Consider the following 55,687-nt stretch of genomic DNA (forward strand, 5'->3'; position numbering starts at 1 on the left):
GCACTTTCCGGAGCAACCGTTTCTTCTGCCGGCTCCTCCTCTGCTGCACTATCCGCAAACAGACTGTCATCTGCTTTCTCTGCCTTTGTATCATCCGCCAGATCATCACCAAAGATCTGACTGAGTATGTCCTTATCTACATTTGCATCTTCAAATTCACTCATCTTATTAACCATGCCTTTCCTGTACCTGCAAATTTGGGACCGCAGATACAAATATATATGTGAAAATTTATTTTCACACTGTCCCTTGTTCTTTTGCCATTTCTTTTTTCTTTTGTCAGCTCACAGAATCCTTTGATACATGCTGTACCAATGGTGTCTTATCTGTGATCGGCAATATATCATAACCAGCATTTTTCAGCTGTTTGATCAGCTTTGGTAAAGATTCTGCCGTTGCTGTTTTGGTCTGCTCATCATGCATTAGTAATACCACATTACTGCCTGCCGCCTTAACATTTCTCAGGGCATGCTCCACCAGCTGGTCAGCCGTATAGGACTTTCCTGTAGCATCATCATTCTGGGCATTCCAGTCAAAATATGTCAGACCACTTTGATTCAGATAACGGATACATTCCTTCATCGGTACCTTGCTGACAGTATTGCTGCTCCCTCCGGGAAAACGGTAATACTTTGGTCTGACTCCGGTGATCTGATATAAATAATCACTGATCCCTGTCACATCCTTCTCAAAAGATTCCAGATCAGCATACACCGTCCGGTAAACATGTGTATAAGAATGCATTCCCAGAGTATGCCCCTCCGAAACGATCCTCTGATATCTCTTCTGATTGGCCTCCCCTTTCTGGGCAATACAAAAAAATGTTGCCCGGACATTATTGGCTGCCAGCGTATCCAGGATGGAATCCGTATTTGCACTTGGTCCATCATCAAAGGTCAGATAGACATTCGGCTTCTCCGGATCATCATAGAGAGCCGCCTGTATTTTCTCCAGCTCCTTTTGCTTTTCCTGAAGCTCTTTCTGCAGATCGTCAAGCTCCTTCCGGAGATTTTCCCGATCTGTTTTATTCTGCTTCAGCTGCTGTTCCAGCCGGTCGATCTTTCCTCCAAGCGTCTGTACCCGTTTATGATTCCGATAGCCATAAATGCACAATCCCAGGATGATCAGCAGACACACACTAAACAAAATCCGGCGAACCATCATTGCCTGTTTCCGCCTCTGACGCCGTCTTGCACGGATGCGTTCCTCCTGTCGTGTCATTTCGTCCCCCTCTCTCCTATGGAAACAAGACCCATATTGCAAAAGTATAACATATCTTTGCTGTTTCGTCCAGTACACGAGTTGTCATCTATTGATTTAATTCATCCAGTAATTCCCGTCTTCTGGTGCCGATCAAAAGCTCCTGATTATACTGCAGATACCGCTCGCATGGATGCTGCGCAAAAAACTGTACTGCCTCCGTCATTAACGTCAGCTCCGTGACAAACAATATCATCTCCTGTCCGTTCCCAAAGGCATTTTCCATAAAATCAAAGGCTGCCTCGACTGCCTTTTCCCCTTCCTGCTCCAGAAGTTCCAGCTGCTGCCGGCACTGCTCGAAGCCGGCAGCGGCCTCTCCAAAAGCTTCTTTTGCCTCTGCTGCTGCCGGCTGAAACGCTGCCATCTCCCGGACCAGACTCTCCTTTTCCCGAAGAGCGGAATTTTCCTCCAGTTCTGCCCTCCCGGCCTTCTGATTCATTGCTTCCAGCTTTTCCAAAAGCATTTTATATTGCTCCGCCGGTGTCTGATGCGTTTCCTCTTCCTTTAAGGTATGCTGATATTCCTTTAAATAGTCATACCACCGGTCTGTTTTTCTTTTTTGCCGGCATATCTGTCCCAGCCGGCTCTGAAGCGCATCCGTTAAAAGTTCCACAACACTGACCCGCTCATCAAATGCAGCATGAAAAAGTCTCGTATACACCTCCGTCCGGACACATCCTTTGAGAATCTCCGGGATGCCGTAATCATCCTGATATTTATGATACAGCTCCAGATATGCCGCCACATCCTCTGCCACATCGTGATGACGAAGGAATTCATAGACAACTTCCTCCCCTGCCGGAAGTCCCAGCTCCTCATAGGCATAGACAAGCTGGCTGAGATCCTCCCAGCCTCTGGCTGTCACAAACTGCAGACCATCCACATCAGCTTCCACCCGGTAAAAATTCTTTGGGCGAAGCTCCAGATAGCTTAACAGGGCACCGTGTATCCTCTGCTTTCTCGCATACTCCTTCCAGACACCGTAATCCGCTTCCACGTCGATCCGGCGGACGCGGTCCAATGTAACCATATCAAAATCCCGGACGGATTTATTATATTCCGGCGGATTTCCTGCCGCCACGATCACCCATCCCTCCGGCACCTTCTGGTTACCAAACATCTTCCCCTGAAGAAACTGCAGCATGGTCGGTGCCAGTGTTTCTGAAACACAGTTGATCTCATCCACAAAAAGGATTCCCTCCTGCAGACCGGTCTCCTCCATCCTCCGGTATACACTGGCAATGATCTCGCTCATCGTATATTCTGTGACGGAATACGTCTTTCCGTCATAAGAGGTCTCACGGATAAACGGCAGCCCCACAGCACTCTGTCTCGTGTGGTGGGTAATATTGTATGCCACTAATGCAACTTTGCACTCCCGTGCGATCTGTTCCATAATCTGTGTCTTTCCAATTCCCGGAGGCCCCATCAAAAGGATCGGTCTCTGACGGACAGAGGGAATTTTGTAATCTCCCATCTCATCCTTTTTCAGATATGCCTGTACAGTATTTTTTATCTCATTCTTTGCCTCTTTAATATTCATTATAACGAACCTGCCCCTCATCAATTCTCATACGCATCGCCCACGGCGGCACCTTCTCTTCCTCGTAATCCTCCAGAAATAAAAATGCCGTTTTGTAAGGCGGTTTTTCACCGGGATAAACACCCTTTCCATCCGTAAAATACAAAAGACCGCAGAGGTTGTCAAAAGCTCCCTGTTCCAAAAGCTCCTGCACCCGTGTAAAAGCCGGCCGGAAATCCGTGCCGCCTCCACCGTATATTTCAAAATGATCAAACAGACGGTCTAACTCCTCCAGAGAACAGATCACATCCTCCTTTTGTACCGTCTCATCGCACTGCAGCACCCAGACCCTCGCCTTTCGAAAAAAGCTGTCCTGCCCTGCAAGGATCTGAAAGGTCTCCTGCAGAAACCCCTGCACAAGCTCCCCGCTGGTGGAATAACTGGTATCCACAACCACCACAAAATCCTGTATCTTTTTTACCTCACTGCTTTCCACCGGCTCCACCAGAGGCAGATTGCCATAGATTTGCAGCCCATAGGTATAATAGCTTAGATCAAACTCATCGGGATCCAGCTTCAGTTCCTCCCGCATTACAGCAAATTTCTTCAAAAACTCCTGATAGCTTCTTCTGCGCTGTCCGGCTTTCATCTGCTGTCCCAGCAGTCTTTGTCCTTTCTCGCTGTCATCCCCCTGCCGTTTCTGCTCCAGAGAGATCTGATGCGCCGCCTGCTTCCATTGATTTCTCGCAGGCGAAGGCATCGCCTGCCTGTGCTCCTCTTTCGGCCAGTACCGGTGATCATCCGCAAAAAACTCCTGTCCCAGCTTTCGGACCATCTCCTGATCCTTTTCCTGAAGATAACGGTATACCACTGCTGCAGAAATTCCACTGCCCAGCTTCTCTAATTCACCATAAACCTGCTCTCTGGTCCATCCAAGGATGCGCTGTACAGCCGGCTTATCCAGATGGTCGATCACATATTCTACAGCAATATCACAGGCAATATGCCACAGCAGCCGCTCCCTCTGTCCCCCGATCCACAAATGCTGGAACAGACAATGAAGCACACTGTGAAGATAAAGGCGATTCAGATATTTATCATTTTTTTGAAATACCCGGATCAGCTGCTCCGAAGAATAATGAAGCACCTCCCCGTCAGCCGCCAGCGTGGTGATCTGCCGGTCTGCCTGCGGCGTCATGATCTGAAACGCCCTTCCCATATAACGAAGATCCACAAACAAAGCATCTTTGGTGTACGCAAGCACCTTACATGCCATCTGATCCTCCCACTCTGTCTCTGTCATGATATGTTCTTTCATTATATTCCTCTTTTACCATTCCTCAAATGTATACCTTTCTGTTTTCGGTGTTTCCTGAAGCTTTTGTCTTTGAAGTTTCAAGATTTCCGCGGTTCCCTGCACCCACTCCTTCCGGGATGACATTGACGCTGCCATCTGTAATCCTTCCCCGGAAAGTATATTACCGGCTGCAAACTGCCGTAAAGTCTCTATCTCCTGCTCCTCTACCAAAACTGCCGCCAGTACCTCCTGATGCTCCTGCAGATATTCCCGGTATCTCTGTTCCGGTATCTCCTCCAGATCTACAGGATATGCCAGTCTGCTTCCTGCCAAACGACACAATGTTTCTGCACTTTCTTCAGCACAGGCCTGTTCAAATATCTCATCATAATTCCGGAGTGAAACAAGCCCCTCACGAAAACACTGTCTCGCGCGGAATCCCTCTCCCCGGATGCTCATAGCAAAAATGTGGGCAGGTCCGATCTCATCATGATATTCTTCATACTCCGGATAAAACAATCTGCCAACAATCCTCTGCCCCTCCACAAAAAAAACATCCATAGAACACATTCTCTGCGCCAGAAGCTGTTTCAGACCGGTCTCCTGTCTCATATTTCCGGTTATACGGAACCGGTGAAGCAATCTACAGTTCATAAAGGCGTCACTCCCCACTTCGGTAAGATTTATTCCAAAGCAAAGCTCCTGCAGATTTTTACAGTTATAAAAAGCAAGATTTCCAAGTTTTTTTACGGTATCCGGTAATTCCACCTGCTGAAGATATTCTCCGGATAATGACCTTGTTCCATCCGGTCTTTCCGGAGCCTCCCGGACCCTCGCGGAATCCGCGAAGCAGTAATTGCCAATCTCTGTCACCGGATATCCATTGATCTCTCCCGGCACAGCAATAGCGGGAGAATCTCCGTAGCATCGTAAAAGACGTACTCCCCCACTTTCTGCTTCTTCTATATACAAATATAACTGCGTTCTATGAACCATCCATCTCTTAAAGTCCATCTTTTAACCTCTGTATCTTTTATTTGGAGTCCTTCGCATCGGGATATGACAGGACAATCTTCAAAAGCCGGATCAGCTCCTCCGTATCCTTCGGTCCCAGAATCTGAAACATTCCTTCATATTCTCTGCTGATCATCTGACGCATTTCCATTACCTGTTTTTTTCCTTCTTCCGTGATACACACATTCACATGACGACGATCCCGTTCCCCACGCACTCTCCTGATGAGTCCCTTAGATTCCAGACTCGTCAGAATATCCGTCATCCTTCCCGGTACTACATGAAGATGCTCTGTCAGCTTTCCTGCATGAACGTGGTCTTCAATATAGCAGAGATACCGCAGCACACCGTATTCACCACGGATACTGTCCATCACTGTCCGGTTCATTTTGCTGTTTAGCAGTTCTGCCAAAAGATTGTATAATTCTTCACCTAAATTCTGCTCATCGATCATTTCTATGTCTCCCTGTCTCCATATCAAATGTTCTGTTTTCCTTTTCTCTCACCGAATATACCGACGGATCTCCATGCCCTCCTTTTTGGCCATGGCAAGCAGTCCCTGTTCATCCGTAAGCCGGGCTGTATATATTTTATTTCGTACCTCCGGCGATTTCTGGTTCGGAATACTTCGAAGCTGTCGAAGTAAATCCCTGCGAAGCCGCTTTGCATCTACACTTCCAATCATAAAATCCATTCTGACCGCTCCTTTCCTGCCTAGCCATATTACCCCAAAAGAAACACAATGTAAAATGCTTTTTCCAGATGGTATCATTTCCGGTGTCCACGGCTTCCCCTCCACCAGAGAGCGTACACAATCAGCGTACCGGCCGCTGCGCCGCAGCTGTCGATCAGCACATCCCGGAACTGCCCGCTGCGCCCCGGCACAAACAATTGATGAAACTCGTCCGTAGAAGCATATAATGCCGCCAGGATAACGGACCAGATCACAATACATCCTTCCATATATTCTCCCGCCAGTATCCCCAGCAAAAGAACTGCCAATATGGCATATTCTGTCATATGTGCTCCTTTCCTGACCGGAAACTCAATCCGCTCTGCCAGTGCTGTCTGCTCCTCTGGTGTTTTCATATTATAGTCCGGTATCATCAATGCACAGATAACCCTTTCCACCCGCAGGCTTGTCTGTGTGGATTCATCCGCAGGCTGGGAAGAAAATAAAAAGATCACAACCATCCACAAAACCGCTGCCACCAGAAAAACCCGTTTTCGTATGAAGGTCTGATGCCAAAATAACCTTACTCCCATACAAAACAAACGGATCAGCCACCAGATCAGCCAGCCGGCCAGTGCTCCAAGTCCATTCATGACCACATCATCCAGCTGACAATAGCCCCTGCCGGTGCGAAGCTGGATATATTCTATACATGCGCTGCATAATATTCCGGCCGGCACGGTCAGCCAATGACCTCTGCCCGGCAGACAGACGGGCAGCAGAATCCCAAACGGAAGAAACAACAGAATGTTTTCCAGAACCCACGCGTGATCCTGCATTGTAGTTCCCCAGGTTCCAAGAAACTGCAGCTGCGTCCCCCATCTGCTGCCGGGTTCTCTGCTAAAAAATACCGTCTGTAGCAGCACCAGAAAATAAATTACAAAAAGAATACTTCCGATCCACTGACCCTGTCGGAGCGGCCACCACCGGCAAACCGTTTCCGTCTCCCCGTCCGTATTCATTCCTTCTGGCTGCTTTTTCTTTTGCCGATACCGCAGCTTTCCCGCTGCCAGACAGAAGAACAGCATCACGATTCCATAAACAATGCCTGTCTTTGCCGCTTTGGGCACAAAGGAAACCACCTTTGCTATATCTGCCATCATACATTGAAAAATATTCATTTTCCACCCTCACACATCTCGATCTGAATGCCTAACTTTCATTTTACTTATGTATCTTACCATAATTTCATCAAAAAACAACCGTTACAAAATGAATAAACATTTCATAACGGTTGTTTTCAATGATCTATGCTGCTTCAATATTACTATTTTGTCTTCGCCGATACCATCTTGGACCATTTGCCGTTTTTCTTTCCGGACCGGTCTACGGCACATACTTTTATATAATACTTTGTTCCTGTTTTCAGCCCTTTAATCACAATGCTGTTTTTATTTGCCGATTTCACATTAACTCCCTGCTTTTTGGCTGCCACGCTGTCTTTCAGCCCGGCAAGCTTCTTTTTATTGGCACTATATGCAATTTTGTAAGTAACTGCCTTCTGTGCTTTCCACTGAACCTTTATCTGCTTTTTCTTTCCAGTACCCTTTACTCCGGTCACCTTTCCTGGAGAAACAGCTGTTTTTCCAGGAGTTTCTGCAGCCACAACCCCTGAAATACCGGAAGGAGTCTGTACCGGTTCCGGCGTTCCGCCAGCCGTCGGTGTATTTCCTGTGTTGTCATCCCCGGCATTTTCGTTATTCCCCCCGGAAGCCTTTTCGAAAGACAATGTCTGTCCCCGGTATTCAGAAGCAATATCCATATATCCCGTCTGCAGCTCTACCGGAACCAGTGTAAAACTGTAATCATATAGCTTATTCTGAATTCTGTATTTTTTTAATGTTCCATAACCACAGGAACCATTTCCGGTTCCCCGGACAGCCGTATCCACCGTGACATAAGTATCACCGGACGGCTTTAACTCATTTACATGCTCTGCATTCTGCAACTGCTCCGGTGAAAAAGGAAGGGCCGATGTATTCAGCTCATCATTCCCGCAAATCAAAAGACCGCACTGCGTTGCCTGATTCCAAATATTAAACCAGTGAACCCCTGTCAAATTTCCACAATCCTGGGGCATTGCAAACGGATAATACATTTCATTCACACTTGTATGATAAACACCTTTTCTTGTATAGCTCTGACGATCATTATAACTTTCTCCATCTCCATTTCCATACCATGAAATATCTTCATTTCCCTCCGGCATAGAAAAGATTGTCCCAAGTTTTGCTATTTTCTTTCCCTGCATATTTGTCAGGTCATATACTACATTGATTGTTACTGCACCATTGTTTTCTACAAGATAATTCATTGCAACAGTATCTTGCTTGTCCTTGGTTGATCCGTTAAAATATGCTGTATTCCACTTTACTTTAATGACATAACAGCCCTGTGCATTTTTTATCACTTCCGGTTCCCCTGCCAGCGTAAGCTCCTTCATCAGATCGGCATATCTGCTCGAATCATTATCAAGCTTCGCTCTTCCAACATTGGGAACCGGTCCATTCTTCATTAAAATATCATTTTTATAGTAATATTTTCCCATCAGTCCTGTGTCCAGATCAATGGTAAAATGAAAGTCCTTTCCCGATACCTCATAATATGTATCCTTTTTTTTCACTGTCACCTCATCTCCCTGTAAAAGATGACTACTGTTTTCCACCGAAGCATCTATAACAAACTGCGCATAAGCAACCTCATATCCTTTTTCCAATGGCCATGCAGCTTCTTTCGTTTTCACGGAAAGGTTCAAATAATAATCTGCCCCCTTTTTCAGATTCTGTGGAAGGTAATATGGAATCTCGATATCCTTCTCTTCCTGAGGCTTTAATGTTTCCTTTAAGGTACCCTGCTGAATAACCGTATCATTTTCCTTCAACTCCCAAACCACATCATATTCTGATAAATCCTTTGAAATTCCTTCATTTTTTATATGAACAGTCTGCCCATTTAGCTTTTCTCCCAAAGAAGTAAACCAAAAGTCCTGATACTGGTATTTTACCTCTTTAATCTCCGGCTGCGGATCTCTGTCTGCGGACAAAAGTCCATTCTGGCAAAAATTCTTATCTGCAGATGTACTTCCCCAGTCTCCACCATATCCTAAATAGTATCCCTTCAGATCATACAGACCGCTGGTATGAGCATTCTCCTGTCCATAATAATCCCAGTCACCATCCTTAATGGCTACTTTTCTGGACTGATCCACCCAGTCCCAGATAAAGCCTCCCAGCATATTATCATACTGACGAATGATATCCCAGTATTCCTTCAGATTTCCAACTGCATTTCCCATTGCATGATCATACTCGCATAACAAAAACGGCATATGACTCTCATCCTGTGCATATGATAATGTACTATCCGGTGAATAATACATATGACTTACCATATCAATAGCAGTGGAACCCTTTCTTCCGGCACTCATTCCTTCATAATGTACCATTCTGGTATTATCACGATCTTTAAAAAACTGCACCAGATGGGCAAACATCCCACCCGCATAATCACCATCCTTCTCCGTCCATCCCTGGGATGATTCATTTCCAATAGACCAGAACAGATTACAGGTGGTATTCTTGAAACGCTCATACGATGCAGATTGTCTTGTCAGTGCCGCTTTCTCCAGCCTACTCAGTTTTTCCTCGTCAGAATTGATCGCATGAGACTCATTATTACTTTCACACATCACATAAATTCCATACTTGTCACAAAGATAATATAAATAATCATCATTCGGATAATGAGATGTCCTAATTGCATTTATATTATTCTGCTTCATCAGACGTACATCTTCCCTGTACACTTCTGGCGAAACATATTTTCCTGTTTCCACATCTGTATCGTGGCGGTTTATCCCTTTGATCAGCAGACGTTTTCCATTAAGCGTAACAGTATCGTAATGCTCCGTAGCGTTATTATACTTTCCGTCCGATGTGACCTTTGTCGATGTAAAATGCAGCTTACGAAAACCTATGTTCTGGCTTACGCTTTCATAGTGCAGCTTACCCTGAGCATCATACAGAGAAACTACCAGCGTATAAAGATTGGGATGATCCGCATCCCACAGCGCAGGTTTACTGACCGAAAATGATATCTCTGAATTATTACTCTCCCCCGCTTTTATCTCTCCAAGTTGAACCTGTCCTGATGCAGCCTCACTTCCGTTTTCATCGTAAAGCACCGCTTTGGCAGCCATGTTTTGTCTGCCATTGACAGAATCATTTTGTGTCTGTAATTTAATATTTACCTGTGCTTCTGTGTAATTATCATTCAGATCTGTGCGTAAATCATAATCCTGAATATGAACAGCAGGTGTACTTGTCAGATAAACATCCCGGAAAATGCCACCGTCATAGATCATATCCTGGTCCTCAAGCCATGTTCCATCACAGAATTTCATCACTTTTACTGCCAGCAGGTTCTTCTCTCCCTGTTTATGAAGCAGATCTGTAATATCAAAGGTATGAGGATCATAGCTGTCCTCACTATATCCGACCTCCACACCATTGACATAAAGGTAATATGCAGATTCTACACCGCCAAGGGTAATATATATCTTTCCATTTTCCTGAAACATTGTATCATCCACAGTAAATTCTTTACGGTAAAGTCCCACCGGATTTTTCGTTACCGGTGCCTCAGGAAATAACACATATTCCTCAAACGGCATGGTGGTATTCGTATAAATAGAATGATCAAAGCCATAGCTGGTCCAGCTTGCCGGAAGTGTTACATTCTTCCAGCCATCCTTCTGATCCATCGTATAATCTTCTGTCTCAAAAGCTCCCAGCTTTTCTGCTTGAGACGGGTTATCCAATACAGTCAGATCCCATTTTTCCTTTTCTCCGGTCAAAAGCTGATAATAGTCCGAACCCTCTCTGGCATAATCCTTTGCTCCCAAAAATGCAGACTCCACATTATGATAAGGAATCAGATTAGAGCTGTCTTTCAATGTGTTGACAGATGTAATATTAAGATTATTTTCCGTTCCCTTCCATTCGTCTCCCGTGCATTTTGTTCGTTCCGGCATCGTCACCTCATCCTCCGGAAGTGCTCCATACGAAAATTCACTATCCATAAACTGTTCCTTTGTTTCCGCAGCAGCAGTTCTCGTGACAGAGTACCCTTCCGGCATCATTGTTGCAACCATCGCTACAGCCAGTGCCCCTGCCATGACTCTCTGTTTCATTTTGTGCAAACCCATTTTCCTTCCTCCACTTTTTCACAATTCTAACAAGTTACCGTATCGCGATATAATTATCTTAACAATGCTACCAGAGGAATTCAACCACTTCAGAAAAGTATATGTTCATTTTGTTCTAATCCATTTATTTTTGTTTAACTCGCTCTAAACGACATCCGTTCAAATTCTTCCCCTTATATATAAGCAGCTCAATAAAAAATCAGCAGCCGGATTAGGGCTGCTGACACTAGGTACACTATTGATGATATAACTGTTCTTATTCAAATGCCTGACGGATACTGTCATAATGAAGAAAGATTCCCTCTTTTCCGTACTTCTCGATCTCCGCAGGACCGGCAATCTCAAAGCCTTTTACTTCTTCCTGCTGCACCGTTACATCGGCCTCTGTAAAGTCCATGGTAAACCGGTAAACATCCACAAAATAGTTGTCGCCTTCTTTAATATTTTCCCGGCGATAGGAAAACAAAAGACCACCTTCTGCCTTTGATACATCCAGACCAGTTTCTTCCTGTATTTCCCGTAAAATGGCATCTGCAGAATCCTCTCCTGCCTGCACACCGCCGCCCGGTACTTCCCACCAGCCCGGTGCCCATTCTTTATTCATGGCGCGCTTCGTGATCAGGAATCTGCCGTCCGGCCGTCTGATCACTCCCAGAACGGACAGATGGTATTCGCCTTCCTTCAGCCGCCAGTCGTTGCGTTTCATAGTACGCCCGGTACGCTGTTTGTTTTCATCGTATATATCCCAAAATTCCATTATTTTTATTCCTCTGTATCTAACAATCCTTTCTCAACTTTTTATGCTTCCTCATTCATCTTCGCCAGCTTCGCTGCCTGGTCCACTGCAATAATATTATCTAACAGCTCATTGAGATCTCCGTCAAGAATTTCATTCAGACGGTGGCTTGTAAACTTGATTCTGTGATCAGTCACACGTCCCTGCGGGAAATTGTAGGTACGGATCTTTTCCGAACGGTCACCGGTTCCCACCTGACTGCGCCGCTCTGCTGACTGCTCACTCTCCGCCTTCTCTCTCTCCAGATCATAAATACGGGAACGGAGAACCTTCATTGCCTTATCCTTATTTTTGAGCTGTGACTTTTCATCCTGACAGGACACCACAATTCCCGTTGGAATATGTGTGATACGAACAGCCGAATCCGTGGTATTGACACACTGGCCACCATTTCCGGAAGCACGGAACACGTCAATCTTACAGTCCTTTGGATCCACCTGCACATCCACCTCTTCTACCTCCGGCATGATCGCTACGGTGGCAGTAGAAGTATGGATACGGCCGCCTGACTCAGTAGACGGAATTCTCTGTACCCGGTGAACACCACTCTCATATTTCAGCTTGGAGTATGCACCAAGACCATTTACCATAAAGACAATTTCTTTAAAACCGCCAATGCCATTCTCATTGGCACTCATCACTTCGACCTTCCAGCGGTTTGCCTCTGCAAATTTAGAATACATCCGGAACAGATCTGCCGCAAAAAGTGCCGCCTCATCTCCACCGGCACCGCCACGGATCTCCACGATAACGTTTTTATCATCATTCGGATCCTTCGGAAGCATCAGGATCTTTAACTCCTGCTCACATTTTTCTACCGTCTCACGGCATTCTGCCAGCTCTTCCTTGGCAAGCTCCCGCATCTCCTCGTCATTTTCCTCTTCCAGTATCTGGAGACTTTCTTCAATGCCGTCCTTCGCTGCACGATACTCCTGATACTTCTCTACGATCGGCGTCAGCTCACTCTGCTCCTTCATCAGCTGCCGGTATTTATTCTGGTCATTAATGACATCGGGATCGGTCAACTGCATATTTATTTCTTCCAGACTCCGCGCTAAATCCTCTAAACGATCAAACATTTTTCTTCCTCCTGTTTCCTGCTATTGTTTATTCTTTCACAGACTTTGAACCTGAAGCACAAAGCATTTTATCTTTCATTCAGACTTCCCATCACAACCCTGTCATTGCCACACAGATCCTTACAACACTCTATCCTCTCAAAACCATGCTTCCTAAATAACTCCGACACAGCCTTTCCCTGATCATATCCAATCTCTACCGCAAAGATTCCTCCTTGCTCTAAATGAGATGGAACCTGCTCCAGCAGACGACGGTACAATACCAGACCGTCCGCACCTCCATCCAGTGCCATTAGCGGTTCATGCTTCCGCACCTCCGGCATCAGACCACCAACCACCTCTGAGGCAATATACGGCGGATTGGATACAATAATATCATACTTCGCCGATATGTTTTCCAACAGATCTCCCTGATAAAAGGCCACATCCGCCCCCAGCTTCTCTGCATTCCTTCCGGCAATTTCCAGTGCCTTCTCCGAAAGATCCGTAGCTTCCACAAGCTTTGGCACTCCAAGCTTCGCCAGAGCTATGGCGATACACCCGGAACCGGTGCAAATATCCAGCACTTTTTTTCCTTGAATCAACGGAAGAAGCTTCTCCACTAAAAGCTCGGTGTCCTGTCTGGGTACCAGCACATCCGGAGAAACAAGAAATTCCAATCCCATAAATTCCTGCGTCCCGGTCAGATGCTGAACCGGAATATGACTGCCCCGCTGCCGGATCAGATCACGGTATTGCCTGATGTTTTCCTCCGGAGCGTTCTCCTGCTGCCGCAGAAAAAACCTGGCCCGGTCCATCTGACTGACATATTCCAGCAGGAGCCATGCATCCGGCTCTGCATCCTCTATTTTACCGGCTGTCAGGATATTCTTTCCCTCCATGAGCAGCTCTCTCCAGGTCATTCGCAACCTCCTGTCTCCGTCCATTCCATAACATTATTATGCACTAATTCTTCTTATCATCAAAAAAGCGGTCCAGACTCTTCAAATCATCTGCATCCTGCTCCACCGTTACCTTAGGTGCTGCCGTTCTGCCTTCATCCAGCTTTGGAAGCTCCTGTGTTGCCGCAAGACGCTCTGCCCGACGCTTCTTTGCCTCCTGATATGCCTTCTCGTGAGCTGCTTCTCTGGCTTCCTGCTCCTTGATCTGGCGCATACGTTCTGCAGCACGGTTCCGGTATCTTGCCTCCCGTTCCTCCAGCTCCCGGCGTTTCTTTGATTTCGGCAGTCTGTCAAAAATCCCTGCACTACCTGATTTTTTCGCCGGCTTCCGGCGTTCTTCCCCTCGACATTCTCTTTTTTCTGATGCAGTCTTTTCCTCAGACTTTTTCTCTTCCCTGCTGTCTTGTTTCTTCTCCTCAACAGGCTTTTTTATCTTCCTGTCGCCTGTTTTCTTCTCCTCCACAGGCTTTTCCAATTTTCTGTCGTCTTGCTTCTTCTCCTCAACAGACTTTCTCGCCTTTCTGCCTTCTTGTTTCTTTTCCTCAACAGGCTTCTTCCTGTCATCCTGCTTCTTCTTTCCGGCAATCTTTTCTTCCTTCTTATTTTCTTTCTCCGGAATCATTGTCTCTTCCCGCTTTGGCTGTCTCTCCGGCTCTTCAGTCACTGTACCGGCTCCACTCTGGCTCCAGACAGACTCATCCACGCTCTCCGGCTTTTCCGATGCCTGATCATCCTGATCTTCTACAGGCATCTGCTGTATCTCTTCATCCGGTCTTGCAAAGGAATTCTCTTCCTCTTCCTTTTTCGCTGCCTTTTTCTTTCTGCGGGCACGGCGCGCCTTTTCCTTCTGAACCTCTGCCTGATATGCTCTCCAGTCAAAAACCGCTTCTACCGATGCGATCGCCACCTCGATCATTCCGTCATCCGGCTCTCTTGTAGTCAGCTTCTGCAGCCACAGTCCCGGCGTACTGATCCAAAGCACCAGACGATTGTCCGAATTTCCCACAAACTGGATCAACTCAAAGGATACACCTGCCACTACCGGGACCAACAAGATCCGGTAAAGCATTTGCAGCCATAGATTATCGATCTGAATAAAGAAAAAGAAAATAATACTCACAAGCATAACCACTAACAGAAAGCTTGTTCCACATCTTCTATGATAACGGGACTGTGTTTTCACATTTTCCACGGTAAGATCCAGACCATTCTCCACACAGTTGATAGTCTTATGCTCTGCCCCATGATACATAAGGGTTCTTTTAATATCACTCAAAAATGAGATTGCCACAACATATCCCAAAAACAGCAATATCTTCAATGCCGCTTCAATCACGGAAAGCATCATTTGAGAATGCACTCTGCTCTGAAACAGCTTTGATACCGCAAAAGGAAGTATCATAAAAAAGCCGATTGCAAGCAGAATCGACAAAGCTACGATCAGAATATTTTCCAGCATTTCTTTCCGGTCGGATACCTCTGCCACTTCCACCTGTCCTGCCTTTTCCACATCCTCCTCAATAAAGCTGGAGGAATATGTCAGCGTCTTGATTCCAAGTATTAATGATTCTATAAATGCTGCAACACCCCGGATGACCGGCAGACGAAGCAAAATATGCCTGTCCCGGACACTCCCTGTGTTCCAGTTTTTAACAGAAATTTCTCCATCGGGCTTTCTGACAGCAACTGCATATTTATCCCGGTTACGCATCATAACCCCTTCGAGCACTGCCTGCCCGCCAATTCCTGATGATTTCATCGTATGTTCGTTCCTTCCTACTAACCAGATTACGGGTTACACGGATCATTCCGTACTACGCACTCCCACACTTCATATTATTGACTAACACAAATGGTCACAATACCGCAAAGGTACTGTGACCATTTGAAAGACCGGTCTCCCCGGCCAAATATCCCGCTAGTTTGCGTTAATGCCATAACGACGATTGAATTTATCAATCGCACCACGAGCTTTAACAGCCTTCTGCTGTCCGGTGTAGAATGAATGGCATTTAGAGCAGATTTCTACATGGATCTCTTCCTTTGTAGAACCTGTTACAAACTCATTTCCACAGTTGCAGACAACCTTTGCCTGATAATAATTAGGATGAATTCCTTCTCTCATGATGTTAGTAACCTCCTTTCGTTATCCTGACAGGGATAACCTATTACTTACACACAACTTATTCAGTATATCATAGCGTTATTTCAAATGCAAGCACTTTTCCTAGACAATTTTTACTTTTTTTACCAGTTGAATCAATTCTTTATTGTCTTTTGTCTTCCGGAACATAGAAATAATGTTTTCCACGGCTTCCTCCGACTTATTGCCACCAAATGCCTTACGGATCAGGAAATTGGCCTCCAGCTCCTCCTGATCCAGAAGCAGATCATCCCGGCGTGTACTGGATCTCGGCAGATCGATTGCAGGGAACAGCCGTTTCTCGGAAAGACTTCTGTCAAGAACCATCTCCATATTACCGGTTCCCTTAAACTCCTCAAATACCACGTCGTCCATTTTACTTCCGGTATCTACCAATGCCGTTGCAAGGATGGTCAGGCTTCCGCCCTCTCTCATATTACGCGCAGCACCAAAGAACCGCTTTGGCATATAAAGGGCTGCCGGGTCCAGACCACCAGACAAGGTACGGCCACTTGGCTGCACCGTCAGATTATAGGCTCTCGCCAGTCGGGTAATGGAATCCAGAAGGATCATCACATCGCCACCATGCTCCACAAGACGTTTTGCACGCTCAATCACCATCTCGGATACTCTTTTGTGGTTTTCCGGCAATTCGTCAAATGTTGAGTAGATCACCTCTACATTCTCTCCCTGAATCGATTCCTTGATATCCGTTACCTCCTCCGGACGTTCATCGATCAGAAGCACGATCAGATGCATATTCGGATGATTATGTGTCACAGATTTTGCCACCTGCTTTAATAATGTTGTCTTACCTGTCTTAGGCTGGGAAACGATCATTCCTCTCTGTCCCTTACCAATCGGAGAGATCAGATCCATCATTCGCATGGAAATATTGCTGTTCCCTGCTCCCGGCACCTCCAGACGAATACGCTCATTTGGAAAAATCGGGGTCAGATTTTCAAACTTCACTCTGCCGGAGGTTTCTTCCAGCGTATAACCATTCACGGTATTTACATATAATAATGCACTGAACTTTTCGTTCTGATTCTTGATCCGGGTATTACCCACAAGAATATCACCGGTCCGGAGTCCGAAACGACGTATCATAGCCGGAGACACATAAACATCAGCCTCGCCCGGCAGATAATTATCACATCTTACAAAACCGTAGCCCTCCGGCATAACTTCAAGGATACCGGTCTTGGTCTCTCCGCTGTCAAGCTGTGCCAGTTCCGAATACGGTATGGTTGCTGCATCTCCTCTCATATTAATATGAGACGTATGGGATGTCTCCTCATGGAGCATATTATTTCTATTATCATGGAAACTGTATCCATCACGGCTGTTATTGCGTTCCTCACGATTGCCGCTCCGGTCGTCTCTGTTGTAGCGGTCCTCCCGGTTGTTACTCCGGTCATCACGGCTGTAGCGGTCCTCGCGGTTACTGCTCCGGTCATCACGGCTGTAGCGGTCCTCGCGGTTACTGCTCCGGTCATCACGGCTGTAGCGGTCATCACGGTTATTATTCCGGTCATCTCTGCCTGTTCCGTATCTTCTTTCCTCACGCACTGTATGCATCTCCTGCAGGTTTGATGTATATCCTCCCCGCACCACCGGTCTCGGTGTTCTGGACATAGTATTACTCCGTTCCTCATAATCCACCGGTTTTCTGACAGTCCGCCGCTCCATCTTTCTTGCCGGACGTTCATCATATCTTGGACGGCGTGACGTTCTCTCCCCTGCAGCCGGAGCACCCGGTGTCTCTGCCTCCGGGCCAACAGCTTCTTTTGAATTATCCTCTCCGCTATTTTGCTTTGCTGTTCTCCTGCTGACAGTTCTTTTCCCGGTTTTTGCAGAAGCTTCCTCTTTCTTGTCCCCGGATACTCTCTCTGTTCTTTCCCTGGCCGGAGTATTCTGGGCTGCAAGAATCTTCTGTATCTCCCCGATCAACTCCTGCTTCTTAAATGTCGTTGCATTTTTCATCCCCAGTTTTCTTCCGTATAAACGTAACTCAACCAGTGACATTTTTTCTAATTCTTCCATGTATAACCTCCATTTTGGAATAAATATTAAATTTTAATACCTTCTGAAATCATAATGAATCTTCAACGAAATAATCTCTGAAATCATACTTTAGAACAAATGAATTCCGTCTGACATATTGATTTTCTTAAGTATATACAATAATTTCCAATCTGTAAATACCAAATGGAAAATTCTCTCGACAAATCTTGTCTTCTCTCCTTCTTCTGTCCCACAGTTATCTTGTTTTCACCTATAAAATATGATATCATTGATTTATATGGCTTATGCCCAGTATAACAATAAAGAAAGGTTGGGTTATCATTATGGATCTCAAAGAACAAGCACTGTCCCTTCATAAGGAATGGAACGGAAAAATCACAACTACACCGAAATGTCAGGTAAAATCCAGAGAGGATCTGGCTCTTGCATATACACCGGGTGTGGCTGAACCTTGCAAAGTCATTGCCGGGGATAAAGAAGCGGCATATACATATACGATCAAGTCTAATACTGTCGCTGTAGTTTCTGACGGAAGCGCCGTACTTGGTCTTGGCAATATCGGACCGGAAGCAGCAATGCCGGTTATGGAGGGAAAAGCCGTTCTCTTCAAAGAATTTGGTGGCGTCAACGCATTTCCGATCTGTCTGGATACCCAGGATACCGATGAGATCGTACAAACAGTCATCAATATTGCCCCTGCTTTTGGCGGCATCAATCTGGAGGATATTTCTGCTCCACGCTGCTTTGAGATTGAGGAGCGACTGAAAAATGCTTTAAATATCCCGGTCTTTCATGACGATCAGCATGGTACTGCCATTGTGGTGCTTGCCGGCATTATGAACGGACTCAAGGTTGTCAATAAAAAGAAAGAAGATTGTCACGTTGTCGTAAACGGTGCCGGCTCTGCCGGAGTTGCCATTACCAAACTATTACTTCGTTTTGGATTCCAGGATGTTGTAATGTGTGACAAATCCGGTATCCTTTCCAAGGATTCTGCCGATCTGAACTGGATGCAGAAGGATATGATGGAAGTTACCAATCTGACCGGCAAAAAAGGAACTCTCGCCGATGCTTTAAAGGGCGCCGACATCTTTGTAGGTGTCTCCGCCCCTAACATTGTCACACCGGAAATGGTTGCCTCTATGAATCATGATGCCATCCTGTTTGCTATGGCAAACCCTGTACCTGAGATTATGCCGGATGTTGCAAAGAAAGCCGGGGCACGCGTTGTTGGAACCGGCCGTTCCGATTTTCCAAATCAGGTGAATAATGTGGTCGCTTTTCCGGGTATCTTCAAGGGTGCTCTGGAGGGACGTGCCAGCCAGATCACAGAGGAAATGAAGCTTGCCGCTTCCTATGCCATTGCAGGCCTCGTTGCAGATGAAGATCTGAACGAAGACAATATTCTTCCGGAAGCATTTGATCCACGGGTTGCAGAGGTTGTATCCCAGGCGATCAAAGATCATATCCACTAATGGCACGCCGACGTCATTCCCGCACTCCGGAAACTGCCGCCTATGATCAGGCCTGTCGGCGCTGGAACGGAAAGCCCTACTACTCTCTCGACTGTTATCTGAAACAGCAGTTCGGAGAAAAGATCTACAAGGTAGCCATTGACGGCGGAATGACTTGTCCCAACAGAGACGGTACCAAAGGGATCTCCGGCTGCAGCTTCTGCAGTGCCGGCGGCTCCGGAGAATTTGCAGTAACCCGAAAGGCATCCTCGTCCGGGTCATTCAGTCCGGATCCGGGAATTGTTACCCGGCAGATTGATGAAGGGATCAAGCGTCTCCGATCCGGCCGGAAATACTGTGGTGAACGATATATTGCGTATTTTCAATCCTACAGCAATACTTATGCCCCGGTTTCCTACCTTCGGTCTCTTTATCAGGAAGCACTGACGCATCCACAGACTGCCGCATTGTCTATTGCAACACGGCCGGATTGTTTCTCTCCGGAGATTTATGAACTATTGTCCGAATGTCAGCAGCAAAAACCTGTCTGGGTAGAGCTTGGTCTTCAAACCATGCATGATTCCACTGCCTGCATCATTCACAGAGGTTATCCTCTTTCCTGCTTTGATGCCACCGTCAGGGAGCTTCGCCGGCGAGGGATTCCTGTGATTGTTCATGTTATCCTTGGGCTCCCCGGAGAAGACCACCACCAGATGCTGCAAACCATTCGATATCTCAATGAAACCGGAATCAGCGGAATCAAGCTGCAGCTCCTTCATATATTGAAGGGAACAGCTTTGGCAGAGGATTTTGAAAAAGGTACCATCACACCATTGACAAAAGACGAATATATTGCTATTCTACTTGATTGTATTGCTCATCTCTCGCCGGACATTGTGATTCACCGTATTACGGGAGATGGTCCAAAGGATTTATTGCTTGCTCCTGCTTGGAGCATGAAGAAACGTGAAATATTAAATACCATCATGCATCAGATGAAGGTACAGCATCTCTATCAGGGATGCCAGATAAATGAAACAGGACAGCGTCAGCATTTTTCCTGCCCTGTCCACGAAAAGGAGGCACCATTATGACACCAGAGTCATTGCAGCTGTATAAGCTGATCATCCTATATTTTTTAAATCAGGCAGACCAGCCTATGCCAAATGCAATCCTCTCTGATTTCATTTTGGAAACAGGGTACACGGATTACCTGTCCATCCAGCAGACTTTATCGGAACTTACGGAGGACGCCATGATCCTTGTGGATCAGACCCATGAGAAGTCCTATTACACGATCGCTGAGATTGGCAAGGAAACCTTACGTTTCTTTGGGAATCAGCTTCCCACCGATACCTGCCGGGAGATTGACGAATATCTGGAAAAGAATCGTCTTGCTATCGTAGAAACCACCTCGATCAAGACAGATTATACCATGATCCGTCCCAATGAATATCTCGCCACCGGCTGCATTTACGAACGGGGCAGCAAACTTCTGGAAGTCTCTCTCAATGTCACCAGTGAAGAGGAAGCCGTGGATGTCTGCCGAAGATTCAAAGAAAAAAACGAAGATGTCTATGCACAGCTTCTTTCCATGCTATGTATGGAATAATTTAAATAACCCAAACAAAAACACATTCTGCCAGATCACGATTCGAAGTGATCCGGCAAAATGTGTTTTCTTTTTCCTTCTTAATAAATTTTTATTTCACAACAACTCTCATAAATTTCTTTTTGCCACGCTTCAGCACAATACCATCTACACCAATACTGTCCTTCGCAATCTGAGCCTTTACATCTGTGATCTTATCACCATCTACAGACACACCACCCTGCTCTACATTTCTCCGGGCTTCTCCGTTGGAACTTGCAAGTCCAGCCTTTACCAGCAGCTTCAGAATTCCGATCTGTCCCTCCTCGAAATCTTCTTCTGCCAGTGCAATCTCCGGCATATTTGCTGTATTACCACCACCTGCAAAAAGTGCCCTGGCTCCTTCCTGTGCCTTCCCGGCTTCCTCCTCGCCATGTACCAGCTTTGTCAGCTCGAATGCAAGAATTTCCTTTGCCTCGTTGAGACGGCTTCCCTCCCAGTGATCCATCTCCTCAATCTGCTCTAACGGCAGGAATGTCAACATACGCAGACACTTAAGTACATCTGCATCTGCCACATTTCTCCAGTACTGATAGAAATCAAACGGAGAAGTTTTGTTGGGATCAAGCCAGACAGCACCGGACTGTGTTTTACCCATTTTCTTCCCCTCAGAGTTCAGAAGCAGGTTAATTGTCATAGCATACGCATCCTTACCAAGCTTACGACGGATCAGCTCGGTTCCTCCAAGCATATTACTCCACTGATCATCGCCGCCAAACTGCATATTACAGCCGTATTTCTGAAATAATGCGTAGAAATCATAGCTCTGCATAATCATGTAATTAAACTCCAGGAAGCTTAACCCCCGCTCCATACGCTGCTTGTAGCACTCTGCCGTAAGCATTCGGTTTACAGAAAAATGTGGTCCCACATCACGAAGCAGCTCAACATAATTCAGATCCAGAAGCCAGTCTGCATTATTTACCATGAGAGCTTTTTCCTCGGAGAAATCAATAAAACGGCTCATCTGCTTTTTGAAGCAATCAACGTTATGTGCAATCGTTTCCTTCGTCATCATCTGACGCATATCGGTACGTCCACTTGGATCACCGATCATTGCCGTACCTCCACCGATCAATGCAATTGGCTTATTGCCTGCCATCTGCAGACGCTTCATCAGACAAAGTGCCATAAAATGACCAACATGAAGACTATCTGCCGTCGGATCAAATCCAATATAAAATACCGCCTTTCCTTCATTTACCAGTTCCCTGATCTCCTCCTCATCTGTTACCTGAGCGATCAGTCCTCTTGCCACTAACTCGTCATACGTTGTCATGTTCTTTTCCTCACTTTCTTATTTTTCCATCAAAGTATCCTGACTGAAAGCATTCTGATACGAAAAAACGTCCTTTACCGGCATATGCCGATAAAGGACGATATCATCGTGTTACCACCTTTATTTCCTATCACCTCACGATGACAGGCTCCATAGGATACCTCTATATCCCTGCACAATAACGGAGTACAATCCCGTCCAGACCTACTATATGATCTTCAGCCGGCTGCTCCGGGATGTATTCATATCAGGATGCCCCTGCGCCTCTCATCATCCGGCTGCTTTCTGTAGGTTTCCTCTGATACTACTTCTTCCCTTCCACGCATTTTATGCATACAGTCTAGCATGCTTTTCAAGCATTGTCAAACTGTTCTTTTCTATGTCCGGTTTGTACCGGATACTTCTTCCACTTCCCGCTTAATCCAGTGGGAATACATATGTGGTATCCAGATCACCTTCATAATAGAGATGCAGATAGGTAAGTGCTGACCTCCTACGGTTTGCAATATCAAAACGCACCCATCTGGTCTTTGCATTCGTATGATCTGCTGTGTTGTTTATAAAGTTATCCTTTGCATAGAAGTAATACTGCACCTTGTCTCTCAGGAAGTTATTTTCCTTTACCGTGAAGGTATGATCCTTCGATGCTTCATACTCCCGCAGCTCTTTGTTGCCATCTTTATCTGTCGTTTCCTGATAAATCTTATCTATATAACTGATGGTTGACTCAGCCTTTGTTCCAATATCCGCAGAGGATCCCATCACCAGAGAGATCTTGAAGGAGTTAACATTCAGACAGTCTGTTGCGTTGGTATACGGCGTAAACCAAATACGATGGGTTACATTCTTTGGTATAAAGCTGATCGGCTGTGTATTATAGGTTGGCTTTAAATCGTCATCAGACTCCTTCTCACCAATATCCTCACCCGGTTCATAATCTGCATCTGAGCCCGAGCCGGATGTTCCACCACCACTCTTCTTGTAATCCTCAAAATGCTGCATATTCTCAAAGATACCAACAGTATATACCTTACAATTGCCATCCCAGCTGAATACATTTAAGAATGATAAATCATTCGTTGTTCCATAGAAATCTTTTAACTCTCCCAATGTCATAGAGAACGTCTGTGTCTTACCCGGTAAATACTTAAACTTATTATACTCCTTATTTACCAGTGTGATAGCATTGGTTCCTTCATTTGTCGGTTCATAAGAGTAGTCAATCACTAACAGATCACTGTCTTTCCATCCCTTAAAGTCATCTGCATTCTCCGACATAACCTGCCACCACTGTTTTCCCTCTTTATTGTACAGGAAAATCTTTGGATCCTTTGTTGGTACCGGTGTCGGTGTTGGAGCCTTCGTTGGCTCAGGGGTTGCTTCCCCATCTTCTCCTCCGGTTGATCCGCCAGACGGAACCGGCGTAGCTGCCGCTGATGGTGCCGGTGTAATTGCCGTAGCGTTTGCATCATAATCCTTATACTTGCTGCCTGACGGTTTCAATGATCCGCTATAAATAGTCATATCAAGACCATCGGAAGATTTCTTTGTATCTCCTGCCTTAAGATCATAATATGAACTGGTTACTTCGTTGATCGTCAAATCCTTATAATCTTTGTTAACGGATTTCCCTTCATCCACAACAACATTCGGAGAAGCCATGGTTCCACTCAATGTGTTAATAAAAAGCTTCATTTCCATATCATCTGATACATTTTCCAGATCGATCAGATCATAGGTCACATTCTGTACGGTATACAGATAATAGTTATTCGATGCGTCTCTTGGAGAAATACCATACTCGGAGTCATCCCCCTCGCCTGCTGCTCCAAGGGAATACCATACAACCAGACCGCTGTTTTCCATATTTAACTGATAGTCCTGTGCTGCTGTCGATGCAATCTTTAAAGACTGATCAATAGTATATGGATATGTCGTAATACGTCCTTTATTGTTTCGGTTCGCATTGGTATCCTTCTTTGCCTTATCACCGTAATCCAGGTTTTTCCAGAGGTCATTGTTATATACCTTATTCTCTCCGGAACCATCCTCCATAACCTTGGCATAACTATACTCAAACTTATCCTTATCACCTGGGTATGCCTTGTCATCAAATGGTCTGCTGGCAGCATCCTTGATCGAACCGTAATAAGGATCCTTAGCTGTAAAACGACACATATTCAGTACATTTTTCAGATTTTCTGCCTTATAATCACTGGTTAATGCCTCTCCGGTAAATACAACCGTGACACCATCCTTTGTTGCCTTGTTGGTCAGGTAATTATCTGCAGCCACATAATCCGCATCACTGCTGCCGGTCAGTTCAGAACCACAACTGATCACATAGCAGTTATATTCATCACCTGTCGTCGCATTGCCCAACGTGCCCGCCTTTACCTGCGCCACAAAATCCGTGAGACTGATCGTGGTTACCGTAATCGCAAAGTCCTTCATAATATCCTTATCTGTGGCATATTTAGCAAACAGGCTGCCGGAATTGCTCAATTCATTTTCCAGATTTGCCTGTGTTGACATCTGGGCATCTGCCACTACCTGAAGAACCTTGATCTCGCTCTGCGCTTTCGCCAGATTTGGACGCTCATAACGGGACACACCGGTTACGGACTGATAATTTTCCTTATTACTTGTATTGTAGAGTACAAACTTCCAGCTAATAGCACCGGATTTCTTATTTTTGTTCAGATATAACCGGCTGTTATTACTGAAATCATAGCTGTAATTCTGTACTGCCGGTACCTGGATCGGCTCGCCTGCCTTATTGGTGTATGGCTTACCGGAAGAATCCTTTGTATCCTCTCCACGGTATGTATATACTACTCCCGAATCATTGGCATATGTATCTTCCACTAATTCATCCTTGGAAATAATGCCATCTCCATTGAGATCAATGTAAAGACGTAAACCATACTTGTTATCATCCGACTGATCCCCGATCATAAAGCTGAAATCCAGAGTGGATCCGGCTAAAGACTGTAAAGGCGCAGTCGTTCCGCTTGCATTCTTATCCTCATCGCTTACACCGGCATCAGAATAATACTGCACCGGCGTAGAGACAATCTTACTGTAAAGACCTACATAATCCTTATATGCCGTGGTCATCTCCTTATATTTCTTTGATGTTAATCCTGTCTTCACACGGGTTGGGAACGAAAATCCCTTATTCATATAGCTCAGGCAGTTCTTTGACAGGAATTTAGATGACAGCTGGGACAAAGATGTCACATTAGCGTATTGAAACTCTGTAACACCCTTGTTCGGACTCTTAACACTTGTCAGGAGCTTATGCATCTGTGAAGACTTATCTACTGCTGTCAGATAGTTCTCCTCATAGTCCTTTGTAATATCCCCACTGGAATTCCACTGGAAAGTTGCCAGTGTATCGGCAAGGATCAAGGCATTACCACCCTCCGCAAATGCTTTCAGTTCCTTTTTCTTTATTTCCGTAATGTCATTACCGGAAGAATGAAGTTCTCCTGCTTTGTCACCGACATGAAGATATACATATCCCTCCAAAAGCGAACTGTTACGTTTTACAATGGTCTTTTCTTTTCCGGATACCGTTTTCTTCTTTGTATTGAATTTACCGATATTATCACCAATATAGATCAAGTCATAATATCCGTTGAGATCTCTCTTGAGACCATTAAACTCTGCTGTGGTCATATGGTCTACTTCAATCTCTCCCTTAAACTTCGATGCCGGGAGATATTTTCCTGTCAGGAAACGCTCAGACATTGTAAACTCTGAACAAGGCTCAATCTCCAGTACATGCATCTTGTTTTTATCACGAGTTCCTACATCATCATCATCCTGACCATGACGCTTATACTGCAGCAGATAATGAACCATCTGTGCCGGGGTCAGCTCATCCAGCTTTTTTCCATATTCCTTTTCAAACCAGTCAAATGCCTCCTGCGTCTCATCCGTCCTTTTGATGGAAGCATTGTTAAATCCCTGAGATAACAGCGTATCTGAATTATAGATAAACGTTGCTCCATGCAGGGATGGACGAGGATAATTCAGATAAGCTCCTCCATAATGAGAAATGTCATACCGCTCAATCTGCTCATCCGAAATATTGGTATCATTTACCTTTTCCGTGATTGGAAGGAAAGCGTCCACGCTCCAGTACTCCTGTGCGTCCGTACCATTCTGTGGAGAACAGTAGGAAACATTCTTTGCCGCATCCTCTGTGATCACAGGCTGCCCATTATCTCTCTTGGTCTGGAAGAAATAATCATAGAAGTTTTCCTGATCCATCAGGAAGTTCATCAGCATAAATTTGTACAACCCACTGTTGGTCGCTCCGGTCTTATAATCAACACCTCCCACTTCCATATCTGTATAGTCCAGATGATTGTGGGTCACATCCTTCCATGTTGATCCATATATATCCTTACTTAGTCCATTCAGATTATCAAGTGCCGTAACGGAGAAAAGCAGTGGCGCAAAGCCATATCCCTCCGGCGAAGATCCGTCATATTCATCCAGCTGATTGATCTTGAAGAACATCTTCTTTGCAACATTCCAACCCCAGTCATTATCTGAGGTAAACTTAATATCTGTCACCTTACTCTGTGCGCTGCTGTCATCCTTATAAAATGACTCACCAGATTCATCCTTAATTTTATGATACTGATTATAATCGGTATTTTTCCACCAATCGGAATAAACTCCGATCGACTGTCCCTGATGAATATAGATCAGATCGGCATAGTCGATCCACTCCGGATGCTTCATCAGCTCCTGAGGCTCGATGGTCTTAACCGCCAGCTTCAGATCAAGGATCGCTGCCTCGGATTTATCATCCAGATCCAGAGAAGTACGTGCAAAGTCATTCATATTTACAACATGACCCTTGAATGCACTGCCGGACCAGCCGCCTTCTCCGCCACCACCGACTTTAATATAATAATAATCAGTATCTGTTCGTGTCGTATACTCTCTGTCACCCGGATCATATTCGATCACTCCGTCAGCAGAAGCCTGATATTTATTCTCATTTCTTGCATAACGGTTAAAATCAGATTCTGAAATTGTTCTTCCCTCTCCATTTGCCAGAGTAACCCAGAGGAAATCACCCGTTCCGTCTTCTACCTTACGGAATACCGGACGGTACGCCGGCTGGTCTTTACCATTTTCATCCTTGGCATAGAACATTCCTGTAGTATCTGCTTCATAGTGATCAATAACAAAATCACCCGGCTTACCGTTTCCTACCTTTTCATAATATCCTTTTACTGTAATCTGTTTTGACTTCTCGTTAGTCCACTCATCATCATCCCAGCAGGTCTCATCTACCTGGCCGTCTCCATTGGCATCTCTACGGTACTCATCAGCAAATACTGTTGTTGCCACGGAACGTGTCCGGTCTACAGATGCACCATACAGAGATGGATCATTCTTCGTGAAATCAATCGGCTCGCAGCCGGTGATCAGATAACCTATCTCCGCCTGTCCATAATATGGAACAATCTCCAGGATCAGAAACGGATTATCCTTATCCCCCGCTTCCTGATTACAGTTCACCTTGCCGCTCTCACACATAGCATTATATTCTTCCAGTGTGTTTACAACCGCTTTGTTCTCTGTGCTTCCCGCATGAACCACAAACTTATGATACCCGAAATATCCACCGAATACCAACGCACACATCAAGACAAGTGCCGCCGCAAGCTTTCCTTTCGATAAATTTCTTAAACTTCTTTTCATAGATACAGCCTCCATTTCCACGGCTTCACACCGCAAACCGATCTTCTTATTTCATTATAACGTCCAAGGGCAGCCTACCCATTACGGATAGACTACCAGACCATTTCGTATCTTTGTTGTCTCGTCAATCTTGTAAGTCTTTTTACCGGATTTCATTGCAAAAGAAACCGTGACATTACTTCCCTTTATGTCCACCTTGAAGTCATTAACATAATCAGATAAAAGCTCCTCCGGCTGACAATTCAAGCCACCACGGCTTGCCGGAAGTGCTGCATCGCTTTTATGCTCCTCCAGATACAGCTTTTGACCATCAAATTTGATGATCTTCAGATCCGTCACATTTTTGACCTGTACATACTCCGGAGCTGCACTTGCAGCCCCCGAAGGTGCCGGCGTTGCAGTCTTTTTGCAGTCTATCTGATACAGAATCAATGCGTTATTTACATCATCATACTTTACACAGTTTGACTCCATAATCATTGTATTTAACTGTGCCATCAACGTCTGGGATTCCATCTGCAGATCAAGCTCTGCTTTTGTGTTGGAATAACTCCGGCTGCCTGACTGCATCAGAAGTGTGATTGCACCTCCGACGATTGCCAGAATCGCCATAGAAATAATCAATTCCACGAGAGTATAACCTCTCTTATCTTTCCAGTTCAGAACAATCACCTCCCATCAACTTTCTTTTATAAAGTGCTTTCCTGTTGTTTTGACCAGCTGGATCGTAAACTTCTCCTTGCCGGACAATTCAATCGTACTGTAAAATGGCATTTCTGTCATTGCCTTACCGGCAGTCACCGTTCCGTTATTGCTGTAGATAAAGGAACCGGTACCTTTGGAATAACCAATCTTCAGCATATTATTTTCATCCAAGGTTGTTACCGATGCTCCTGCATCAGAACCTTTAATGGTTACTGAGCTGTCGCAAAGCTTTGTCTGTGAAACATTGCCCGCTGTAATCGCTGCATTCAGATCCAGTCGTTTCTTATAACCATCCGGCACACCATCTCCATCGGAATCTGTCGTATCACTCGCCATAGAACTATAAATCCCATCTGAAGTACGATAAATGTAGAGATATGTCACACCTTTTTTAGTCATGGTGGCTGTCTGAATTTTTGTAATCTGATTATTTAACTTTGCAGATGCCTTTTTGGTCTTACCGACATTGATATAAGCCAAACCACCAATGATCGCCCCTGCAAATACAGCCATGATCGCCATGGTTATGATCAGCTCGATCAGGGAAAAGCCCCGCTTATCCTCTCTGATATTCATCACCTTCACCTCCCTGCATTAACCATTCTTCTTCCAGTTTTCATAGCTTACATTATTGGTATTGGAACTGCTTCCATCATTACCAATCGCTGCTTCTACAGACTTTCTGAAGTACTCCTGCATCAAATTATAGAACACAGGCTTTGCCTGCTTCTTGTCATATTCAAACAGCTTCTCAATTGCTTCCGAATCGGAATTCACTGTTGTGGATGCCGCTGCCAGCTCCACATCATTTCCTGAAATGATCAGACCGTTAAAGGAATTTGCATCACTTCCCAGAACCGTTACCTTTCCTTTGGCAAGGATAAAGCAAGGATCGCTGAGAGAGCATCCCGCCTGATTGGTATAATCATTCGGCCAGGTCACATCTCCATCTGAAATAATGTAACCACATTGAACCGTGTTTCCATTCTCTCTTGTGATCGGATAATGACCGATCTTCGTTCCCACCGGAATATCATTTACCTTTACCAATGTGTTGAAAAGATTGGTAGAATCACTCTTACCACTCTTTGACAGATCACCTGTCTCATAAAGTCTCCAATTGGAACTATTGGCTGCTGTCTCGTAATCATCTACCAGCGCAAGCTGCTTTGACATATACAGCTTACTGCTCTCCTTTGCAAACTGCAGGAAACTGTTGGATGGAGTCTGTAACGTGTTTTCCAGCCTCAATGCAATCTTTCCTTTTCCGTTTACATCCTTCTGTGTATTATCACTGTACATAATATTACCGGAGGAAAGAATATATCCTACTTTGTTTCCGGCAAAGGACGGAAGCTGAATACCAATAGTATCTACATATGTCTTATTAACAGTATCATAAATGGTCTGCTGCGCACTCTGATTGTAAAACAGATCAAAGAAGCGGCTTGCTGCTTTTGAATCCACAAAACTCAGGTAAAAATAATGAATGTCATCAGCGCTTACATTCTTATCTTTACGGGAATACAGCTTTAACGGCTGTGCGGCGTCAAGCTCACCATCCGTGATCATTTTTAATACATCAAACTGCTTTGTACCGTCTGCATTATCAGGAATTCCGATACGTTCCTCATAGGAAAGATAATCGAAAAGATATTGCACATCTCCCGTACCATCAGAGGAAGGGACAGCAAAATAATAACACGGTCTTCCCTTTTGACTGTCGGTATCAAACGTTCCCTTTCCCGGCACACTTGTTGCGTGTACACAGCCCGGGTTCGCATTTTCCAATGCATCCACACGTTTTACAAATCCATCTGTCGCTCCGGAACCGGAGGAAGTTACTGCTCCCACGAAATAAGAGAGCTGACCACTCTTTACTGCCAAAGATTCTCCAAGTTCAATGTCCGGATTGTTCAACGGTTTTACATCATTGGCATATGTAGTCTTTTTAGAAATAAAAGTACGTCCCGCCAGTACCAGTTCTGAAAGACCTGTCATCAGAAGATCATCATCATGACCGTTAATGGATATGGAACTACTGTACTCTGCTTTTGTAGATAATTTCTTTGGTGCCGGTGAAACAACGACATTAGAATAGTTATCTACAAAGTTATAACCATAATATTTTCCCTTTAAGGTGACGCTGTCATCATCACCTGCAATCTCCATATCGTCAGCAATATAAGAAGTTGCATTAATATTTACTTCATTACCACCGGCTCCCGTACTGCTGTTGGAGGTCAGAATATTTTCTGCCCAAAGCTCGGCATTCTTATCACTGGATGCACTTTTTCCAATCTCAAGAGCACTGCCTCCGGAAACAGACACATCACCTCTTGTAATGATCTGATCCGCATTGATCTTTAATTTTGCGCCGCCACTAATGACAATACCCGCCTTGGTATCCTCCTTTGTTGCATCACGTTCTACCGTACCGGCATACATATTACCGTTAACCTTTGCAAAAATAGATCCATTATCTGCAAGGATCTGGTTGTCTGCAAGAATGGCATAATTGAGATACTCGGAATGGGCCTCTGTGCTGACTGTCGGCACCTCAATACGAATATCAGTCGTTAATGTCGTCTCATAATCCTTCTGGGTGTCATGCTCCTTAATAACCTTTACATCCTTCAGGATCAGTGCATCTCCATCCAGTACCAGATTTCCCTTTGTAATACCATTGGAATCTGCCGGATGACGAATATAACTTTTGGCCTGCTCATCCGTCAGATAACTTTCCAATACACTGTCCAGATACTGATATGACGTGATATTCGGATCATATGCCGTTCCTCCCGTCAGTTTACTGACCATATCTGTCAAAAAGTCCTTAATATATTTGTTATCCAAAGAATTCCCTGATGATGTCAGGGAAGCATTATACTCACCCAATGCCTTTTCATACGCACTTGCGGATGCTGCGGAAGATTCATTCTGAATCCCTGCCGCAATGGCATCTAAAATCGAATCCGTCTGATAAAAGTTCTCCTGTGTTGCTTTCTGTGAACTTTTCAGATAGATATTCGTGATCGTCGTGGTAATAACCGCTCCTGCAAGCAAAATCAGAAATGACATGCAGATCATTACTAAAACAAGGGACGAACCACTTTTGTCTTTTAAAAATCGTTTCATCATGATCTCTCTCCTTCCTAATTCTGCACTTTGGAACCATTTACCTGTACAATTCCTGTTTTACTTCCATCCTGACTGTCTACCGTCACTGTGATATCAGCCATTCGATTGATAGACTCCGAATGAACCAGTGTATAGTTTCCACTTGGGTCTTTCTGTGCCTTTCCTGCCACCTGATCACCATTTGCATTTAATTCATCCGTATTATTCGCCGACAAATTCAAATACAGCTTCTGAACTTTGGTTGCAAACCCGGAACCTAAACTATTGATCGACAATTTATACCCCTGTGGTCTTTCCGTGTATCCGGCAGGAACACTTTCTCCATGCTTGACACTGTTCTGTGCGATCACAAACAAATTCAGATCATTTGCATTCAACTGGATGGCATTTGCATCATTTGTCTCTAAAATAATCTGATCCCGCTCATTTACCGGCTGATAAAACAGATAGATATTTTCCAGCTTATTTACATTAATAGAAGCAGACTCCACAACATCCTCATATACCGTAGAGGCATCAATGCCTGCCGGATATGAACCGGCTCCTTTATTATATGTATACTTATATTTTACCGATATAATATCATTTCCCGGCTTAGCCGAATCTTCCTTTGCCGAAATTATAATAGAACAGTCCAAATTCTTCTTTAACTCATCTGCTGACATAGGCGAACCTGATGCCGCCGGAGCCGCAGCATACGCTGCAGAATGCTTGTTTGCAAAAGCATAGCTTGCAGAAGTCAGGGTCTGACCATGCTCTGATGACATCACATCCTTGCTGCTGTCCATCGTGCCAATAACATATTTCTCATAATTTTTCGGTATCGCCGTTGCTGCGGGCACCACCTTGCTTAATGGCTGGATCTGCGCTGTTACCTTGAATGAATTTTTGTCTACAGACTTATCCTGTGTCAGCGTATATGTTCCATTGGCATCCGGCGATGCGGCAACTGTCCAGTCAGGCTGCGCAGAACATACCAGATCAGGATCATCCAGCGAATATGGTGTGTTTTTAAACTCCTCCAATACATCCTGTGCCAAAACGGAAGCATTCTGCTTCTGTCTGCTTCGTGCATTGTGCTTCGCAGCATCTGTAAAATAACTTAAAATCGGTATCGTTACAATCGCAAGTATGGCTATTGTCAGAATAAGCTCTACCAAAGTAAAGCCTCGCTGATCCCTCCAATATCCCGTTGCTCTGCACCTTCTCTCTTTCATCGGCTCACCTCAAATCTTTATACAACAACTGCAACTGCCGAATAAATCCGGCAGTTGCACTAATGTACTATTTTCTAAAAATATTGTCTACACCGGTATTTCCATTGCTGACATTTGGAGATTCATAAACCTCTCCGGTACCGGAGATTGCATACATATCAATCGTCATGGCACAAGCAAGAACACTTTCCTCATCATCTGCCGTAGCAGAAATCTCTGAAATCGTCATACGATCCTTTGACTTATTGATAAAATCAACGACCTTTTTCAGGGAATCATATGTCGAAGTAAAGGAAACATTCACTGTAGAACGATATCCTGTATAATCTGCCGCTGCGGTAATCACATCATTTACCGGTGTGTCTGATGTAATCGCTGCAACAGATGCCGGATTTGATTTTGGTGCCGGCGAAGCATTTGCTGTTGCTCCTGTTGTTGTGTCTGTATCAACAGCTCCCTGCTGATAGAACAACTGGTTCATATTAAAACTCTCAGACTCAATCTTTACATCGGAAATACTCTCATACATATCATTCAGATCATAGATCGCATCCTCTGTACGAACCTCTGCCGGGAACTTACTCAAAACATCTGCCACATCAAGCTGCGTCTGTTTCGTCTCCTCCAATACACTGTCCTTTTGTGCCTCCATGGTTTCCAGTTTCGAAACCTCCTGAGACAATGTTGTATTCTCCGCCTCTAAAGCCGATCTCTTTTCATTCATCTTTGCAAACACCAAAAAGTATGCTGCAGCAACGATGAGAATTGCTCCAAATATAAAGAGCATCATTTTATCACGATTTGACATTTTCTTTTTTGTATCCATATCTCATTTCCTCCTGTTCATACTTTCTAGTTTGCCGGGCTTGCGGATGCCTGTGCGCTCTGGTCAATTGCATTTGCTGCTTCCTGTACCATTGCCTGTACCACCTGATAATACTGTGCTGATACGGAGAAATTATAAACGGTGCTTCCGTCATCCCCGTCCGCCGCTGTTACAGAAGGAATGGAAATATTGGTAAGAACCGGAATTTTCTGGCCATCCTTGTCTACCATTTCCATAGATTCCAGATTCATTAACATTCTCGCAATAGAAATATCTGTCTCTGATGTGATCGTCATATTGATTCCATCATCATTTGACTGGAGAAAGCTTACTGTCATCGTTCTTGGCAGGTTTGCCTCCAGCTGCTTGATCAGACTGTTCAGATTCTCATTCTGCGTTTCTGTCGCATTGTAAAGACTGTTTACCTGACTGTAAACATTTTTAATCCCTTCGTTTTCTTCAAATACGGAATTGATATATGACAACGACTGCTTTCTGGCATTCAGATCGTCGTTTTTTTGCTTTTCTGTATTGTACTGCAGGAATGCAAATGCTGACATCGCAATCGCACAGATCACAGCCAATCCAAAGACAAGCTGTGCATTACGAAGAGCGTCTGCGCCGGATCCAGAACTTGCCGCATTTTTGGACTTAAATCCAACCGGTGCAATTGCAGCACCTACCACAGCGATATACTCTGTCTGGTTATAAAGTCCCTCACTGAAATGACGTGGGAAAGATACATTTACCAGATGCTCCATTCTCTGAGTTGGAATATTTAACTCATTTTCAAAGAGCTCCTCAATACCGGCTACCTTACAGCCCATACCTGTGATATAAATACTGGTAAGCTCAACTCCCTGATGTTTTGATTTAAAGAAGTCAATAACACGAAGAACACTCAGAAGAATTTCTCCGATGGCATCTGTAACTACCTTACGGGAAGACTTGCTCGCTTCCTGCTGTTTCCACTGCTCCTCTGTCATTCGTGCGCTTACAATACTCTCATCATCATCCAGTCCCCGGTAGTCCAGGCTCCGGCAAACCAGCTTATCTCTGCAGAGTGCCTCACAGGCAGTATCCATATCTTCAATCATACACTCATCACTGAGAACCATTGCCTCAGCCACATTAAAGATACCCTGCGGAATGGTACGCTGCATCAGCTGCTGACCTTCATTCATAAAGTTGATCATGGTTGTATTACCACTGATCTGAATGCAGGCACAATAGTCAAGAACGATCTCCTTCTTTAATACCTGCATAGAACCATTACCAAAGTAATCCAGAGCTTCAATATTGAAGTCCATCTCCTTAGCAAAGTTATAATAATTATCTACCAGATCATCCGGAGCTGCCAGTAAAAGTACCTTGTATGACTTTTCCTTGCCCTCCTTAATGGTCTCCAGCAGAGAATACGCCAATGTATAATCATTCAGATCGATCGGGAAATACTCCTGTGCTGTTGCCTGAACAAGCGCCCCAATTTTATTTTCCTTTACATTAGGAAGTGTTACCTCACGAGTTGCGATCTTACTGGACGCAATCGAGAACACAACACTCTTTTCTTTCATTCCTGCCTCTGCCAGCTCATTGCGGAAAGCGACTGCCAATACATCCTTATCACGGATGACACCATCTTCAATAACACCCTCCGGTGTTGCAAAGCTGACCGCGCGGTATACATGCGGATTTTTCTTTTTATAATCAATCTCAACAATCTTGGTCACTTGTGTACCAATCTCAATACTAAGTACATGTTTTGCCATATCGTACTTTTCCTCCCTGTCTCAATATTTTTGCATCACACAAAATTCAACGTATGCAGAATAACTGCAAAATGGAGCCTAACGCTATGCTCATGGTAAGCTCGCTGTTAAACTCTCTGTGACAGCAAAATTACTGCCATCTTCTGAATAAAACGTCAATAAACGGTTACTATGATCGATCATCCAAAAAGCGGTCAATCACATTTTAATCATACCAATATACCAATCAATCAAAGGAGTTCCCCATAATGCCGTGAACCAGATCCCCACAGACAAATAAGGTCCCAATGCCAGACGATGCTCTGCATGACTTACTGCCATACGGATCAGATGAATCACTGAACCAATGATACATCCCAAAAAGAATGCCAAAACAGCACCTTTCCACCCCAGCAATAACCCTGCACCAAACATCAGCTTGATATCTCCACCGCCGATTCCCCTTCCGACAGTAATAAGATAAATAACCAAAAGAAACACGCTGACAGAAAACATTCCGATCACGTGATCCTTCCATGCATGCAGATCAAGCAATGTTGCCGCAATCCCCAGCAATAAGATGAATAGATTGATACCATCCGCAATCTCCATAGTCCGGAAATCAAGGATACTTAAAACAATAAGGGCGGATGTCAGGAGACAATATACGACACTCATATAATTCCAACCGTTCGCCAAGAAAACGATCACATATAATGCTCCATTCATGCCTTCCACTAAGGGATACTGAAGCGATAACTTTGTGTGACACTTCCTGCATCTGCCCCTTAGAAATAAAAAACTAAATAACGGAACCAGGTCATACCAGCGCAGCTGATAACCACAAGTCATACAATGGGAGTGTGGAAACACTATGCTTTCCTTTAAAGGAATACGATAGATGCAGACATTCAGAAAACTGCCGATCACAATTCCAAAGAGAAAGACGAATATGTATAAGACTATAGTTATCGCTGCTACTGACATGACATGACTCCTATTAATTACAATTACTCAGATACAACTTTGAGTTTGTCAACTGTTCCACCTGCACAATATACAGTTACCTGACCTGTGGAATTATCATATGCAACAAAAATTGCGGAATCAGCTTTTGCTGTTTTAGATTTAAATTTGTCAGCAATGTCATCTTCAATATCTCCTACCGATTTGGCAGTTGTTCCATCTGAACTGCGAAGAAGACCAAGCTCTTTAATCCAGTCAGCACCACCGGTTGATGCAGTGCACGCATTCAACTCTGTTGCTGCAAATGTTGAAACAGTTCCATCAGCCTGTGAAATAGCGGATACTACATCTGTACAGAGACTGCTAAGCTGCTGCTGATCCTTTGACATACGAGACTTCTCCATATACGGAAGTACCTGAGAAGCTACGATACCAACAAGGATAGCCATAATAGCCATAACGATGATCAACTCAACAAGAGAGAAACCTTTCTTGTCATTTTCCTGTAACTTTGCGAGATAATTCTTGATAACTTTCTTCATAATTATAATCTCCTTTTCATTGAATTTTATTTATCAAAAGACTGCTTGGCACAGCCCCAAGATCAAAACAAAATAGATTTTTCTGTTTTCCAAAAACATTATGCATTTTCTGCCGCACTGTACATAGAAAGCATTGGAGCCATAATTGCAAGCATAATCGGCACAACCACCCCAGCCATCAGCACGATGATCACAGGCTCCATAATTGCAGTTACTGCTTTCGTTGCATTCTCCACTTCCTCCTCATAGAAATCAGCAGCATGCCCCAGCATTTCCTCCATATTACCGGTTTCCTCACCAATCGCCGCCATATTATAAAGAAGCGGTGGGAAAATACCAGCATCCCGAAGCGGCACCGACAACGGTGTTCCTCGTTCCACTTCACCTCTTGCTTCTTCCATGACCTTCTGTACAATACGATTACTCATCAGCTTCGTTACAATGGAAATTGCATCCACCATCGGAATACCGGATGCCATCAATGTACTCAGTGTACGAGCCAGCCGAGCCGCTGCCGATTTGATCTGGAGATCTCCAACCAGCGGAATACGGAGTAGAACACGTCCCATAATAATAGCACCGCTCTCCGTCTTTGACCATATACGAAATGTGACCACGATTGCCACGATAATAATCAAAACAAGCCACCACCAGTGGATCATACCATTACTCATTGCCATAACAATTTTTGTAATTGCCGGAAGATCCATACCAGCCCCCTCCAAAGTATCTTTAAACTGTGGAATAATATATGTAAGCATTAACACAACGACACCAGCAACAACCACTAAAAGTACGATCGGATAAATCAACGCCTGCTTGATCATACTCTGCGTCTTGTTATCCTTTTCGAACTGTTCTGCCATTCGGCAAAAAGATGTCTCCAAACTACCGGATGCCTCGCCGGCCTCCACCATGTTCAAAAGCATATCCGGGAAGATTCCCTCCTGAGCTCTCATAGCATCTGCCAGAGACTCACCTTTCTCCACCAGGATACGCGTCTGATCCAGTGCTTTCTTTAGATACTTGTTAGTCACCTGATCGGTGATCATCTGGAGTGCCTGAATAACTGTAACACCGGCATGCAGGATACTCTCAAACTGCTTACAGAACACGGAAAGATCTCTAGCCTTTACTTTTTTACCAATGCTGATCTCAATATCCTTATTTAAAGCATTCGGAATCTCCACACTGATCGGGATCAGTCCCTCTGCCTTCAGAGAATTCCTTGCAGCTGCCTCATTGGCGGCTTCCAGAGTTCCCTTCTTTTGTTTACCATTGGCGTCTACCGCCACATAATTAAATGCTGCCAATTCATCACCCTTTTCTACCCCTCTGTGTGAGATGTCATACTCACAATGGGTCGTTTATTTGTGTTGTATATAACATCCCCGATAGTTATATACAGTATCACTTTTTTGATTGTACTACATTCGTCTCACTTTTTCAACGACATTTATTAAATTTCTATAAAAAATAGTTCACATAATTTTGACCTCATTTTTATACATATTGTCCAAATGACATCTCTATTATGTGAACCATCTTTGTGAAACATTTCTGTTTTATTCGACAAATTAGAACAATTTACGTTTGAGAACCTCCGGCTCCTGAGCGAACTCCAATGCAGTATCTGCTGAAATCTTCAGATCATGATACAGATCAAAGATCGCATCATCCATGGTCTGCATACCCATCTTTTTGCTGGTCTGGATCGTAGATGGGATCTGATGTGTCTTGGCATCACGGATATTACTTGCAATCGCAGGTACCGTATGCATAACCTCATACGCCGCAACTCGTCCCTTACCGTCAGAGGTCGGCATCAACTGCTGGGAGATAACTGCCAGCAGTACCATTGCAAGCTGCACACGGATCTGCTGCTGCTGATGTGGTGGGAATACGTCGATAACACGATCGATGGTTGCTGCCGCACCAATGGTATGCAGTGTGGAGAACACCAGGTGACCGGTCTCGGCTGCGGTAATGGCTGCACCGATCGTCTCCTGGTCACGCATCTCTCCGACAAGGATAACATCCGGATCCTCACGAAGTGCTGCACGGATACCATTTGCAAAGGAAAGGGTATCAAATCCGATCTCTCGCTGATTGACAATAGAGTTTTTATGCTTATGAAGGTACTCGATCGGGTCCTCCAATGTAATAATATGCTCTTTACGATTCTCATTGATCATATTGATCAGGGATGCCAGTGTCGTAGACTTACCACTACCGGTAGGTCCTGTAACCAGTACCAGGCCACGTTTTCTTTTGGCCAGATCCATAACAGACCATGGGAGACCTAACTTCTCCGGTGCCGGGATCACAGTATTGATCAGACGAAGTACTGCTGCAAAGGAATTCTTCTGGCGGAACACATTACAACGGAATCGTCCCAACGCTTCTGTACTATAAGAGAAATCCGCCTCACCATCTCTCTTTAAGGTGGCAACCTGTCTCTCATTCATAATAGAAAGAACCAGCGTCTGTGTATCATGAGAGGTCAGCACATGAGGAATAATATCCTCGATCGTACCATTTACACGCATTTTCGGTGGAAGTCCAACCGTAATATGTACGTCGGATGCTCCCACGTCTCTGGCAATTTCCAGCAAACTGTCCATTGTGATTTCCATTTTGTAAACCCTCCATATTCTATAGATTAATTATCATAAGCGACACGATGTACTTCCTGCAGTGTCGTAATACCCTTCAATACCTGTTTATTAGCTGACATAACAAGTGTGTTCATACCTTCTGCGATCGCCTGCTTCTCCAGCTCTTCTGCTGTACCACCGGTTGCAATGATACGCTTAAGACTCGGAGACATCTGCATGATCTCGTAGATACCGATACGTCCTTTGTATCCGGCGCCTCCACACTCCAGACATTCCTCGTTTGGCTCAATATGAGGAATTAATATTTCCTCTCCCCACTTCTCCTCCGGGATACCAAGCTCTTTCTTTTCCAGGTCATCTGCCGGCACCATACGCTTACACCGCGGACAGACGCGGCGAAGAAGTCGCTGTGCAATAACTCCGATCACTGCATCAGAGATCAGATAATTCTCAATCCCCATATCTGCAAGACGGCTGATGGTACTTGCCGCACTGTTCGTATGGAGTGTACTAACTACCAAGTGACCCGTGATAGCGGACTCAACGGCAATACCGGCGGTCTCACCGTCTCGAATCTCACCGATCATGATAATGTCCGGATCCTGACGCAGAATGGAACGAAGTGCCGCGGCAAAGGTAAGTCCCGCTTTGGCATTTACCTGTACCTGATTGATACCATTGATATTGGCCTCGACCGGGTCCTCTACCGTGATGATATTTACTTCGTCGGTATTCAGCTCACTGAGTGCCGTATAAAGAGTCGTTGATTTACCGGAACCGGTAGGTCCTGTAACAAGCATAATGCCATTTGGATGCTTCAGAATATCCTCAAACCGGTGAAGCTCCTCCGGCTCAAATCCAAGATCTTTCTTATCACGGCTCAAAGCAGTCTTCTGTGCAAGACGCATAACGATCTTCTCACCATATACTGTCGGAAGAATAGATACACGAATATCGTACTCCTGCCGATCGACGATCTGTGTCATACGACCATCCTGTGGTTTACGCTTCTCGGAAATATCCATACCGCCAACGATCTTGATACGTGCAACCATCGCTGACAGCAATGAAATATCATGACGCATCGCCTCCTGAAGCACACCATCGACACGGAACCGGATACGGAGCTGATTCTCCAGCGGTTCAAAGTGAATATCGGATGTTCTTTTATGTACTGCCTGCTCAATGATCTGATTAACCAGACGAACGATCGGTGCCTGCTTAACCTCCTCGGACTCCTCTTTTCCATCCTTATTATTGCCATATTTTTCACGACGCTCAGCAGCAAACTGATCTGCCACCTTCATTGCCTCGGAATTACCATAGAAACGATCCAACGCCTGGGATACATCCTTGACCGTGGTAACACGAACTTCTATCTGCATACCGGTGATGATCGACAGATCATCCATTGCGATCATATCCAGCGGATCTGAAAATGCTACACGAAGGACATTGGGATTGTCCGGAGCGAACTCATACGGTAAAAGCATATACTTTCGCAGAACCTTCTCGTCTACCAGAGCCAGCACCTCATCCTCAATGGTAATGCCTGCCAGATGTACACGTTCCAACCCCATCTGGTGACAAAGTGCCTCTGCGATGATCTCATCATTCATGATACCCATATCTACAAGGGTCATACCAAGCTTCTGACCATTTCCGGCTTCCTTCTGCTTCTTTAACGCTTCCTCCAACTGCTCCTGTGTAATAACACCCGCTCCAAGCAGCAAATCTCCCAGTCGTTTCTTTCTGCGCAATCTGCTTGCAATCGAATTATCCATGCTAGATCCCCCTATCCATCCTTTTTCACAGGCTCCTCTCACGTTCCGGAGCCCTCTTCTCCTTTGTCCCATTCAGGCATAGGCACAACAGATGTAATTCCTCGTACGTCATTCTTTATTCTTTTGTGCCTGCATATTTATATTATTATATACGTTTATGAGACATTTAGCAAGCGGAAACAAAAAATAGCGTAATGATTTTCGTAATTTTGCTGAAATCAAAAAAGCAGGTATAACCCGCTTTTTCTTACGTTTCCCTCTGAAACGCTATTTTGTAGTGCCGCAAGAAGGATTGCAGCGCCTCTTCCCATAAGCTCTCCCCTGATCTGTCTAATGTGAATACAGGATAAGAGACCACCGGCACCATCAGAAGCTCTCCTTTTTCAAACCGGATCTGTAGCCGCAGCGACGGCATCTGATCACACTCTGCGGATATTTTCTCTCCCAGGATCTGCTTTCGCTGCTTTTCAGAGGTTTCCAGATCAATATACAGCTTATCCGGTGATTTCTTTCCTTTAATAAATAGAAATACCGTTTCTCTCATTTCAGCCCAGGTCATATAGCCGCAGTCATGGCTGCCGGTCTCCGCCTGCATCTGCTGCCACATTTCGCTGTCATACCAATCTGCACGCCTTTTGCCTTTGAGCACCATTTCGGAAGATGTAACCGCCCGTGCCTCAAAAAGCAGAAAATGATCAAAGGTTTCCTGCAATAACAAATGTGCCATAAAATTTTTTATATCAATTATTTTTATCACTATCATAAAAAACCTGCTTTCTGTACATAATAGTACCACGACAAGACCGGCTGCTGTAAAACTCCGGAGACAGCAGCTTTGTCTTTGTCTTAACTATAAATCGCGCTGGAGGATTCAATCATGAAAAAAGATGCAAAAACCATGAAAGAAGTAGCGGAAAGATGTACCAAATACTGCCGCTGCGATAACTGTAACTGCTCAAACTCAAGCAAAGACGAAGCCATTTCCTGCCAGAACTGTACCCACTATACTCCTGGCAAGGTATGTGATATCGATCTGTATGAGGAGATCGTGGAGAATCACGATCTGTAATGCAGCCTGCAGCCAAAAAGCAATACGAATGTTTTGCTTTATTCAAAATAGCCGGATGAAAGTCCGGCTATTACATATATTCCGGCAAACATACCGGTTCTGCTCTTTTCAGTGATCCGGCCGTCTTTACCGTCCCACAAAAACAACAACCGACCGCGGTGGAACGATTGTTTTTTTCTGGCTTTCCAAGGAAGGCTTTTTATGACTTCTTTTCTTTCGTACCGGCTGTGGAACCGTACTGAAAGTATTGCCATAAGTCTCTATGGCCGGATACCACTCCCTCTCCCCCGGCAGGTTGGGCAGATCAAAGGATTTCGGCTCCCAATACATATTAAAAATGATATATATGGAGTCGTCCGGTTTTCCGGCCTTCTGCTGGTAATCACCGTACAAAAGAACTGCCAGCATCCGGCTATAATAAGAAAAGTCTGCTCTCCATGCCTGTGTGCCGTGTATGGAAACATCCGGCATACCGCATGACAGAGAATCAAACATATAAAGTTCTCTCCCCTGATGAAGCACCGGGTGTTCTTTTCGGAATGCTATGAGCTTTTTGACGTATTCTAAAATCCCGGCACGCATGCTGGTCATCCTCCAGTCAAGCCAGGTAATCTCGTTATCCTGGCAGTATGGATTGTTATTACCTTCCTGACTGTTGCCAAACTCATCTCCCGCCAGCAGCATCGGTGTTCCCTGCGCCAGAAGCATCATTGCAAACGCATTGCGTATCTGGCACATCCGCCGGGAAAGAATGTATTTTTTGCGGCTCTTTCCCTCTATCCCACAGTTCCAGCTGTAATTGTACTCCGTGCCATCCTGATTGCCCTCTCCGTTCTCCTCATTATGCTTCACATCATAGGATACCAGATCCATCATAGTAAATCCGTTGACATAGGTCATAAAATTAATATTGGCAATCTGCCCGCTTCCTCTCCGGAAAAATCCTGAGAAGCCCTCTACCTGCCCCTCATCGCTTTTCAGATAACGGCGTGCACAGTTCATAAATCCCTCATTATACTCTGCCAGCAGACCATTGTTCCCCGCTCCGGCAACAAGCTCTCTGTTCCAGTAATCTGTCAACAGCTTAACTCCGGATAAAATAGGGTCTGATACAAGCATCTGTGACGGCATCACCTCCTGATTAACACGAAAACCGTCCACATGATACTCCAATACCCAGTTTCTCAAACAATCCTCCATCAGACAGACGTTTGTCCCCGGCATAAAATAAATATCCAGCAAAATTTCTATTCCTGCCTGATGCAGACTACGGACCAGAGTCTTAAACTCTACACCGGCCTGATGCGGATCTGCTGCATATGCAGCTTTCGGCGCATAGTAATATGTCTCACTCTGTCCATATCCCCAGTAATTGATCTTCCCTTTCTCCTGAACCACATTTTCCTTATGTTTACCGGCTCCCACAGCCACAGAATCTGTCGTTTTACCGGCAGCCTGCTTCGGCGCCCCATGAACCTTCGCACCAATCTGAATCTCATCAAACTCATAGCATGGAAGCAGCAATACTGCATTGATCCCCAGCTCCTTTAAATACGGAATCTTCTCCCGAAGACCATCAAAGCTGCCCCGGTGTGCCACCTTCGAAGAGGCATGTCTGGTAAACCCTCTGACATGAAGCTGATACAGGATCATATCTGAAAACGGAATACTTAACGGACTGTCATCCTGCCAGTCAAAGCTTTCCAGACTGATTCCTCCCCGGATCCTGTTTCCTTCTCCCGTTCTGCGTCCCCAGCGCTCTCTGCCATGAATCACAGCCGCATAGGGATCAACGAACTCTCTGCCATCCACCTCGTACATATATTCATAGTCACGGGACAATATATCCGCTACAGTATGCTGATCATCTGTGTCCGGACAATCCGTAATCTTTACAAAATATACACTGCCACGCCGATATTCTCTCGACAGGCGTATTCTGCAGGACGGACGTTTCTGCCCGGTCTTATATATATTCAGATAGCAGTCCCCGCCCTTCGGAATAGAAACTGCGAACTGTACACCATCCGCCACCTTTGTTACACCAAAAGGCAATGTATCTCCCTGTTTATATCGAAACAATTTCTCTGTCTTGTCCATGTATCTCCAGCCTTCCCAATTGTTTTACCGTATCAATCGTTCATAACGGTAGTATATTTTATTGTACTACATTTTCTGTCAGCGTGTCAAAAAAAATGGCACCCTCCGCATAAATTTCATTTGCCTCTTGCAAAATCGCCAGTTTTCTGTAAAATAGAGAGGTGTATGCCTTATTATAGGGAATATGCTTTATAATATGTAATTAACGAATTTGAGCACGAATGGAGGATTTCGATGATACAAGCAAGCAATGTCACATTACGTCTTGGCAAAAAGGCCCTCTTTGAGGATGTAAATATCAAGTTTACCGAAGGCAACTGTTATGGACTGATCGGTGCCAACGGTGCCGGTAAATCAACTTTTCTGAAAATTTTGAACGGCGAGATCGAACCGTCAAAAGGTGATATCATTATCACACCGGGACAGCGTCTTTCTTTCCTGAAACAGGACCACTTCCAGTATGATGCGTATTCTGTACTGGATACCGTTATTATGGGAAATGAGCGTCTTTACCAGATCATGAAGGAAAAGGACGAGATCTACGCAAAACCGGATTTCAGTGATGAGGACGGTATCCGTGCAGCTGAGCTTGAAGAGGAATTTGCTACTATGAATGGATGGGAAGCGGAATCCGATGCTGCTACTCTCCTGAATGGACTTGGCGTACCTACCGAGACACATTCTATGATGATGAGCGAGCTGCCTGCCAATGAGAAGGTGAAAATCCTCCTGGCACAGGCACTTTTTGGTAATCCTGATATTCTCCTGCTTGACGAGCCGACCAACCACCTGGATCTGGAAGCGATCCGCTGGCTGGAGGATTTCCTGATTGATTTTGACAATACCGTGATCGTGGTATCACACGACCGTTATTTTCTGAACAAGGTCTGCACCCATATTGCAGATATTGATTATGCCAAAATCCAGCTTTATGCCGGAAACTATGACTTCTGGTATGAGTCAAGCCAGTTGATGATCAAACAGATGAAAGAAGCAAATAAGAAGAAAGAGGAAAAAATCAAGGAGCTGCAGGAATTTATCCAGCGATTCAGCGCCAACGCTTCCAAGTCGAAGCAGGCAACCTCCAGAAAACGTGCATTGGAAAAAATTGAGCTGGACGATATGAAACCTTCCAGCCGTAAATATCCTTATATTGATTTCCGTCCGGAGCGCGAGATCGGTAATGAGGTTCTTACCGTAGAACATCTTTCCAAGACTATTGACGGAGTAAAGGTTCTGGATGATATTTCCTTTATCATCGGCCGCGAAGATAAGGTTGCTTTCGTAGGAAGCAATACGATCGCCGCTACTACCCTGTTCCAGATCCTTGCCGGAGAAATGGAACCGGATGAGGGATCTTACAAGTGGGGCGTGACCACAAGCTTCTCTTACTTCCCGAAGGACAATACAGAGCTTTTTGCCAGTGATGACACGATTGTTGACTGGCTGATGCCATTCTCTCCGGAGAAGGATCCGACCTATGTACGTGGTTTCCTCGGTCGTATGCTTTTCCCTGGTGAAGACGGTATCAAGAAAGTGAATGTCCTTTCCGGTGGTGAACGTGTCCGTGTTATGCTGTCCAAGATGATGATCCTTGCATCCAATATTTTGATCATGGATGAGCCAACCAACCATCTGGATATGGAATCTATCACTGCATTAAATAATGGTCTGATCAAATTTCCAGGCGTGGTACTCTTCACCTCGCAGGATCATCAGTTTATCCAGACGATTGCCAACCGTATTATGGAGATCACACCGGGCGGTCTGATCGATAAGATTTCTACCTACGACGAATATCTGGACAGTGATGAAATGGCCCGCAAGAGACAGCTTCTGTCTGTACAGAATGAAGATGAAGATTAATGTATCAATTATTGATTCTAATTTATAAAATGACTGATAAACGGAAATTTATCGTACAAAACAGAGAGGAATATGAAACTTATTCATATTCCTCTCTGTTTTTAATTATTTATATTGTTTTATGTGTTCATTTTATGTCTTGTCTAAACACTGCACACCTGCTTGTATCCTTTATCAGGCAGTCTTTTTTTCCTGCCGCCCTTTTACATACTGATAGATCAGGATTCCTGCCGATGCCACTACCAATACTCCGGAAAGCACCTGAGAAACCGCTACACCTGTTCCGAAAAAGATCAACTGGTCTGTCCGCAGACCCTCGATCCATACTCTGCCCAGACCATACCCCAGCAGATAGATCAAAAAGATCTGACCATTATATTTGCGATGCTTTGTAAAAAGCAGCAATACGACCAGCACGCCAACATTCCAAAGAGATTCATAAAGAAATGTCGGATGAACCTGAATGTATCTGGTTCCGTCAATTTCTACAATATGCTTCAACACGGCGTGCGTCAGATTGGAGGATGCCACGTCACTCTCTTTGAGCTGCATAGCAAACAGACCATTGGTATATCCACCAAACGCCTCCCGGTTACAGAAATTGCCCCAACGGCCAATGAGCTGCCCCGTGATCAGACCGACACAGGCAGTATCCAGCAGCTGAAAGAAATTCTGCTTCCGAACCTTTCCAAAGATAATAGTTGTGATCACACCGGCGATCACACCGCCGTAAATCGCAAGACCGCCACCACGGGTATTAAATATCTGCGGCAAATTATCCTTATAGTAATCCCAACTAAATACAACATAATATATTCTCGCACCAATCACAGCAAATACAATATCCCACAGCGCAAGATCCAGATAAAGATCCGGCTCCTGCCCGGTGCGCTTTGCCTGAAATGCTGTCATCAGATATCCCATCACCATACCAAATGCAATGATCATTCCATAAAATGCAATCGTGAAACCACCAATGGTAATGCCTTTCCCCAGTGATGCAATTTCTATCCCCAGATGGGGAAATCGAATGTCCGGAGCCATATAAAGTTCTCCTTTCTTTATTTGCTTTGTCAGCAAACCTGTCAGTCTTTATTTATTCGTCCATATATGATTCAGAGCCACATACCGCAGACCCGCCTGCTAACGCAGGCTCTCGCTGCTTTGCAGCTTTTGTCTGCGGTTGAGGGGATTGACCCCTCATGAAATCAACGAAAGAAACTACTTTTCAAACAAGTTTGACATAGTTTCTTTCGCTGATTTCTATGTGGCTCTAAATCGTTTTACACATTAAAACGGAATAATACAACGTCGCCGTCCTGTACAACGTAGTCTTTTCCTTCGGAACGGACAAGTCCTTTTTCTTTCGCCGCATTCATGCTGCCCTGCTCTACCAGATTGTCGTAGCTTACAACCTCTGCACGAATAAAGCCGCGTTCAAAGTCTGTATGAATCTTTCCTGCTGCCTGAGGAGCCTTTGTACCCCTCTCGATCGTCCACGCACGGCTCTCATCCGGACCGGTTGTCAGATAGCTGATCAGCCCCAGCAGATTGTAGCTTGCAGAGATCAGCTTGTCTAAGCCGGACTCCGAAAGTCCCAGATCCTCCAGGAATTCTTTCTTTTCGTCCTCCTCCAGCTCTGCAATTTCCTGCTCGATCTGTGCACAGATCACAAATACCTCTGAGCCTTCCTGCTTTGCAAACTCACGAACCTTCGCTACATAGTCATTAGAAGCTGCATCATCCGCCAGATCGTCCTCTGATACATTTGCAGCATAGATTGTCGGCTTGTATGTCAGCAGATTAAAGCTTTCCAGCAATGCTTTCTCGTCATCATCCTCCGGCTCATAGGTCTTCGCCAGATTACCATCTTCCATATGCTTCTTGAGCTTCTCCACCAACTCTGTCTCTTTCACAAGTGTCTTATCATTCTTAACACTCTTCACCAGCTTTGCATAACGTCTTTCCAATATCTCCATATCCGAGAACAGCAGCTCCAAATTGATCGTCTCAATATCACGGACCGGATCAACACTTCCATCTACATGCACAATATTGGAATCATCAAAACAACGTACCACATGAACGATGGCATCAACCTCACGGATATTGGCAAGGAACTGATTACCAAGTCCCTCCCCTTTGGATGCGCCCTTTACCAGACCTGCGATATCTACAAACTCAATCGTTGCATGAACTACCTTTGCTGACTGGTGCATTTCTGCCAAAACATCCAGCCGCTTGTCCGGAACAGGTACGATACCAACATTTGGTTCAATCGTACAGAATGGGTAGTTGGCGGCCTCTGCTGCACCGGCCTTTGTGAGTGAGTTAAAAAGTGTACTTTTTCCTACGTTTGGAAGTCCTACAATTCCTAGTTTCATTTTCTATCTTTCCTTTCTTTGTTAAGCCTTTATTTTATGGTGTTTCGGCGTAACTGCGGCAAGCGTTTACACCATTTTTTACACCATTTTCAGCATTCTTTCAACTTTTTCTACTTCCTTCTTCTTTTCATCATCCGTCAAATGGACATACAAATTCATTGTAATGCCAATATTCGAATGACCCAGAAGCAGCTGTAGCGTCTTAGGTCGCATTCCTGCCTCAATACATCTGGTAGCATATGTATGACGAAGCGTATGCATTGAGAAAGAGTCCATCCCTGCTTTTTGTGCTAATTTAAACAACGAAGTATCATAAACAGAATTTTTGGTCGGTTCCCCTTTTCTGCAGAGGAAAACAAATTCTTTATACTGTGGATCAACATCTTTCAAAGAAAACATCTTCATCTTTTGACACTCCAAGATTCTGATGCACTCAGCCGTCATAGGAATTTCCCTGTAACCGCTTTTGCTCTTTGGCGGACCTATACGCCACTCTCCAGTAGCATGTCTGTATTCCATACTTCTCTCAATACGGATCACACCCTTCTTAAAATCAATATCAGACCACTTCAGCCCAATCATCTCTCCGGTTCGAAGTCCTGTCTGCAGCAAAAAGGCAAATTGATTATAATTGCTTGTCCCATATGCAACATCCAGAAACCGTTTTTGTTCCTCTACCGTAAGAACTCTTCGTTTCTTAGGCTTCTTACTTTGGGGAATCTTCACTGTTTTTTTAACAGGATTTCGCAATAATATATCATTTTCAACTGCGGCTTCAAACAAAGTATATAGGGTAACCCTGCACTGATAGATTGTACTTTCAGCATATTGAGGTGCCATCTCATTCAAAATCTGTTGACAATGTATTGGTTTTACATCTGCTAAATGCATCCTTCCGATATGATCTTTGATATTGTTTTCATATCGTTCTGTGTAATTTCTCCGTGTGTTCGGTCGAATAGTAGGACCTTTTACACTATTTAAGAAATAATCAAACCACGCATCCACTGTCATACTATCACCGGCAGATAGATCAGAATTCCGATCTATATACGCTGCTTCTGCCAGCCATCGACGACACTCTTGAAGTTTTTTGAAATACTTCTGTTTTCTTTTACCTCTCTTGTCAACGAATCTTGCAGTATAACGCCCATCTTTCCTTTGAGCAATTCCAACTCCAAGTTCATGACCTTTCAGGTCTTGTCCCATGTATAAGCCTCCTTTTATCCAAAGAAAAGCTCAATACAGCACATTGTATTGTACCATATTCACTCTTCTTTGTCCACAAAGAACCCGGTAGCTATATCTCCAGTTCCTTGTCAATGAAGGCTTCAAAAGCTTTCCTTTTTATCAAACGCTTTCTACCAACAAATAAAACAAATGGGCAGCGTGGATCTAGTGTAAGCTCTCTGAGCTTATTCTGTCCAATTCCGCTTAAAGCATTTGCCTCATTAATCGACAATAACAATTTTTCAGATATTCTGACTTCCTGTTTTTCTTTCGTCTTTTCTCCCATAAAATCACCTCGTAATAAATCATCATTCAACATCTGCTCTTTATTTTCTGCATAATACTAACAATGCCAGATAATGAAACAGCAAGCATCGATGTTAGTCACATAGAACAAATCATTTGTTCCTTGTTTGACTTATACATCAACAACAGACTATTTCTCATCCATGCTTTCTAAAAGACCTGATGGAATGATCTTTTCCATTTCAAGCTTATAGAGTACCAAACGAAGTATGTATTCTGGAATAACCCTATTTCCAAGTTCCCAGTCTTGGTAAGTTCGATATGGCATGTAAAAATACTTCGCCATATCCTTCTGCTTCATTCCGGATAATCTACGAGCTTCTTTTAATAATTCATATCCTTTCATATTGCCACCTTCCAATAATTTTAGCGTATAACAATATTATATACGCTATGCGTATTTTGTCAAGTGTTAATTAAATAATCTCTTGTTGATATATATAATCTCCAGTTGAAATCACCGGTTGCTGTGGTCAGCAGCACACTCTGGACTCGCACCATCTCTTATAGACCATAAAGGGAGTATCATTATCGTAGAACAGTCGCAACCACGGAATCACCACAATTCCTCTTTTGCATGGATGTTATCGCTCCCGGCATCTCACATCAGGCAGATTGATCAAATGTATATTTCATCTCCATCAATTCATCCTTACCGATCCTGGCGCATCTGCGGCACGGCGCAATGCGTAACTGTTCCCTATGTCCAGTGAAGTCATCATATTTAATTGTCGTGCTCCCCCAGAAAAAATGTTTTCCTGTGTGGACACATCTAAATTATAAATGCCTGCTTTACTCTTGCAAAGAACACATATTTCGGTTATCTTCCACGATTTATCGGTGTATCATTCAAAAGAAAAAGGTATTTTGATTATTTTTCAAAATACCCTCTACTCAGATTGAAAATCATTTCTTCCTGTTTGATCAAGTAATGCTTTTATGTAACCTTCTATACGCCCTTTCTGACGCTCAGATAATCGTCTATAATTCTTTATAATCCAAACCTCACTCCTATCTTCGAGACAAATGGTATTCTCATTATCATTAAAAAGATCTGAAGCCGGAACACCCATGCCCTTTGCTATTTTTCGTATATTACTTTCCCGCACATCATAATCTTCCTTCTGTCCCAAACTCCATAATGTGCTTTCCGGAATACCACTTCGTTTTGAAAATTCGTAGCGTGTCATACCTGTTTCCGCTAAAAATTCAAGATACTGGTTTCTAACAGATTTACTAATGGCAGACACCCCCTTTTTCCTCTGAGACAAGTATAACTTGACATAAGAAAAAGATATAGAACACATATTTCGGTGTATTTCCACGATTTATCGGCGTATTTTTTATAAAGTTCTTTGTTTTATTCAACAAATATTTTACAAAATAAAAAGAGAAAAGATGATAATTACAGTTTCGATAACCATTACTCATCTTTTCTCTCAGTTTTCCGCCAATCCCACCAAATAAGGTCGGTTTAACCATACCTAAAATAGTACAATGCACCAATTTAATAAATTGTGTTTTTTTAACTGTTTATCACATTTTCCCATCATTTTTTACTCCAATCTGTCGTTAGTGCTGTCATACCATATCTACAAAGTATCTTTTTACCATTTTTACATTTTATAAGTATGGCTATAACATACTTATAGGAGGTGGCGCTATGGCTCTCAACCCAAAACAGTTTGGCACTGTTATGAAAAATGCCCGTATGGATAAAAAACTCACACAAGCTGAATTGGCTGAAATTCTTGATCTTTCATTATCATATTTGAAAGACTTGGAGCGCTTTAAGAATACTCCCAGCCTTGAGGTTTTTGCCAAAACCATACAATATTTTAATTTATCTGCTGATACTGTAATTTATCCAGATAAAAACCTGAACAACAGTACATACCAAAAATTACAAAGACATCTACTTCAATGCGATGAGAAACAGCTTAAAACTCTCCTCGCAATCGCAGAAGCTGTCCTATCAGTCGATGACACTCGCACAGACAATTCTGATATTTAATTTTTGCTCTAATATTCAAGGTTCGTTTTGTCATAAAATGAACCTTTTCTATTATTTATTCAACTGTTCAAAAATATCATTTGCCACACTATCTTTTTCAATAATTCCCATACCACACAATAAGAACAGACAATCTATATATCCCTGACAATAAGCCTGTTGAGCCTCTAGTGATGCATTATCTTCCAAGCATTCTATCCATTTCTGAATAATTCTTTGTTCGGTTTCCTTCATATGCTTCATCCGCTCTTTTCCAATCGCCTGTATCTTTTCCAATTCATTTTTAGCATTTTTCTGTCCTGGTATCTGAATTATTGATTTTTTCGATAAATTTTCGCCACGCAATTGTTGCATAAATTTCGCCACTTGGTTCCATATCTGATCACTTTCCATATTTTCGCCTCCATTCTTGTATGTAGTATTTACATATTTAGAATTGTTACACCACACAGTTAAAAACGGATTTTAATCACAAGGCATATTTCTTACGCTTGTAATATTTTAATTATTACACGCGTAAGATAAATAGTCAAGTTTTTATTTGACTTTGTATATAGTGGGCTTTATAATAAAATATGTATATTACACTCGTAAGAATTAGGAGGTGTCTACATGAGTGCATTACCACAAATATCAGAAGCTGAATATGAAGTGATGAAAATTGTTTGGAAGTATGCTCCTATTAACACAAATGAGATTACTGAAAAACTTTTAGCAACATCTTCATGGAGTGCAAAAACTATACAAACCTTAATCAAACGCCTTGTTAATAAAGGAGTTCTGACCTACGAAAAAGATAGCCGGGTATTCGTTTATTCACCTTTAGTGAAAGAATCTGATTATATTGATCAAAAAAGTAAATCTTTTTTAGAACGATATTTTCATGGGGATATCACCGCCATGTTATCCACATATATTGAAAATGACCACTTATCCGAAACAGAACTGGAAGATTTACGCTCTCTTCTTTCCAAAAAAGATCCTACAGGAGGTTCCACGCATGGATGAATTTATAACCCATTTTTTATTATGCAATATTGTTATCAGTATTATTATTGGCATTTTTTTAGTATCCAAGTGGATCTTTAAAAACACTCTGACAAGCCGGATGCAGTATAATTTATGGTATTTTTTACTTGTTCTGCTTTTAACACCATTTTTCCCAGTACAAAGTAAACAGTTTCCTGACCTTTTTTCCTGGCTCAATCATGTAATTATATCACCGGCATTTCAAACAGATCAAAATAAAACCGTAGTCTCCCCTGCAACCCTCTCCAATTCTTCTGACTGGATGAACGAATTTACTATCTCTGTAAATTCCAGCACTCCGACAATTATCAGAAGCATTTTGTTATGTGTATGGATTGCCGGTATGTTTGTAGTGCTCGTGTTGGTACTAAAGTCCTCACTGCAATTGCGTTCTTTAAAAAGATCCGCACTTCCTCTTCAAAATACCACTATATGCAAACTATATAAACAATGTTTATTCGAGATGAAAATCACAAGGAATATCCCCATTTATAGCACTGCTTTCCTAAAAACACCTATTATTACAGGCATTTTTAAAACCAGAATTTATATGCCAATTCATCTGATATCGGATCATCAGAAAACGGATGTGCGCTATATCTTGCTGCACGAATTACAACATTATAAACACAAAGACTCTCTTGCCAATTATCTAATGTTTCTTACAGCAATACTATATTGGTTTAATCCTATCGTCTGGTATGCGTTAAAAGAAATGCGTAATGATCGAGAGATTGCCTGCGATACTTCCGTTTTAAAAATGCTTGATGAATGCGATTATGAAAAATATGGAAATACACTGATTAATTTTGCTGAGAAGATTTCCTCTTCTCCTTTTCCGTTTGCTGCAGGTCTTGGTGGAAATATCAAACAGATAAAACGGCGTATCATTAGCATTGCTTCTTATAAAAATCCCTCTTTTCATAAGAAGGCAATTGGAATTATCGCCTTTATGCTGATTACTGCTGGAATTATAAGTTTTACTCCTTTTATTTCATCCTATGCTGCTATCAACGATCAATATAACTGGAATTATTCTTCAGAAAATATAACGCAGACCGATCTTTCTTCATACTTTAAGAATTATGAAGGCAGCTTTGTTTTATTTAATTCCAATCGTGATAGCTGGACTGTGTATGACATGGAACATGCCACCCATCGTATATCTCCAGACTCCACTTATAAAATATATGATGCACTTTGGGGATTAGAGGAAAATATTATTACACCACAAAACTCCCTACTTATATGGGATGGAAAAGACTATCCTTTTGAAGCATGGAATACTGATCTGACACTAGATTCTGCTATGGCAGCCTCTGCTAACTGGTATTTCCAGACAATAGATGAACGTCTTTCCCTTACTCGTATTCAAAATTATCTAAACAAAATTGAATATGGAAATAAGAATATAATGGGCGGATTATCTTCCTATTGGCTAGAATCCACCTTAAAAATTTCTCCTGTAGAACAAGTGGAACTTCTGAAAAAATTACAAACCAACAATTTAGAATTCCATTCCAACAACCTTCAGGCAGTAAAGAATTCCATTCTTCTTTCATCTGTCAATGATAAGAAACTTTACGGGAAAACCGGTACCGGACGCATAGATGACAAAGATGTGAACGGTTGGTTCGTAGGTTATATCGAAACAACAAATAATACCTGCTTTTTTGCCACCAATATCAGTGCAAATAGTGATGCTACTGGAAATAGTGCAGCACAAATCACCATGTCTATCTTATCTGACATGAATATCTGGAGACAATAAAAATTTCACATGTCTTTTAATTATCAAAGAGATTGGATAAACATACATTATAATTCTTTACCCAATCTCTTTATTTTTTCCTTATTCCGTGAAACTTACCATAGTGTTACATCCCTTTTTTTTCAGCAATAATACCTGCTGGAAACTGATTTTCGCAATACATTTTATTTCACCCACTAGGTTAAACAAAATTTTGTTTTTTTACTGTATCATCATGCATTATCCTGTATAATGA

At 43.7% G+C, this 55,687-nt stretch carries 45 protein-coding genes and 1 other annotated feature (1 of these 46 running past the window's edge); of the genes, 8 read left to right on the top strand and 37 right to left on the bottom strand.

Going from position 1 to position 55,687, the window contains the following annotated elements:
• From H8704_RS05340 to rho, 15 genes are all read right to left on the bottom strand, one after another.
• A protein-coding gene (locus H8704_RS05340) for a polymer-forming cytoskeletal protein (RefSeq protein WP_249297599.1) crosses the window boundary here: on the bottom strand, nt 1-164 show its 5' portion. Its footprint begins 640 nt before the window's first position; only the first 164 of its 804 coding nucleotides appear in the window; its start codon is at nt 162-164; its stop codon lies off the left edge, out of view.
• A gap of 115 nt (nt 165-279) precedes the next feature.
• Nucleotides 280-1,221, bottom strand: a complete 942-nt coding sequence (locus tag H8704_RS05345) for a polysaccharide deacetylase family protein (protein WP_249297600.1) — start codon at nt 1,219-1,221, stop codon at nt 280-282.
• Nucleotides 1,222-1,309: 88 nt separating this feature from the next.
• Nucleotides 1,310-2,803, bottom strand: a complete 1,494-nt coding sequence (locus tag H8704_RS05350; RefSeq protein WP_249297601.1) for an ATP-binding protein — start codon at nt 2,801-2,803, stop codon at nt 1,310-1,312.
• On the bottom strand, nt 2,793-4,100 hold the full coding sequence (locus H8704_RS05355; protein ID WP_249297602.1) for a vWA domain-containing protein: 1,308 nt from the start codon (nt 4,098-4,100) through the stop codon (nt 2,793-2,795). Before H8704_RS05355 ends, H8704_RS05350 begins: the two co-directional genes overlap by 11 nt.
• Before the next feature lie 12 nt (nt 4,101-4,112).
• Nucleotides 4,113-5,093, bottom strand: a complete 981-nt coding sequence (locus H8704_RS05360) for a leucine-rich repeat domain-containing protein (RefSeq protein ID WP_249297603.1) — start codon at nt 5,091-5,093, stop codon at nt 4,113-4,115.
• A gap of 19 nt (nt 5,094-5,112) precedes the next feature.
• Nucleotides 5,113-5,547 carry a MarR family winged helix-turn-helix transcriptional regulator gene (locus H8704_RS05365; RefSeq protein WP_249297604.1) on the bottom strand — a complete coding sequence of 145 codons (435 nt, stop codon included), beginning with the start codon at nt 5,545-5,547 and terminating at the stop codon, nt 5,113-5,115.
• A gap of 48 nt (nt 5,548-5,595) precedes the next feature.
• Nucleotides 5,596-5,787, bottom strand: coding sequence for a hypothetical protein (locus H8704_RS05370; RefSeq protein ID WP_022465899.1), 192 nt, complete (start codon nt 5,785-5,787; stop codon nt 5,596-5,598).
• A 74-nt stretch (nt 5,788-5,861) separates the two neighbouring features.
• Nucleotides 5,862-6,947, bottom strand: a complete 1,086-nt coding sequence (locus H8704_RS05375) for a VanZ family protein (RefSeq protein ID WP_249297605.1) — start codon at nt 6,945-6,947, stop codon at nt 5,862-5,864.
• A gap of 146 nt (nt 6,948-7,093) precedes the next feature.
• Nucleotides 7,094-11,032 (bottom strand): glycoside hydrolase family 2 TIM barrel-domain containing protein, encoded by a 3,939-nt coding sequence (locus tag H8704_RS05380; RefSeq protein WP_249297606.1) that lies wholly within the window; start codon nt 11,030-11,032, stop codon nt 7,094-7,096.
• 256 nt (nt 11,033-11,288) lie between these two features.
• The gene (locus H8704_RS05385) at nt 11,289-11,789 is read right to left on the bottom strand and encodes an NUDIX hydrolase (RefSeq protein WP_249297607.1); all 501 of its coding nucleotides are present in this window, start codon (nt 11,787-11,789) and stop codon (nt 11,289-11,291) included.
• A gap of 41 nt (nt 11,790-11,830) precedes the next feature.
• Nucleotides 11,831-12,907, bottom strand: coding sequence for a peptide chain release factor 1 (prfA, locus tag H8704_RS05390; protein ID WP_249297608.1), 1,077 nt, complete (start codon nt 12,905-12,907; stop codon nt 11,831-11,833).
• Between the two features lie 68 nt (nt 12,908-12,975).
• Complete coding sequence (gene prmC, locus H8704_RS05395; RefSeq protein ID WP_249297609.1) at nt 12,976-13,809, bottom strand: peptide chain release factor N(5)-glutamine methyltransferase; 834 nt, start codon at nt 13,807-13,809, stop codon at nt 12,976-12,978.
• Between the two features lie 43 nt (nt 13,810-13,852).
• A complete protein-coding gene (locus H8704_RS14230) occupies nt 13,853-15,607 on the bottom strand; it encodes a DUF1385 domain-containing protein (protein ID WP_330605837.1) in 1,755 nt (584 codons plus the stop codon).
• Nucleotides 15,608-15,766: 159 nt separating this feature from the next.
• Nucleotides 15,767-15,973, bottom strand: a complete 207-nt coding sequence (gene rpmE, locus H8704_RS05405; protein WP_022306133.1) for a 50S ribosomal protein L31 — start codon at nt 15,971-15,973, stop codon at nt 15,767-15,769.
• 102 nt (nt 15,974-16,075) lie between these two features.
• Nucleotides 16,076-18,037, bottom strand: coding sequence for a transcription termination factor Rho (gene rho, locus H8704_RS05410; RefSeq protein ID WP_249297610.1), 1,962 nt, complete (start codon nt 18,035-18,037; stop codon nt 16,076-16,078).
• A gap of 305 nt (nt 18,038-18,342) precedes the next feature.
• Here rho and H8704_RS05415 point away from each other — a divergent pair, with 305 nt between their 5' ends.
• The 3 genes from H8704_RS05415 to H8704_RS05425 are packed head-to-tail and all read left to right on the top strand — an operon-like array spanning nt 18,343 to nt 21,085.
• The gene (locus H8704_RS05415; RefSeq protein WP_022465890.1) at nt 18,343-19,494 is read left to right on the top strand and encodes an NAD(P)-dependent malic enzyme; all 1,152 of its coding nucleotides are present in this window, start codon (nt 18,343-18,345) and stop codon (nt 19,492-19,494) included.
• The gene (locus H8704_RS05420) at nt 19,494-20,567 is read left to right on the top strand and encodes a TIGR01212 family radical SAM protein (protein ID WP_249297611.1); all 1,074 of its coding nucleotides are present in this window, start codon (nt 19,494-19,496) and stop codon (nt 20,565-20,567) included. The genes H8704_RS05415 and H8704_RS05420 overlap by 1 nt, the downstream gene beginning before the upstream one ends.
• Nucleotides 20,564-21,085: a DUF4364 family protein gene (locus H8704_RS05425; RefSeq protein ID WP_022465888.1), complete on the top strand. Its 522-nt coding sequence runs from the start codon at nt 20,564-20,566 to the stop codon at nt 21,083-21,085. Before H8704_RS05420 ends, H8704_RS05425 begins: the two co-directional genes overlap by 4 nt.
• Nucleotides 21,086-21,176: 91 nt before the next feature.
• Here H8704_RS05425 and tyrS read toward each other — a convergent pair whose 3' ends face one another.
• The 14 genes from tyrS to H8704_RS05495 form a co-directional block, all read right to left on the bottom strand.
• A complete protein-coding gene (tyrS, locus tag H8704_RS05430; protein ID WP_118677785.1) occupies nt 21,177-22,403 on the bottom strand; it encodes a tyrosine--tRNA ligase in 1,227 nt (408 codons plus the stop codon).
• A gap of 90 nt (nt 22,404-22,493) precedes the next feature.
• Nucleotides 22,494-22,733: a binding site (T-box leader), on the bottom strand.
• An 87-nt stretch (nt 22,734-22,820) separates the two neighbouring features.
• Nucleotides 22,821-28,136 (bottom strand): DUF5057 domain-containing protein, encoded by a 5,316-nt coding sequence (locus tag H8704_RS05435; protein ID WP_249297612.1) that lies wholly within the window; start codon nt 28,134-28,136, stop codon nt 22,821-22,823.
• A gap of 81 nt (nt 28,137-28,217) precedes the next feature.
• Nucleotides 28,218-28,808, bottom strand: a complete 591-nt coding sequence (locus tag H8704_RS05440) for a PilW family protein (protein WP_408611191.1) — start codon at nt 28,806-28,808, stop codon at nt 28,218-28,220.
• Nucleotides 28,809-28,814: 6 nt separating this feature from the next.
• Nucleotides 28,815-29,417 (bottom strand): type II secretion system protein, encoded by a 603-nt coding sequence (locus H8704_RS05445; RefSeq protein WP_249297614.1) that lies wholly within the window; start codon nt 29,415-29,417, stop codon nt 28,815-28,817.
• Between the two features lie 18 nt (nt 29,418-29,435).
• Complete coding sequence (locus H8704_RS05450; protein ID WP_249297615.1) at nt 29,436-31,982, bottom strand: hypothetical protein; 2,547 nt, start codon at nt 31,980-31,982, stop codon at nt 29,436-29,438.
• Between the two features lie 14 nt (nt 31,983-31,996).
• Nucleotides 31,997-33,199, bottom strand: coding sequence for a type IV pilus modification PilV family protein (locus tag H8704_RS05455; protein WP_022465881.1), 1,203 nt, complete (start codon nt 33,197-33,199; stop codon nt 31,997-31,999).
• 67 nt (nt 33,200-33,266) lie between these two features.
• Nucleotides 33,267-34,025 carry a hypothetical protein gene (locus H8704_RS05460; protein WP_118677771.1) on the bottom strand — a complete coding sequence of 253 codons (759 nt, stop codon included), beginning with the start codon at nt 34,023-34,025 and terminating at the stop codon, nt 33,267-33,269.
• A gap of 26 nt (nt 34,026-34,051) precedes the next feature.
• Nucleotides 34,052-35,794: a pilus assembly protein PilM gene (pilM, locus tag H8704_RS05465; RefSeq protein WP_249297616.1), complete on the bottom strand. Its 1,743-nt coding sequence runs from the start codon at nt 35,792-35,794 to the stop codon at nt 34,052-34,054.
• 198 nt (nt 35,795-35,992) lie between these two features.
• Nucleotides 35,993-36,760, bottom strand: a complete 768-nt coding sequence (locus tag H8704_RS05470) for a prepilin peptidase (protein WP_118677767.1) — start codon at nt 36,758-36,760, stop codon at nt 35,993-35,995.
• 23 nt (nt 36,761-36,783) lie between these two features.
• Nucleotides 36,784-37,281 (bottom strand): prepilin-type N-terminal cleavage/methylation domain-containing protein, encoded by a 498-nt coding sequence (locus tag H8704_RS05475; protein ID WP_118677765.1) that lies wholly within the window; start codon nt 37,279-37,281, stop codon nt 36,784-36,786.
• Between the two features lie 98 nt (nt 37,282-37,379).
• Nucleotides 37,380-38,594, bottom strand: coding sequence for a type II secretion system F family protein (locus H8704_RS05480; RefSeq protein WP_118677763.1), 1,215 nt, complete (start codon nt 38,592-38,594; stop codon nt 37,380-37,382).
• A 264-nt stretch (nt 38,595-38,858) separates the two neighbouring features.
• Nucleotides 38,859-39,917, bottom strand: a complete 1,059-nt coding sequence (locus tag H8704_RS05485) for a type IV pilus twitching motility protein PilT (protein WP_022465875.1) — start codon at nt 39,915-39,917, stop codon at nt 38,859-38,861.
• 26 nt (nt 39,918-39,943) lie between these two features.
• Nucleotides 39,944-41,683, bottom strand: coding sequence for a GspE/PulE family protein (locus H8704_RS05490; RefSeq protein ID WP_249297617.1), 1,740 nt, complete (start codon nt 41,681-41,683; stop codon nt 39,944-39,946).
• 247 nt (nt 41,684-41,930) lie between these two features.
• The gene (locus H8704_RS05495) at nt 41,931-42,446 is read right to left on the bottom strand and encodes a DUF5721 family protein (protein WP_249297618.1); all 516 of its coding nucleotides are present in this window, start codon (nt 42,444-42,446) and stop codon (nt 41,931-41,933) included.
• A gap of 114 nt (nt 42,447-42,560) precedes the next feature.
• Between H8704_RS05495 and H8704_RS05500 the strand changes: the two genes are divergently transcribed.
• A complete protein-coding gene (locus tag H8704_RS05500) occupies nt 42,561-42,752 on the top strand; it encodes a hypothetical protein (protein WP_022465872.1) in 192 nt (63 codons plus the stop codon).
• Nucleotides 42,753-42,878: 126 nt separating this feature from the next.
• Here H8704_RS05500 and H8704_RS05505 read toward each other — a convergent pair whose 3' ends face one another.
• On the bottom strand, nt 42,879-44,852 hold the full coding sequence (locus tag H8704_RS05505) for an alpha-amylase family glycosyl hydrolase (protein ID WP_118677759.1): 1,974 nt from the start codon (nt 44,850-44,852) through the stop codon (nt 42,879-42,881).
• A 234-nt stretch (nt 44,853-45,086) separates the two neighbouring features.
• Between H8704_RS05505 and H8704_RS05510 the strand changes: the two genes are divergently transcribed.
• The gene (locus tag H8704_RS05510) at nt 45,087-46,718 is read left to right on the top strand and encodes an ABC-F family ATP-binding cassette domain-containing protein (protein WP_022465870.1); all 1,632 of its coding nucleotides are present in this window, start codon (nt 45,087-45,089) and stop codon (nt 46,716-46,718) included.
• Between the two features lie 174 nt (nt 46,719-46,892).
• Here H8704_RS05510 and lgt read toward each other — a convergent pair whose 3' ends face one another.
• The 6 genes from lgt to H8704_RS05540 all read right to left on the bottom strand — a co-directional run bounded on the left by lgt (nt 46,893) and on the right by H8704_RS05540 (nt 51,888).
• The gene (gene lgt, locus H8704_RS05515; RefSeq protein WP_022465869.1) at nt 46,893-47,762 is read right to left on the bottom strand and encodes a prolipoprotein diacylglyceryl transferase; all 870 of its coding nucleotides are present in this window, start codon (nt 47,760-47,762) and stop codon (nt 46,893-46,895) included.
• 239 nt (nt 47,763-48,001) lie between these two features.
• Nucleotides 48,002-49,102 carry a redox-regulated ATPase YchF gene (ychF, locus tag H8704_RS05520; RefSeq protein WP_022465868.1) on the bottom strand — a complete coding sequence of 367 codons (1,101 nt, stop codon included), beginning with the start codon at nt 49,100-49,102 and terminating at the stop codon, nt 48,002-48,004.
• 78 nt (nt 49,103-49,180) lie between these two features.
• On the bottom strand, nt 49,181-50,311 hold the full coding sequence (locus tag H8704_RS05525) for a site-specific integrase (RefSeq protein ID WP_249297619.1): 1,131 nt from the start codon (nt 50,309-50,311) through the stop codon (nt 49,181-49,183).
• A gap of 91 nt (nt 50,312-50,402) precedes the next feature.
• Nucleotides 50,403-50,618, bottom strand: coding sequence for an excisionase (locus H8704_RS05530; protein ID WP_022465866.1), 216 nt, complete (start codon nt 50,616-50,618; stop codon nt 50,403-50,405).
• A gap of 150 nt (nt 50,619-50,768) precedes the next feature.
• Nucleotides 50,769-50,984, bottom strand: coding sequence for a helix-turn-helix domain-containing protein (locus H8704_RS05535; RefSeq protein ID WP_022465865.1), 216 nt, complete (start codon nt 50,982-50,984; stop codon nt 50,769-50,771).
• A 544-nt stretch (nt 50,985-51,528) separates the two neighbouring features.
• Nucleotides 51,529-51,888, bottom strand: coding sequence for a helix-turn-helix domain-containing protein (locus tag H8704_RS05540; protein ID WP_118677753.1), 360 nt, complete (start codon nt 51,886-51,888; stop codon nt 51,529-51,531).
• 413 nt (nt 51,889-52,301) lie between these two features.
• On the opposite strand from H8704_RS05540, the gene H8704_RS05545 reads away from it, so the two are divergent.
• Nucleotides 52,302-52,652, top strand: coding sequence for a helix-turn-helix domain-containing protein (locus tag H8704_RS05545; RefSeq protein ID WP_118508048.1), 351 nt, complete (start codon nt 52,302-52,304; stop codon nt 52,650-52,652).
• 51 nt (nt 52,653-52,703) lie between these two features.
• Here the strand turns inward: H8704_RS05545 and H8704_RS05550 are convergent, their stop codons facing one another.
• Nucleotides 52,704-53,045, bottom strand: coding sequence for a hypothetical protein (locus H8704_RS05550; RefSeq protein ID WP_022465863.1), 342 nt, complete (start codon nt 53,043-53,045; stop codon nt 52,704-52,706).
• 219 nt (nt 53,046-53,264) lie between these two features.
• Here H8704_RS05550 and H8704_RS05555 point away from each other — a divergent pair, with 219 nt between their 5' ends.
• Nucleotides 53,265-53,660 carry a BlaI/MecI/CopY family transcriptional regulator gene (locus H8704_RS05555; protein ID WP_118508047.1) on the top strand — a complete coding sequence of 132 codons (396 nt, stop codon included), beginning with the start codon at nt 53,265-53,267 and terminating at the stop codon, nt 53,658-53,660.
• On the top strand, nt 53,653-55,452 hold the full coding sequence (locus H8704_RS05560) for a BlaR1 family beta-lactam sensor/signal transducer (protein ID WP_118677749.1): 1,800 nt from the start codon (nt 53,653-53,655) through the stop codon (nt 55,450-55,452). Before H8704_RS05555 ends, H8704_RS05560 begins: the two co-directional genes overlap by 8 nt.
• Nucleotides 55,453-55,687: the final 235 nt, after the last annotated feature.

This window comes from Jutongia huaianensis (assembly GCF_014384985.1).
In the GTDB taxonomy this organism is placed as follows: Bacteria; Bacillota; Clostridia; order Lachnospirales; family Lachnospiraceae; genus Jutongia; species Jutongia huaianensis.

Bases quoted from the DNA above. Each gene is read 5' to 3' on its own strand.
- H8704_RS05345 (WP_249297600.1), bottom strand. From the start codon at position 1,221: ATGACACGACAGGAGGAACGCATCCGTGCAAGACGGCGTCAGAGGCGG.
- H8704_RS05350 (WP_249297601.1), bottom strand. From the start codon at position 2,803: ATGAATATTAAAGAGGCAAAGAATGAGATAAAAAATACTGTACAGGCA.
- H8704_RS05355 (WP_249297602.1), bottom strand. From the start codon at position 4,100: ATGAAAGAACATATCATGACAGAGACAGAGTGGGAGGATCAGATGGCA.
- H8704_RS05360 (WP_249297603.1), bottom strand. From the start codon at position 5,093: ATGGACTTTAAGAGATGGATGGTTCATAGAACGCAGTTATATTTGTAT.
- H8704_RS05365 (WP_249297604.1), bottom strand. From the start codon at position 5,547: ATGATCGATGAGCAGAATTTAGGTGAAGAATTATACAATCTTTTGGCA.
- H8704_RS05370 (WP_022465899.1), bottom strand. From the start codon at position 5,787: ATGGATTTTATGATTGGAAGTGTAGATGCAAAGCGGCTTCGCAGGGAT.
- H8704_RS05375 (WP_249297605.1), bottom strand. From the start codon at position 6,947: ATGAATATTTTTCAATGTATGATGGCAGATATAGCAAAGGTGGTTTCC.
- H8704_RS05380 (WP_249297606.1), bottom strand. From the start codon at position 11,032: ATGGGTTTGCACAAAATGAAACAGAGAGTCATGGCAGGGGCACTGGCT.
- H8704_RS05385 (WP_249297607.1), bottom strand. From the start codon at position 11,789: ATGGAATTTTGGGATATATACGATGAAAACAAACAGCGTACCGGGCGT.
- prfA (WP_249297608.1), bottom strand. From the start codon at position 12,907: ATGTTTGATCGTTTAGAGGATTTAGCGCGGAGTCTGGAAGAAATAAAT.
- prmC (WP_249297609.1), bottom strand. From the start codon at position 13,809: ATGACCTGGAGAGAGCTGCTCATGGAGGGAAAGAATATCCTGACAGCC.
- H8704_RS14230 (WP_330605837.1), bottom strand. From the start codon at position 15,607: ATGAAATCATCAGGAATTGGCGGGCAGGCAGTGCTCGAAGGGGTTATG.
- rpmE (WP_022306133.1), bottom strand. From the start codon at position 15,973: ATGAGAGAAGGAATTCATCCTAATTATTATCAGGCAAAGGTTGTCTGC.
- rho (WP_249297610.1), bottom strand. From the start codon at position 18,037: ATGGAAGAATTAGAAAAAATGTCACTGGTTGAGTTACGTTTATACGGA.
- H8704_RS05415 (WP_022465890.1), top strand. From the start codon at position 18,343: ATGGATCTCAAAGAACAAGCACTGTCCCTTCATAAGGAATGGAACGGA.
- H8704_RS05420 (WP_249297611.1), top strand. From the start codon at position 19,494: ATGGCACGCCGACGTCATTCCCGCACTCCGGAAACTGCCGCCTATGAT.
- H8704_RS05425 (WP_022465888.1), top strand. From the start codon at position 20,564: ATGACACCAGAGTCATTGCAGCTGTATAAGCTGATCATCCTATATTTT.
- tyrS (WP_118677785.1), bottom strand. From the start codon at position 22,403: ATGACAACGTATGACGAGTTAGTGGCAAGAGGACTGATCGCTCAGGTA.
- H8704_RS05435 (WP_249297612.1), bottom strand. From the start codon at position 28,136: ATGAAAAGAAGTTTAAGAAATTTATCGAAAGGAAAGCTTGCGGCGGCA.
- H8704_RS05445 (WP_249297614.1), bottom strand. From the start codon at position 29,417: ATGAATATCAGAGAGGATAAGCGGGGCTTTTCCCTGATCGAGCTGATC.
- H8704_RS05450 (WP_249297615.1), bottom strand. From the start codon at position 31,982: ATGATGAAACGATTTTTAAAAGACAAAAGTGGTTCGTCCCTTGTTTTA.
- H8704_RS05455 (WP_022465881.1), bottom strand. From the start codon at position 33,199: ATGAAAGAGAGAAGGTGCAGAGCAACGGGATATTGGAGGGATCAGCGA.
- H8704_RS05460 (WP_118677771.1), bottom strand. From the start codon at position 34,025: ATGGATACAAAAAAGAAAATGTCAAATCGTGATAAAATGATGCTCTTT.
- pilM (WP_249297616.1), bottom strand. From the start codon at position 35,794: ATGGCAAAACATGTACTTAGTATTGAGATTGGTACACAAGTGACCAAG.
- H8704_RS05470 (WP_118677767.1), bottom strand. From the start codon at position 36,760: ATGTCAGTAGCAGCGATAACTATAGTCTTATACATATTCGTCTTTCTC.
- H8704_RS05475 (WP_118677765.1), bottom strand. From the start codon at position 37,281: ATGAAGAAAGTTATCAAGAATTATCTCGCAAAGTTACAGGAAAATGAC.
- H8704_RS05485 (WP_022465875.1), bottom strand. From the start codon at position 39,917: ATGGAAATCACAATGGACAGTTTGCTGGAAATTGCCAGAGACGTGGGA.
- H8704_RS05490 (WP_249297617.1), bottom strand. From the start codon at position 41,683: ATGGATAATTCGATTGCAAGCAGATTGCGCAGAAAGAAACGACTGGGA.
- H8704_RS05495 (WP_249297618.1), bottom strand. From the start codon at position 42,446: ATGATAGTGATAAAAATAATTGATATAAAAAATTTTATGGCACATTTG.
- H8704_RS05500 (WP_022465872.1), top strand. From the start codon at position 42,561: ATGAAAAAAGATGCAAAAACCATGAAAGAAGTAGCGGAAAGATGTACC.
- H8704_RS05505 (WP_118677759.1), bottom strand. From the start codon at position 44,852: ATGGACAAGACAGAGAAATTGTTTCGATATAAACAGGGAGATACATTG.
- H8704_RS05510 (WP_022465870.1), top strand. From the start codon at position 45,087: ATGATACAAGCAAGCAATGTCACATTACGTCTTGGCAAAAAGGCCCTC.
- lgt (WP_022465869.1), bottom strand. From the start codon at position 47,762: ATGGCTCCGGACATTCGATTTCCCCATCTGGGGATAGAAATTGCATCA.
- ychF (WP_022465868.1), bottom strand. From the start codon at position 49,102: ATGAAACTAGGAATTGTAGGACTTCCAAACGTAGGAAAAAGTACACTT.
- H8704_RS05525 (WP_249297619.1), bottom strand. From the start codon at position 50,311: ATGGGACAAGACCTGAAAGGTCATGAACTTGGAGTTGGAATTGCTCAA.
- H8704_RS05530 (WP_022465866.1), bottom strand. From the start codon at position 50,618: ATGGGAGAAAAGACGAAAGAAAAACAGGAAGTCAGAATATCTGAAAAA.
- H8704_RS05535 (WP_022465865.1), bottom strand. From the start codon at position 50,984: ATGAAAGGATATGAATTATTAAAAGAAGCTCGTAGATTATCCGGAATG.
- H8704_RS05545 (WP_118508048.1), top strand. From the start codon at position 52,302: ATGGCTCTCAACCCAAAACAGTTTGGCACTGTTATGAAAAATGCCCGT.
- H8704_RS05550 (WP_022465863.1), bottom strand. From the start codon at position 53,045: ATGGAAAGTGATCAGATATGGAACCAAGTGGCGAAATTTATGCAACAA.
- H8704_RS05555 (WP_118508047.1), top strand. From the start codon at position 53,265: ATGAGTGCATTACCACAAATATCAGAAGCTGAATATGAAGTGATGAAA.
- H8704_RS05560 (WP_118677749.1), top strand. From the start codon at position 53,653: ATGGATGAATTTATAACCCATTTTTTATTATGCAATATTGTTATCAGT.